Below are 52418 nucleotides of genomic sequence, written 5' to 3'. Positions count from 1 at the left end.
CCGCAACAACGGAGAGCACGACATGAAGGTGATCTCAGCGACCGTCCTCGGCCTGGCGCTACTCAGCGGAACCGCTCCGGCCTTCGCACAGCCATACGGCGGGCGCGACTACGGCTACGATCGCGGCGACTACGGACCCCGCGACCGAGGCTACGGAGATCGGGGCTACGGCGATCGTGACCGCCGCGACTACGATCGGGACTATGACCGAGGCTCGCGGGGCGGGCGTGGTGACTACGCGTTCAATGAGGAGGAGTATCTGCGCTGCAATCCGGATGTGCGCCGGGCGGTCATAGGCCGGGCGATCAAGTCCGGTCTGGAACACTACCGCAAGGTCGGGATGGCCGAGGGCCGGAAGTTGACCTGCAATTAGAGCGCATCTGAAGAGCAGAGCAGAGTGCGAAAAAGCCCCGCGCGGCGGTGCCGGCGGGGCCGAAGGTGGTGAGTCTCGGTAACGGGATAGCAGCGTAGCGGGCGCCGTGACATCACCCGTTCGGGGGAGGCTACCGACACGCAAAAGCCGCCGCGGCCGGAGCCGGGCGGTTCGAGGTCATCGCATCAGGGGTTGCTGGGTAGACCCGCGCGCGGGCTGGCGGCTTCCCACCGCTCTCGCGCTAGGCAGATTCACTCCGCGGCGACAGCAGCCTTCTTCGCCTTGCGAGCGCGGACAGGCTTCTCGGCCGGCGCGACCGCAGGCTCGGCCACCTTCTTCCGGCCCCGGGCCTTGGGCGCCTCCGCAACTTTCTCGTCGGTGACGGCAGCCTTCGGGGCTGCGTTCCTGCGCAGGTTGCCGAGGCCGGTGTTCTTCGCCAGGGCCGAGCGCATCTCGGAGTAGCTCGGGGCGGTCATAGGGTAGTCGACCGGCAGGCCCCACTTCGCCCGATATTCGTCCGGGGTAAGGCCCACTCCTTTGAGGTGCCGCTTCAGGGTCTTGTACGACTTGCCATCCTCAAAGCTGATCAGCGCATCGTTGCTGATCGACTTCCGGATCTGGCTCGGAGTGGCGCGGTCGACCTTAGCCTCGGCCGGAGCGGCGGGGTTGTTCAAGCCGTTGAGCGCGCCGTGGATCGCGGACAGAAGCGCCGGCATTTCGGACGTAGGCACAGAGTTTTTCGAGACGTAAGCGGACACGATATCGGCCGTGAGCTCGATTAGGTTGCTCTGATCCAGAGCCGAGGTTGATGTAATGTCGTCCATTGAAGCCTCCTGCGTATGTGGCTGAGACTCACGCAGCAACAACGACGCCTAGTCAAGGCGTATCTATGCTGGGACGATGGAGAACGTTGGATATATGCCGGCTTCCAGGATAGTTGCTGAACATGTCTGAGAGAGATCGAGGCCCTCAGGTCCAGTCGCTCATGTCTTCCTTGGCGCCGGGCTCAGTCACCCCCAAGTCGGCACTCAGGCCGCCACGGGCCTTGATCCTCATGGAAGTGGCTCGCAGGCCCGCCTGCCGCAGCCCCGTCACCTCGATCTGAGCGTGGAAGCCGGACTGGCCAAAGCGCTCGATGTGCCGGCCCAACTCGGCCACGTGCTCACGGAGTTCGGACATTCCGCGGCCGCCACCGATCCCACAAGCTGGCGCCGCCGGGACGATTGACCGGATCGACCCGTCCGGCATCTTCATCGTGCCGTCGCCGAGATCGAGGCCTTCCTTGCCGTCCAGGCCTTTGACCAACTTCGGCTCGAGCGCCGTCGCGTCATTGGCCACACCAGCGCCCAACGGCGCCCAATCGCCACGCGCCAGGGCACGACGCAGCGCCGGATTGAATGGAGCCCAATCCTGGGGCCACCCACCCCTGCTCCGCAGGAGCGCCAGCGCGACGCGCGTCTGCTCCTCCATGCGAGCCGGCTTCGAGCGGATCTGGAAGCGAATTTCGTCACCCATGTCTCAGAACCTCGTCCTCAGGGCTTCAGCGGCGGTGGCGAGCAGGTCGGCCTCGCCGTCGCGGCGGGCAGTCTCGGCGACGTCGCCCAAGCGATCGATGCAGCGGTCCATGAGGGCCGTGCACAGGCCGAGCTGCCAGTGAGCGAGCCGACCGGATGCGTTGGGCGTCTCGGTACCGTCGGGACCGTTCGTGATGCTGCAGGGTCGGCATGTCATTGCTGGGGCGCCCGAGTTCCCGGCCACCATCTGATCGCTCAGGCTTGGCCGGTCTCACTCATCGCTCCCGCAACCTGCATGGAGCCCCGCCGCGTGGGGCGCTCCTCCGCCGGATCCTCGCCCTTCGCCACTTGGCCCAGCAGCCCCTTCGCCTCACGGCGGGCTTCGTCAGCCGTCAGGGCGCCGTGCAGCCCTATCGTGAAGCGCCTCGACCGCCCGCTGGCGCGGTACTACACGAGGTAGCTGCGCCGGCCGGATGCGAAGATGCGCACCCCGAAGCCCGGGAGCTCGTCGCACCAGAAGAAGTAGTCCCGGCCTTGCGGCTCGGCCGCCTCGACCGCGCGCTTGCTGAGCTTGGGCATGCCCTCCCCTCCGGTTCTGCCGAAGCACTGCGGAAGCACGCGGAAGCAAACCGAGCCCATCCGGCGGAGACGAGAGAAATGCCCGGCGCGCCAATTTCACAAGGGGCAGCAGCGGTTTGGCAATAACGAGTAAACTCTAGCAATCACGGGAAAACATGTTAGGCTAACCCTCCGAAGGCAAAGGTCACACCTTCGAATCGTGTCGGGTGCGCCAATATTATCAATGGCTTAGCAGGCGTCAGCCCTGATCTTGGGATCGCAGCGGTGTCACCAAGGTGTCACCGCTGCGATCCCAAAGCGCGTCACTTCTCTGCTCGCTTCTGCTCCTCTCGCCGGTATGACGATAGCTAGCCCCGTGCAGGATGCCTCCGTGAAAGCGGAACTCGCTCCGACCGGTATGCTCCGAGTCGGTCTCGTTGAGGCGCCGTCCGCTGGCCTAATCTTCGTCAGCCGTGCCGCCGACGGAGCGCTCGACGGCGTGACAGCCGATCTGAGCGCGGATCTCGCCCGGCAGGTCGGCCTGCCGCTGGCCGTCACCCTGTTCCCGAACTCGGGCGCCGCGGCCGCCGCCCTCGAGGCCGCGGCGATCGATGTCAGCTTCATGCCGGTCGACGTGGCCCGGCGGCAGGTGATCGATTTCGGGCCGGGCTACTACGACCTGGAGAGCACCTATCTGGTTAGCGTCGGGTCGGGCATCACCGACGTGGCGCAGGTGGATCGGGCGGGTCTCCGGGTCGTGGCTATCGACGGCACGACGACGTTCCGCGCCTCCGCCCGCACGCTGACCCGGACGCAACCCCTCCCCGTCCCGTCCGTGGCCGAGGCGGTCGCGCGCATGCGCGCTGGGCAGGCGGACGCCATTGCCCTCTCGCGCGACACGCTGCGGCCGGTGGTCCTGCAGGTTCCAGGTTCCCGGATCGTCGCGGGCGGCTTCCAGCAGACGCAGGTCGCCGTCGCCGTGCCTAAGGGGCGCCCCGCCGCCCTCGCCTGCGTTACGGCGTGGCTGGACGAGGCGAAGCGCACCGGTATCGTCCGGCGGATCTTCGATGCCCGCGGCTTCCGCGACGACGCGGTCGCGCATTAACTGGTGCTCCGGTCGCGTCGCGTGTGGTAGCGCGACGTTCGAGAGGGAGCGAATTGAGGATTGCCGTATGGCAGACAACCACAGCAAAGAGCGTATTCAGGCTGAGGCAGCTTTAGCGAAGATGCAGGACCGGTTTGGCAGCAAGGCCTTTGATGAGCCGGCAGTCAGTGCGGCGGACCAGAACACCGCACGCCTGAAGGCCGCGCGCCTTGAACGGGACGCCGCCAAAGCTGAGGCAAAAAAGCCGTGATGCACGACGCCATAGGCGAATCCCTTACCGAGCACCTGAAGGCGGAGGGTTACCTGAAGTGAGCGACACTGACGCCCAGCCCGATGATATCCAAGAAATCCTTCGGCTCGCGACGGCGTTGGCAGAGCAGTTCGTGCAGTCTGAGGCTGAGGAGTCCGCCCGTCCGGAGAGGCTTAAGGCCCTCATCAGCGCCGCCCAATTTCTCCACGACCATGATGTGGCTTGGCCGACCGCCTTGCGTGAGGCCGTGGGCAAGGCCGTAGAGCGAATGGAAGCGGTCAGTGGACGATGAGGACCGAGAATTCGAGCACTCTCCGCTGTCGGGTTCTTTCAGTCGCGATGGTGCGATCGTCGACGTCGAGATCTACCGCTACGCCGACACGCAGGACCCCTGGCAGTTAGTGGTGATCGATCTGTCGTCTGGCGGCTGCACCGCTTGGCAGGAGACCTTCACGACGGACCGTGAGGCTTACGAGGCCTTCACCGCGACGGTCGAAGCGGACGGCATGGCATCTTTCGCGGGCGTCGTGCCGACCGTGCGGCACTGACCCTATCCCTGCTTCGTGGCAGCAGCCCGAGTTGCGCATGCTAAGCCGCAACGGCTATCCGGGCCTAGTGCGTCTCTGACTACAAAGAATCAGAGGAAGGATGAATCAGGCCGAACGCTTCAGCTCAGTTTGATCATCGTTCGTAGCACTAGTAGCAGGTTGCTGTTGCGGTTTGAGGCTCTGCATAGGGGTGACAGAAGATGTGCGGCTGCTCGATGATGATGAGCGCCGCAGAGCGAACAACAAGGCAGCGCTTAAAACACATGCTACGGCTGCCCCGACCGGTGCCACAAAGATCGAAATCGCTCCCAGCGACGGCCATATAGCCACAATCGAAAGTCCTGCGCCTACGAAGGCCGATAGAACGAGGAAGATGAGGTTCACGAGCGCACCTTTCCGCGATAGGCGGCCCGACGTGTCGCCCTCGGGTTCGAAGAACGGGGAGGTTGTATGACGATCTCAATGGCCAATATGCGGCAACTTCTGAGCGAAAACCGGTAACGGTCAGCTGGCGCGCCAAGCGTGCTCGCGGCGGCATCAGCTGGGGGAGTGACTCAGCGAAGGTACGACGGCGGCAGGCAATCTCACAGCAGTAGAAGCGTCGGACGCGTAGGAGCAGCGTCATGGGCTGCCCGATGCTCGGCAGATCGGCCGGACGGCGTTCATAGCGGCTGTGAACGACAGAGCTGGTCGTATCACAGGTTGGACACTGCCCGTGCGCACGCCGCACTTGGGCGAAGACGACCGTCGGTCCGGATGACGCGCCCGATGGTACAGCCCGGCAGGGATGAGGACAGGATCAAACGCTTGGTGAACCAGCCCGTGCCATCCTCGTCACCGCGACCGTTCCACGCAAAGTGCGGGAGAACCGCAAAGCCGAAGGAAGATCATAGAGTACCGAGCCAGCCATGCACTTCGAAATCCGCGTGGCCGGCCGCCACCTCTAGACTTGGGTGCTGCTCGACGCCTCCCACATGACGGTGAACGAATCGGACTGGACCTTCCCGTCCGAGGCGCAGGCTTTAGCTGCCGCGCTGGCCTTCTCGAAGTAGATGACCCGCGCCTGGAAGACGCTGACCGCGCCGATGTCGGACGGCCTGCTATGATGTGCTGCCGCGGATCCGCGATAGCGCCGCTCAGCCTAATCCCGGCTGCGCGCCATTCCTCGGCGGCGATTAGAAGGTCGCGGTAGGCAACGGCTCGTGGTCTGACAGGCTTGATTTGATCTGGACAACAATCGAAGACATGGAAAACAATGATTAACAATCATTTAAAAGTTTTTGAGCTTGATATAGATATACTTCATGACGGTGTGCAGTCGCTCCGTCGCTGGGCGTCGACTTAGCTACATCAGTCAAAATTTTCTTGAATTTAGATCGATTGAGTCCGCGCCAGGTAATGCTGGAGACCAGTGTCGATATGACGATTTCTAACGCATGTGACCGCTCTGTCTCGTTAGCCAATTGACGTTCAAGCAACTGTTCCCTCTGGCGCGCCGCAGCCAAAATAATTTCGATTTGGTTCCAGGCGTCCATATCCCTCTCGCACGATCTAAGATCACGTAGGATCGGTGATGTTGACGAACTTTGGCTTTTTCGGCGAGCTGTGACTTCAGCAAAAACGAACATGGCAGAAACAAGGTCGGGATTGGCGGTCCAAAAATCTGAATTGATGTACGAGTACGCTCGCTCCCGTAGAGCAAACAATTTGCCGCCAGTGAAACCCTCGATTCGATCTCCCCACCGAGTTATTAAGGTGCTCTCTATGCTAAGAAATTCCTCTATATCATAACCTATAGTCATATTTTCCATGAATCTATCTGCTCTTTCCGCCACTAACGCGCGTAAGAATTTAGATTCTTGTGCCTGGATTGCATCTATGCCAACGAAACCAAATGCATTCCACAGACGGATCATCTCACATTCGATGTATTCGAAAGATTTGTTGTTGTCTGTTAGCTCGCCAGGGGGACTCGTCAAGCCGAGTAAATCGGAGGCGAACTGTTGTGTCACATCAGGAATTTGATCGTACAAGAAAATCTTAATCGCGTTTCTTCCAAAAACAGATGCCCAGTTACTCAACAATAAATCTGGAACCAGTAGATGTAGTCTGCCAGGAAGCGCAATTGCATCTTGAATGAACCTAGTAAAATCTTCGACCCCGCCATGTTTGATTAATTCTTGCCACCATGAAGGAAGAAGGGTCAAGATATTCCTCTGGTAATAAACAATAGTAAATTCGGAAGAGGGAAGAGCCGCGCGAATCTTTTGCAACGAGGCGACTGGAAGAAAGCTAAGCTCTTCACTCGAGAGAACACAGGTTTTCTCAAGGCCAGAAAGAATCTCCAGCAGGCCGCCAAGTTTGGAATGATCAGGGTCAGACGCTGTCCGAGCAAACTCGTGCTGCCCCGTCTGATTGGCATGAGCGAAGGGGTAAACAAAACTTGCGCCACTCTGCATAGAGCGTGCGTAGAGCATGTTTTGGATCGATGTGGTTCCCGTTTTATGCGGGCCGATATGTATTATAAAATGTTGAGTCATAGTTAGATATTGCGCATTAACTCCGGATTTTTAGGCAAAATCTGATCATAAAGTGGCTGTTCTGATACTGCGCTCAGCTGTAAGAGCATGTCGATTAATGGCCGTGCTGTATCGGCAATGGACTGACCCACGGTTGCGAGCGTTAAGTCAGGCTTCGTCGGCTCTTCATAGGGCGCTGTGATGCCGGTAAAATTCGGGATTGTGCCGGCGCGCGCTCGAAAATATAATCCTTTTGGATCTCGTTCCTCACAAATTGGTAGAGGCGTATCTATAAAAACTTCAATAAATGCGACGTCTCCTGCGATAGCCCTAGCGGCCTTCCGTTCCGCTGAGAAGGGGGATATAAGCGAGACAATTGTTACAAGACCAGCATCAGCTACCAGTTTTGCTGTTTCGGCCACACGGCGGACGTTCTCAGCTCTGTCGCGGTCGGTAAATCCCAAGTCACTATTCAATCCATGACGTAGATTATCGCCGTCCAGCACCATTGTTGCGCGTCCTGAAGCGGTCAGGGCTTGATCCACGACGTTTGCGATCGTTGATTTCCCTGCGCCTGAAAGGCCAGTAAGCCAAGCAATGACTGGTCGCTGACCAAGAGCCTTCCATCGTTGCTCCCGTGGCTGCAGGTGCTGCCAAGTCAGGTTCCGATCCGACGTTGGGCCTCGTGATCGGTTCATGCTTCGCTCCTAAGTTGTCCCCCAGGTATGGATACACAAAAACGTGATCGGTTGTGTTGCTACAACGTCACGTTGATGCGCTTCGTAGCGGCGGAGGGTAATTACCCGGGCCTTTGATGGCAGGGGTCAGGCGCCGACGGTTTTGAGGATGAAGCCGAATGGATTGGCACCGCTCAGGCGCGCGGTGTCGACAACGGTGCGGATGGCGGCCTCGCCCTCAGCTGGCCACATGTCGCGATAGCCGTTGGTCGCTTTCCGCTGGACGACAGCCGGACGCAGGAGCCGCTCGGAGCTGTTGTTAGTCGGCTCGACCTTTCCAGGATAGGCGAGGAACACGAGGGGCTGATCGCGGGAGCGGCTGAGCTTGGCCTGCAACTCGCGGTTCAGGTCACGGACGCAACACGAGTGCAATGCGCTTCATATACGGCCTTCCGTCATTCGCATGAGGAAAGCGATAATCCTTAGCGCTAGAACGCGCTCGGATGTCTGGGTGGAGGCCTTCTCCGATGAGGCTTAATCTCGATTTTCCCGGTAGCTGGATCGTTAATCCCGGGTATGTGGCGCAGCGTATCGGCGTGAGCGCAACGACGCTGAAGCGTTCCGTCATCGAGGGAAACGCCAGGGTCTTGATCGTCCCCGGAAGCTGGGCGGACGCGAGGGGCGCGCGCGTCACTGTTCATCACTACGACGGTGGGTGGCAGGGCACGTTCGATCAGAGCGGACAGCTCGTGGCTGAGCATGTCTGGTAACTGCGGCCGCACAAACGGAGGCACGGCGAGTTGTATCTCCTACTGGCAGGAGACGCCCATGAGCGCGCACACCTATCCGGACGTGAACACCAGTTCTGCAAGCGGAGCGGCTGCCAACAAGTTGACTCACCGACTTGGCGTAGACGTCAACAGCGGCGATCAGCTTCCCAGCCCATACCTGCTCGGCATCGCGCTTTCGGGTGCAGCCGTGGCGTGCCTGCTGATCCGGCTAGTGATCGGGTGAGCGGCACGACCTGCCCATCAGGCACACCCTCGGCCAGCAAGGCGACTGGGTCGTTGATTCGTGTGAGTTGGCCCACGCCTCGGTGTGGATGCCGATTACCTGAAGCGCATGGAGCGGCAGGGACACGTCGATGCCCGGATCAAGATCGACGATGACAGTGGCACGGGCCAGACACGTGTGACCGTCCGCCTGCTGAACCGAGGCTGGAGAGGCACCTTCCATGGAGGCGGCGCCCTCATTTACGAAGAGATGTGGTGAGGCCTTGCAGTTGCAGCCGGCCCTTCGGCACTGCATAGCTCGGCCATGACAGCTGACGTACCGCACCCCTACTCGGTGACCATCGAGCCCTTGAAGAAACCGGAGGGTCATTTCGGTTGGGCATTGCGCCGAAGTGGTAAACTAATCGAGCGCTCGGACAGGGCGTTCACCACCGAGGTTAGGGCTTTCGAGAACGCTTTGAGGGCGATTGAGATAGACACGAAGCCGAGCAGTGGCGGCCGCCGCTAGGTGAGCGGACGCGCCGGATATTCCGGACAAGCGTCTCGTTTGTCCGACGTCCGGTCGCGGTACTCATCCTGGTACCTCGATCAGCCAGCGGTGGTTGACGCCGTTGAGAGCGACCGGGACAATCAGGCTGCGGCCGAGGCGTGCTTCGACGGCTCGCAAAAACACCTTGCTGGCGGCCTCTGTCCGCTTGGCCTCATCGTCGCCTTCGGCCAGGTAGATGACGAAGAATGCCGTCCTGGCGGCTTGCAGCGGGACGGCACGAACCTCGGAGCCCTCGTTGCCGAACGGTGACGCGCGGATGCCATCGTCGGTGACGCTCGTCCGAAGTGCTTGTCGGAACACCTCTGACGAAGTCGGCCAGCGCTCCTTGCTAGCCGCGACGGCTACCGCGGAGGTGCCGTCCGTCTGCCACTTCACGACACAGGTAGTGATCGGCTCGCGGTCGTAGTTCTCGCCGAGTGTGACGACCTCCAGATCAAAAGAGATCTCGTACCCGCAACGGGTGCCCCGCACCTTCCGGATTGCCACGCGCGTGTTGTTGATGGCGCCGCCCTTATAGCGATCGGCGAGTACGGCGAGAGCCTCATCAGCCAATCAATCGGTCGTCGCCCGTTTGTTGTGGAGGAGAGAATTTTTAAGCCGCAGATTAGAAGCGGCGCAGGCCTTCCCGACTCAGACGGTGATGTCCACCACACGCTCCTGCGATGCGAGAAGTTTCGGGTCATTCTTTTGCCTTTGGATGCCTGCGTCGTCCGGCGGAGGCGCCGGCATTGAGACGGTATGCAGCCCCGCTTTGTGCTCGATCGCAGCTTCCGCCCTTGCCGACTGGATCATCTCCGTCGCCTTCACCAGTCCTATGGCATTTATAGTGGTGGTGATTGTCATGGCTCTGATCTCCTTATTGGGGATCAAAGCACGTATTCGGTATTTGAATTACTTTTCTAATGTGTTCAATTTACCGTTCTGTCAGCGGTCCATTCTAAGCAGCCCTCATCCTTCTGTCTTGTCGGGCTAGTCCTGCTTGGCGCCTCCGTTGATGCCTGTGCTATGCTCACCGCTGACGGAGCCGCTGCCGTGCCCCTGCGGGTTGAGGCGAGGGCGATCCGACGTGAGATCTTCGGGCTTCGTCCCTTTGGTTTGGTCGGATATGAGGTTCCTTCTTACTGACGAACCTAAGACACGAGAAGAGTTCGCTCGTACTAGTGTGCGGGCTATGCACCATCGGGCACGGCCAACTGCGCTGGAGCGTTCCAGATGTCTGGATGCAAGTTTTCCGAGGACGCGCGGGTACGCCTCTCCTCAGCGGTCCGGCCGACTACGTCCGATCGCTTCCGCCAATGCAGGGAAGCCGCCGATGAGTTCGGCACCGCTGATCCAGTAGCAATGCCCGAACATGATGTTCAGCCAAGATGTAAAGCGAGCCCGTCTCGTCCAATGAATCCGCGCAGCAGCTTCGGGATCAATCTCCAGCCGGTAGTAGCTGCTCATCCAGAATTGCAGAGGCTTGATGGCGCGGATCGTCTTCCACGGGATCCAATCCGTCGATAGGCGTCGGTCATAAATCCCTTGAGGACCAATGGAGACGACCACGTCGGGCTGGAACAGCTTCAGGCCCCACACAAGTGCGCCAAGGCCGAAGATCACTACGCCAACGCGCATCTCATAATCCCGGAAGCTTCCAGGAATTATGGTATCAGTGCCGACATTAGGCTGAGTCAGAGCCAGCCAAAGGGCCACTGCGACGAACACACACGATCCCATAAAGCGCGTAAAAATGCGCGAATTGGATCGGTAGAGATCGATTGTGCTCATTGGAATACTCCCTCACTTGAGTATTCGGCCTACGCCTCGCTACGGGCTTCCGAGGTGCGGCGGAGCACTGATGCGACCGCTGCAAGCGGTGCCAGTCACTCTGTCCACCAACTCAGTTGCGCAGGCTTGCATTGTGGAGGTTGACGATGACCTCAGATCCCGGCCGCACCGCCTACTACGCGCGCTTCGCATACGCCCGGCCACGCGAGTTCGACTCTTGGGACAGCCTGACACCGGAGGTGCGTGCCATCTGGGCACAGGTGGAGGTCGCGGTCCTCACCGGCGCTAGCTCTGGCATTCACCCCGGCCAAGCTCGGGAGGTCGCCGACGATCCGGATCGGCCCTCCACCATCTCAACGGCGGCCATAGTCCCGTCCGTGGTGGCTGGTGAGACCTTCGTGGTTATCCAAGACGAGCACGTGCAACTGCTTCAGCGCATTGACCGCGGCCCGTTCTTCGTGCCGCTCCTCGAGCTCGCATACGTGAAGCTCATCCCATGGAACGGTGACACGCTCATCCCGCGTCTGGTGAGCTGCGGCTGGGCTGAGATGGCGCCGCGCGAGTCGCGCGCAGTCCGAATCACCGACGCTGGCCGGCAGGCATTGGCCGATCTCGACAAAGCTAGGCTGAAGGAGCAGGGAGGGGGCAGTGCCGCGTGAGCAGTTGGCCCGCGCCGCCGACTTGGTGCGCGTATTCGGCTTCACCGAACGGCACTGAATCCGCCAGGCTGCGGCCGGGCGAAACGCTGATGCTCGACAGCCGTTCGGCGCGCAGTCATCGTAAGTGTTCGACCAACGTGCTGTGCGTCAGTGGTGGGATGCTTCGACGAGGACGGTGCCGGAATGACCGACACCTACCTCCGCGGTAAGACGTGGTGGGTCCAAGTCCACGCTAGGACACGGGAAACGAGCGCGACCACGCCGAGATAGTTGCCCCAGGAATTCGCCTTGGCGGCGCCTGAATGGGTCGCCGAATGAGGCTTAGAGGTTCACCTTTCTGCCCACCTGAGATCCGGGGGACCTCCACTGAGGCTGCGTGAAAGGGCCGCGACTTGGCTCAGGCCAGCGTCGGAACCGGGCCGGTGAAGCCCGTGGCCGGCTTGTCGGCGTCGAAGTGATTGGCCAGCGCCACCACGAAGGCGAAGTTGGCGATGGCGGCGAAGGGGAGAAGGGCAAGAGCAGTGAGGAGGGTCATCGGCGGCGTCCTTTTGTGCGGTGCGTGAGAAGGTATATCGCACTGCACGCGACTTCTTGGTATGCCACATGCCTCACGCCAGATATGCGGCGCATGCATGAAGGTGTCGGGATAAGATCGACCCTTGCAACGATCGGGCTGCAGATCCTCGGCCCGCAGGCGAGCGGAGTGCGGGTCGTCGACGTGCGCGACGCTGCCGCCTGTTCGAGATGCCGAGTTCTCATCCCCTGCATCGAGCCCAACGCGCGGCAGTTGAGCGACCGCACAATTGCAGCTGAGACATTGGAGCTTTTCAACCGCGCTCTTCGAGAGCCAAATGTGCCGGATGGCCGACGAATGGCCGCGTTGCGGCCGCAACGCCTCGGACCCGTCGCGCCGTTCGGCGGGTCGACTCTGGAGAGACGGGCGCGGGCCGATCCAGTCCGGCACGCGGACCGCTCGCCGCAAGCCGAATGGGAGACCGTGTGGACGGATCCGGGGAAGTGGAAAAGCGCGACCTTGCAGCCCTTGGTGACAGCGCTCGTCGTCGTGAGACTCGTCTCCGCGGGGTCCATCGCGGGTAACTGGACCTGACAGACCGGCACCCGGCAGCATACCGCCTCGCAGCAGAGCTACGGATCGGCGACGGCTCTCCCGACGTGAGCTGGTGATCCGGGCCGCAAGTCCGGCAGACACTGTCGTCTTGGTCGAGGCGGAATCTTGGGCGGGTAGAGCGCCAGTATCGAGGCAGCGCTTAAAGAAAAGCTCCAGCGATGCGGGCAATCGAGACGGTCCGTGACACCCGGCCTTCAGCCGGGATCAGGTATTCGGGCGGTGCCGACGGAGATCGGCTCAGCCAAGACCTGGAGATCGGTTGATGCTCAAGTCCCTCGCCGCCGCGGCACTGCTCGCCGTCGGCATCGCCGCGCCGGCCTCGGCGCTGCCCGTCGCGGGTTCTCCGCTCCCCGCCGCGCAGGACGGGCTGATCCAGCACGTCTACGGCGGCTGCGGGCCCTACGGCCATCGCGGGCCTTACGGTGGGTGCCGCCCCAACGGCCAGTGGGGCGGGTATGTCGGTCGGGCCTGCCCGCGCGGCTTCCACCTGGGTCGCGGCGGGCGGCGCTGCTGGCCGAACCGTTACTGGTAGCGGCGCGCCCGCCACTCTCGGCGAGCGGCTGAGCGCCGTGGCGCACCGTGACGGCACGCAGGAACACCCTGGGAGCGTGCGCTCCCAGGGTGTTGCCGACCTCGCGGCCAGTTTGATCGGGCTGGGGATGCGAAGGCCAACCGGAAGGCGGCTCTTCGGCGGCCGGAGGGCGATGAGGCGGACCAGCATTCCCTCGCCCGCCGCCGCGTCTCCCGGCGCGGAGGCCGGGAGCGGCGCGACCCGATCTCAGTAGGAGCCGAACTTGTAGTTCAGGCCGGCGCGGACGACGGCGAACTCGGTCTTGGCGGCGGCGCCGTTGAGGTAGGCGGTGCCGTTCGGGGGCAGGAGGTTGCCGTAGAACACGCCGCCGGCCGAGTTCTTCTGGCGGTCGAGGCTGACGTAGAGGCCTTCGACCTTGAGCGTGACGGCCGAGGAGCGGAAGAAGTTCAGGAACGAGTCGGTGGGCAGGGCGTACTCGACGCCGCCGCCGGCGGCCCAGCCGGTGCGGAAGCTGTCGCGGAAGCGGTTGCCGGAGAAGTTCTGGTCGTCCTGGCCCGAGCCGTAGGCGAAGCCGCCGGTGCCGTACACGAGGGTGCGGTCGAAGGCGTAGCCGAGGCGGCCGCGCACGGTGCCGAAGTAGTCCAGGCCGTTGCCGCTGGTGGCGACGAAGGCCGGCGGGTTGGAGAAGGCGACGCCGGGGAAGCCCAGGAAGCTGTAGTTCTGGGTGGCGTTGGCGCGGCGGGCGAAGTCGACGTACTGGGCGTCGGCCTCGAAGCCGATCACGACGCCGGAGCCCGGGGTGAACTGGTAGTTGTAGCCGATCTGGGCGCCGCCCGAGAAGCCGTCGTTGTTGTTGCGGTTGTTGACGCTGACGACGCCGGCGGTGCCGGGGGAATTGATCAGCGAGCCGCCGGGCAGGGCGTAGCTGGTGGTGTTGCGGCTGTTGGCGTCGAAGCCGTAGCCGGCGTTCACACCGATGTAGAAGCCGGTCCAGGTGAACACCGGCACCGGCGTGAACACCGGCGGCGGCGCGGCGCGGCGCGGAAGGTCGGCGGCGGACGCCGCGGCGGTCAGCGCAGTGAAGGCGGTCAGGGAGGCGAGGAGCTTGGTCATGAGGGCGATCCGGGTTTCGATCTGGTGATAAGACTACCAAGCTCTGAGCAGAATGGCTGTAGTTTTACGGACACACAGGCTCGCTGCGTCGGAGAAAACATAGTAAATGGCAGATTAACTTCGGATAGATCTGTTAAATACTGATGAAGTTCTGGCGGTATGCTCGGGAGCTGCGCCCGAGGCGCGTGCATCGGCCCGCGGCGAGGCCGCGCGGGCGGCCAGGGGGCGACGCGCCGACAGTCCTGCGGGCGGCGCTGCCGGCCGCCTGAGCGGGGAGGGTTCGTCATCACTGTGGGTGCGCCGCGGACGACCCTGGCGCCGCCCGCGCCGGATCCGTCCGGCGGTAACATGGGATCGAGAGCCGGCGCTTCGGCGCCGGCGGGGTGACACCCAGCCGGCGGACGGCGCGCGGGGACCTGTCCGGTGGTCCCCGCGTCCGCGGTCGCGCTAACCCGTTCGGTCGCGCCGGGTGATGTGCTTGACCAGTTCGGCCAGCTTCTCCTCGGCCTTCTTCAGCGCCACGCGCGAACTGTGTCCGGGCGGCGTTCCGTCGGCAGCCTCGCGAAGCTTCGCGATGGTGTCCTGGGTATCCTCTACCTCGGTATCGAGCGCGGCACGCTCACCGGATCTATCGATGGCCATATCGATCCTCCAGGTGTTCTGTCCCTGGCGGCCGCCAGGGCGCCACGCCCTGAGGTAAGGCGGCATCCCGACCGTGGCGAGCTTCGCGGGCCTCGCCGGAATCCGTTTCCGGCACGGATCCGGGTTCGGCGACCCCGTCGCCGCCTGTGCGCCACGGCACGCCGCAGCGTGATCCCGGCGCCCGCGGACGGCGTTCTACCGTCACACACACCGGAGACCGCCGCCATGCTGATCCTCAATCCCCTCACCGGCCAGACGGTCGACGTGCGCGTGCCCCGCCCGCAACCCGGGAAGGCGTGAGGGACGGCGTGAGTCCGCCCCCGCGCGGGCTCTCGCCGATGCGCCCCGGGGCCCGAGTGCGCCCTGCCCGGTCGCGCCCGCCCGCAGGGTCGGCACGCCGGGTGCTGCGAGCGCTCACAGGGAACGCGGGGGCCGGCGCGCCAAGCGCTCGGCCTCCGCCTGCCACGCGTCGCGCTCGGCCTGAAGCGCCTCGATGCGGGCGTGGAGATGGCCGGCGTCGATGGCGGTCTCCATCAGCATGTCCTGCGCGGTGGCGAGCTGCTGGCGCAGCTCGGCGTTCTCGGTCGCGAGCGCGAGGAGCAGGGCCGCCACGTCATCGCTCATCCGGGCCCCTGCGCCGCCACCGAGCCGGCGCGTTTAGCCCCGGCACGACCGGGCCACAACCGCCCCGCGGGCACCCCGGACCGATCGCCGCCCCGGGCCGCGCGCGTCAGGCGGCCTCGTCGGACAGGAGGCGCCCGACGTAGTGGCGCCCGACCGACTCGATGACGGGCGCGAACAGGCTGGCCATCCAGGGCACCAGCGCCTCGACCTCCAGCGCGTCATCCGCCACCTGGATGGCGACGTGCGCCGACTGCCCGTAGCCGCTGCCCGAGAAGGAGCGGCGATTACCCAGCCAGTCCTCGGCCTCGACGCGAATCTTCTCCGCCTCCAGGCGACGGAAAGCCCAGTCCATGTGCAGGTCGATGCGGCGGCGAACCTCGGCTGTCCCGAGGTCGTGCGGGACGGTGATCGTCAGGCGCTTCGGCATCGGAATCTCCTCGCGGGCAAGCCCCGTGAGGTGCGGCCGGAAGGTTAACACCCGGTGATCGGCGCCACCCGATCGATGCGCCGGGCAAACCGCCGGCGGTCAGTACCGGACCGTGCGGACGCCGCCGGCCTCACCGCTCACGACGCTCCGGATGACTTCCTTGGTCGACGGGCTGATCCCACCGTCACCGCGCAGCCGGCGCCCGTCCGCCCGGTCGAGGCGCGCGACGTCGTCGGAGCATCGCTCCAGGGCGCGGCGGACCTTGGACGACAGCGGCCCGCCGCGTTCCGCCGGGGCGCCGGCCATCTCGAACCGCAGGCAGGACGCCAGGTAGCCTTTCAGGTCGTCGAAGGCGGCGGCCTGGGCCCCCGACGTCAGGACGATGAAGATCAGGGCGGATCGGGCGAGCATCACGCGCTCCAGGGAAAGCGGTCCGCGCGGACAACGCGCGAGCGGGGCGTTGGTCCCGGAGGCCGCGCCCTCGCGGCCGCCGCACTCAGCCGCTGCGGCGGGGCGCCTGGGCCGCGTCGCGCCGCTGGTCCTGGGTTCCCCGACACTGCACGTATTCCGGCGTTCCCGGCTCGGCGCCGTAGCCCCGGCAGATCGCGTCGTCCTTCGCGGCGACGTCCGCCTCGCTCATGAAGAGCTCGCCGCGGCCAGGCCGGTTCGCCGCGTTGCAGGCCGTCAGGGCCGTGGCCGCGATCGCCAGAACGATGATGTGCTTCATGGGACTCCTCGCCGCCGATCAGCACCACAGCGGCGGGACGCTGTCGATGACGCTGTCGACGACCCGGCCGCGGCGTCCACAAGCCGTCGGTCGACATGGTTATCCAAGGATGGCCGGACCTTCGGCGCCGCGCCGCGGTCCCGGCCGTCCACCGCACGGGACGGGGCCGGCCCGGCATGCAAGCGTGACGCCGCCGTGACCGGCGGTCCATGCGGGGCCGGCATGTCGTGTCGCCGGTGCACCGGCGGCGCAACGCCGGCTAAGCATCTGCCTCTGCATCCTCCCAAGGCAGACCCATCTTCGGCCCCGCCGGCAGCGCCGCGCGGGGCCTTTTCGTGCGCGGATCCGGAAGGTTGGCGCTCCGCCCGCGGGCGAGACCCTGCGCGCCGGGCGCAGCCGGACACGACGATCGGCGGCGCACGACGGCGACGGGTGTCGGAAACCGGGTCCGCGCTCCCGCGTTCGGGCACGGAGGCCCGTGCGTGAGGCACAGTCGGGCCGAGATGCCAAGGAGCACATGATGCGTCATGCCCTCTTCGCCATCTTCGCGCTGGTCGCGGCGTCGCCCGGTTCGGCGCAGACCAGCACCGGTCCCGCACCGATCCGGCAACCCGGACCAGCGCAGCCGGTGACGCCGGGCACCCCGGCCGGAACCGTCGTCGTTCCCGGCGGCAGCCAGAACAGCGGTCCGGGCAGCACCGCCGTCGTCGCGCCCACCGGGACGGGGGCGACGACCATCACGACGGATTCGGCCGCCGGCGGGAATGCCGGCCAGCCGGAGCGCGGCGTACCCCAGGTCGGCAAGGGGAGCGGGGACGGCAGCGGCGGCAGCTGATCGCCGGACCCCGTCCTGAGGATCCGTCCCGCCCCGTGCCGGATCGGGGCGGGACAGGTGGACCGTCCCACCCCCGGCATCCCGACGCGGCGCGCGGCGGCGCGCGGGCATGGGACCATCGCACCGTTGACCCGCGGCCCGGGACCGCCCGTCGCCGGGGAGGGATGATCCTGCGCGGCGTTCAATGCAGATGCCGAGCAAGTCTGTTGCGGGCCATCGAATTTTGATCGCTGTGTCTAGCTCAGGTTATGCTGTCAATCTTAGATGATGATCGGCTGCCAAATAATTGGTATCAACATACCGGTAAAATTTATTTCCGATTCATCGATGCGGTGTTCGCACTCTCACGTTATAAAGATACTGTAGATTTAAAGCGACGCCGCCGCGCGTCCGTCGGAGATCGATTTGGCGGATCCGGAATTCGAGGGTGGAAGGTTCGGGCCGAACGGCAAGAGATCGATGCTCCGGCAGATCGCGCACGCCCTCGGAGTGCCCGAAGACGCTTTCCTCGACGAATCCGAGGCGCTCGCCACGATCGACATGACGGGGGATTTGCTGCGCGTCTGGCACGCGCTCACCCTGTCGGACCGCCGCTTGCTGCTGCAGATGGCGCGCGGGATGATCTCCCGCGGCTAGAACGGCCACGGCTCCTCCCGCGGCCCCGGCCCCGGCGCCGTCCGCTCGCCCGGCGCCACGAGGTCCACGATCTCGTCGAGCGGCTGCGTCACCCGGATCGTCCGCCCCGCCGCGGTGATGAACGTCTCGTTGCGCATCAGGTCCGTGTCGCTCAGCGCCTGGACGCTCGTCACGCGCAGCAGGTGCCGGCAGCCGTCGCCGTCCTGCACCTGGAGGAAGTTCCCGACCCGCCGAACCGCCGACATGGCGCTCTCCCGCCCCGCTGGTGATCTGTGGCCTAGGCGCCCCGCAGGCTCTCGGCGAAGTCGTCGGGGATCTCGCCCCACTGGCCGAGGATCGTGACGCCCTCCAGCTCGCCGGTCTCGTCGTCGGCCACCACCTTCAGCGCCGCCGCGCCCGGCATCCGCCTAGCCATGTTCTCGGCCTTCTTCACCGCCCCGCTCTCGGTCTGCGCAGGCTCCTGCCGGGCCGGCCGCAGCCGCTTCCGGTGCAGCTCGAAGGGCTGCACCACGAACGCCGTCCTCATCGCCATCGTCGTCCTGCACCCCGGTTCGTCACAGGTTCTCCACAGACCGCACGGGCCCCCCAAGGGCGCGCCACGACAGGAGTTTTCGAGCCGTATCCACATGCGTCCAAGGCGTCGGAAGAAAAGTCTCGCCCGCAGATTGTGCCCGGCCCGCCCGTATGATCTGTTCCGCTTTCGTTCTAGCATGGCGAGGCCGCGGGTGCACCTCTCCCGGATCGACGCGCGGCGGATCTCGGGCGCCGATTCCGCCAGCGGGCCGGCGCCGCGCACCGGCCTCCCCGCGCCTGCCCGACGGGCGTTGGGCAAGGCGGCCCGATCATGCCACCGGGTCATACCAAGGTATGGCGCCGGCCCGCATCCGTATAAATGTAAGCCTCCGTCGCGATCGCTACGCTTTCCGTCATTCAGCAGCACAGACGGAGAGTTGTCATGACGGAATGTGCCAAGGGAACTGCTCTGATCACCGGCGCTTCGGGCGGGATCGGCGCGATCTATGCCGAACAGCTCGCCGCGCGCGGCCACGATCTCATCCTGACCGCCCGGAACGCGGATCGCCTGGAGGCGGTCGCCGAGACGGTGCGCGGGGCCTCGGGCCGCACCGTCGAGGCGCTCGCGGCGGACGTCAACGACCGTGCCGGTCTCCGGCGCGTCGAGGACCGGCTGCGGAGCGACCCGGCGATTACCCTCCTGGTCAACAACGCCGGCTTCGGCTCCGCGGCCCCGCTGCTCCAGGCGGATCCGGACGAGATGGAGCGCATGATCGGCGTGAACGTCACGGCCGTGACGCGCCTCGCCTTCGCGGCGGCGCCGGCCTTCGTCGCGCGGGGGCACGGGGCGATCATCAACGTCGCCTCGACCGTCGCCCTCAATCCCGAACTGCTCAACGGCGTCTACGGGGCGAGCAAGGCCTACGTTCTCGCCTTCACGCAGGCGCTGCAGCACGAACTCGCCCCCAGGGGCGTCCGGATCCAGGCGGTCCTGCCCGGCGCGACGGCCACCGAGTTCTGGACCGTGGCCGGCGTCGGCGGCCACCGGAACCTCCCGGCCAGCATCGTCATGACGCCGTCCGACCTGGTCGCGGCCGCGCTCGCGGGGTTCGATGCCGGCGAGGTCGTCACGATCCCGCCTCTGGAGAACGGTGCGGCCTGGTCCGCGCTGGACGCCGCGCGCCTCGAACTCGCCGCCCAGCTCGGCGCGGCGACGCCGGCGAGCCGGTACCGGACCACGCGCGCCGACGCCGCCTGAGGCCCTCGGGGGGCGTCCCGGCCGGGGCGCCCCTGCCCGCTCCCTGCCCGCTTCCCGCGGCCGCCCGGTCAGGACCGGGCGAGCGGCAGGCACACCGAGAAGCGGGCGCCCGGCGTCCCGTCGCGGGGCCTCGCGTCGATCGAGCCGCCATGGGCCGCCACGATGGTCCGGCAGATCCGGAGACCGAGGCCGAGCCCATCGGCCCGCGTCGTGAAGAAGCCGTCGAACAGCCGGTCGACGGTGCCGGGATCGAGGCCCGGCCCGTTATCGACGACGTCGACCGTGATCGACCCGTCCCGGCAGACGGTCTCGACCGCGATCTCGGGCCCGGGGGTCCGCGCCTGCCGATGGATCTGGATGGCGTTCATCAGCAGGTTGACGAAGACCTGCTGCAGTTGGATCCGGTCCGCGAGGACCTGCGCGGCCGCGTCCGCCGGGGCGACGGTGAGCCTGATCTCGGTGCGGTTCAGGTCGTGCGCCACGAACCGCGCGGCCTCGGCCAGGACCTCCGCCACGGAGACGGGCGCGCGGACGCTGTCCCGCTTGGCGGCCATGCGGCGGGTGCGATCGATGATGTCCCCGGCCCGCGTGACCTGATCGACGATGCGCTGGCATTGACGCCGGAGCAGGTCGCGGTCGAGATCCGCGCGATCGAGCAGGCGCAGCATCGCCCCGGCGGTCATGCCGATCGACGACAGGGGCTGCCCGAGCTCGTGCGCGATCGACGCCGACAGCTCGCCCAGCGTCGAGATCCGGGAGACGTGGGCCAGCTCGTCGCGCAGCACCTCCAGCGACATCTGCCGCGCGACGTGCTCGGTGATGTCCACGAAGGAGGCGAGCCACAGGCCGGAGGTGGCGCCGTCCGCCCGCGGGACCACGCAGAACAGCGTCTCGAAGCGCGATCCGTCGAGCCGGACGCTGTGCGCCTGCTGCTGGAACGAGGTCGCGCCCGCCGCGAAGGCCCGGGCGGAATTGACCTGGGCGGTGCAGAGCGGGTCGAAGAAGCGCTGCGTGCGCTGCCCGATCATGTCCGCGCGACCGCCCGCGCCGAACATCCGCACCGCCGCCTCGTTGACGTCGAGGATGACCATCCCGTGCCGCAGGCGGTCGGCCACGTCCGGATGGGCGTCGAGGTGGGCGGCGATGTCGGTGATTCCGGCCGCCCGCAGCGCGTCGAGGGTGGCGACCCGCTCGCGGGCATCGACGACGACGAAGCCGATCGTCGAGACCTTCATGCAGACGAGGTACCACGCGTCGTTCCAGTCGGCCTCGCTGGCCACGACGATCCGGTCGGCCGTCGGCGTCAGACCGTTGCTCATGTCGGCGGTTCCCGGGGCCGGCCCCGATTCAGGCCCGCCGCGCCCCCGCTATACGGCATCCGAAAATCCCGCTTCCAGTCGGGACGCGGGACTTTCGGGGGCGGGCCCCGGGGGGCGTCGCCCCGGGTTATCGCCCGGGGTCATCGATCGGCGTCAGGTCCCCGAGAGGGTCTCCTTGGCCAGGGGCAGGCTGCGCAGGCGTCGGCCGGTCAGCGCCGCGACCGCGTTGACCACCGCCGGCGGCACGCCGGGCAGGCCGGGCTCGCCGATGCCGCCCATCGGCGCCCCGCTCTCGACGATCGCCACGTGCACCCGCGGCATCCGCTCCCGGTCGAGGATCGGGTAGGCGTCGAAGTTCCGGGCCTGCCGCTCCCCGTTCTCGTAGACGACCTGCTCCAGCAGCGTCGACGAGAGGCCGAGCGCCGCCGCGCTCTCGACCTGGCGCTTCACGATCGCCGGGTTGACCACGCGGCCCGGATCGATGGCGATCCAGAGATCGTGGACCCGGGCCTCCCCGTTCTCGAGCGAAACCTCGGCGATCGTCGCCGTCTCCGAGCCGAACGGCGAGGCCATCGACACGCCCCGCGCCCGCCGCGTCCCGTCCTGTGCCCGGAACGGCCCGCGCGTCCAGCCGCCCGCGAGGTCGGCCACCGCCTGCAGCAGGGTGCGGTGGCGGGCGCTGTCCCTCAGGAGCGTCATCCGGAGGGCGAACGGGTCCTTGCCGCCGGCCTGCGCGATCTCGTCGAGGAAGCTCTCGTAGAAGTAATCGTTCATCGAGTGCCCGACCGAGCGCCAGAACGCGATCGTCACCGGGTGCGGCACCTTCACGTAGGTGAGCCGACGGTTCGGGATCGCGTAGGGCTTCCGGTCGAGGCCCTCCACCACCGAGGAATCCACCGGCCCCTTGAACAGCGCGCCGAACCAGCGCCCGATCGGGCCCTCTCCCACCGCGGTGGTCTCCAGCGCCACCGGCATCCCGTCCGGACCGAGGGCCGCCCTGAACCGGGCGAAGCTCAGGGGGCGGACGGCGTCCATGCCGAACTCCTCCTCCCGCGACCACAGCACCCGCACCGGCTTGCCCGTCGCCTTGGCGAGCAGGATCGCCTGCGGGAACGGGCTCGCCGGCCCGTAGTGGAAGTGGCGCCCGAAGAAGCCGCCGAGCATCGGCGAGTGGATCCGGACCTGATCCGGCTGCAGCACGGCCGTCTTGGCGGCGACCTGCTGGAACAGCTCCGGCATCTGGTTCGGCACCCAGAGGTCGAGGCTGCCGTCGGGGGCGAAGCGCGCCACCGCCGAGGGCGGCTCGAGCTGCGCGTGGGCGAGGTAGGGAGCGTCGTACGCCGCCTCCACCACCTTGGCCGCGCCCGCGAAGGCGGCGTCCGGGTCGCCGGCCTGCTCGGCCGGGACGCCGGGTCCGGGCGCGTCCCGCAAGGCGGCCAGCATCGCCGCCGAGGAGAAGCCCGCCGAGACGGTGGCGACGCCGTCGGGCGCCGGCCGGGTCCAGGTCACCTGCAGGGCCTCGACGGCCCTGCGGGCCCGCCACCACGTGTCGGCCACCACCGCCACTGCGCCCGGCAGGCGCTCGACCGCCTGGACGCCCGGCATCGCCCGGACCTCCGCGGCGTTGGCGATCGCCTCCGGCTCGGTGCCGAGATGCGGCGCGTGCCGGATCGCGGCGTGGACCATGCCGTCGAGCCGGATATCGATGCTGTAGACGGCCCGGCCGGTGGACTTGTCGCGCATGTCGAGGCGCGCCACCGGCTTGCCGATCCAGCGGAAATCTTTGGGATCCTTCAGGGCGACGTCGTCCCGCGGCTGCAGCGCCAGCGCCGCGGCGGCCAGCGCGCCGTAGCCGAGGCTCCGGCCGGAGGCGGCGTGGATGACGCGCCCGTTCTCGGTGGTCAGACTGGCCTGCGGCACGGCGAGCTCGGCGGCCGCCGCCCGCAGGAGCATCTCGCGGGCGGTGGCGCCGAGGCGGCGCATGGCCTCGAAGCTGGAGCGTGTCGAGAACGACCCGCCGGTCATCCGCAGGCCGTTGACGACCGCGTAGTCGGGGCCGGGCGGGGCGCATTCCACCGCGAAGCGCGCCGGGTCGAGGTCGAGCTCCTCGCCGATCGTCTGGGCGAGGCCGGTGTTGATGCCCTGGCCGCCCTCCACGAAGGGGCTGAGCAGGCGCACGGTGTCGTCGGGGCGGATCTCCAGGAAGGCCGTCACGCGGGTCCCGGGTTTCGGCGCGACGGCCGCCGGGCCTTCGGCGCGGGTCTGGGCGGCGGCCGGCGCGAGCCGGAGGCCGATTCCGAGGAACAGCGCGCCCGAGGCGGCCCCCAGGAAGCCGCGGCGGGAGAGGTTGCGCACCGGTTCGCGACGGTCGGCGCGGCGGAGGGGCGTGAGGTCGGTCATCGTGCGCCTCCTCAGGCCGCGGCCTGCCGCACGGCGGCGGCGATGGCGTTGTAGGTTCCGCACCGGCACAGGTTGGTCATGGCGCCGGCGATGTCGGCCTCGGTCGGCTTCGGGGTCTGCTTGAGCAGGCTCGTGGCGGCCATGACCTGCCCGGACTGGCAGTAGCCGCACTGGGGCACCTCGATGCCGACCCAGGCGGCCACGACCCGGGCACCGACCGGGTCCTGCTCGATCGCCTCGATCGTCGTGATGGCTTGGTCGCCGACGCTCTCCAGGGGGATCTGGCAGGAGCGGGTCGCCGCGCCGTCGAGCAGCACCGTGCAGGCGCCGCACTGCCCGATGCCGCAGCCGTACTTCGTGCCGGTCAGCCCGAGGCTGTCGCGCAGGACGAACAGCAGCGGCGTGTCCGGTTCCGCGTCCACCGTGTAGCGACGCGCATTGATCGTGAGCTGGACCATCGTTCGACCTCGTGGGATGGGGACGCCGCGACGTGTCTCGGCGTGCGAACCGGCCGGGCGACGTCTCTTCGGGGACGGCCGAAGGCGCGGTCCGGATCGTGTGCCGTGTCGCGAGAGGTACCGCCGCCCCCGGCCGCGCGGAATCATACGAAGGTTAGGGGTCGTCACCCGAAACGGTGCCCCTCCGCAGCCTGTCCCCGGGATCAGGGCCGGCCGAGGATAGTCCATCGCCCGGGGTCTCGGCCCTGAAGGCTTCGCGCTGCGGCGCGCGGGCGGCCGGTCACGCGCCCGGGCCGCGGCCGCGGCGAACCTGCGTGTTCAGGGATCCGATCCTTCGAAGCGGAGGGCGCGGGATTGCGGCAGGCCTGCCTGCAGAGGCGCCGACCGGAACGGGTGATCGCCCGTCAGCGATGGACGGAACTGCGGTGATGGGCCGATCCGGCTCGGTCAGGCCGAGGTTTCGGTCGGATCATCCGAGACTCGATGCGCACGAAACCTGCGCGCCGGGCGGTCGGGACCGGTCTATCATACCGACGCATGATATCCGTCCGGTCGTGAGGCCTCTACGTTTTCCGCAGATCTCGGGATCGCGGAGGAAATACCATGGACGACCACTACGATGCCCTCGTGATCGGCAGCGGCGAGGGCGGCAAGTTCCTGGCGTGGCACCTCGCCAAGGCCGGCCAGAGGGTCGCGGTGATCGAGCGCCGCTGGATCGGCGGCTCCTGCCCCAACACCAACTGCCTGCCGAGCAAGAACGAGATCTGGAGCGCCGAGATCGCCCACCGCGCCCGGCAGGCCGACCGGTACGGCATCGAGACCGGACCGGTCGCGGTGGATATGGGCCGGGTGGTCGCGCGCAAGCGGGCGATGGTCCGCGACCTCATCGACATGCACCTCGACCGCTACCGCGAGAGCGGCGCGGAACTCGTCATGGGAACGGCCCGCTTCACGGGCCCCAGAGCGCTCACGGTCGCGCTGAACGCGGGCGGCTCGCGCGCGCTGACGGCCGAGCAGATCTTCCTGAATCTCGGCACCCGCGCGACCATCCCGGACGTCCCGGGCCTGCGCGAGGCCGGGCCGCTCACCCATATCGAGGCGCTCGAACTCGACGCCGTGCCCGCCCACCTCGTCGTCCTCGGCGGCGGCTACGTGGGCCTCGAACTGGCCCAGGCCTACCGCCGGTTCGGCAGCGCGGTGACGGTGATCGAGCACGGGCCCCGGATCGCGGGCCGCGAGGATCCGGACGTGGCGTCCGCCCTCGCGCAGCTCCTCGAGGCCGAGGGGCTGGCGATCCGCACCGGCACGGAGGTGGTGCGCGTGCGCGGCCGCTCGGGCGAGGCCGTGGAGATCACGGTGCGCGGCGGCGCCGGTGAGGCGGTCATCGCCGCGAGCCACATCCTCGTCGCGGCGGGGCGCGCGCCGAACACCGACGGCATCGGTCTCGACCGCGCGGGCGTGGCGCTCACCGAGCGGGGCGTCATCGAGGTCGACGACCACCTCCGGACGAGCGCGCCGGGCGTCTGGGCCATCGGCGAGTGCGCGGGCAGCCCGGCCTTCACCCACGCCTCCGCGGACGATTTCCGCGTGATCCGCGACACGCTGGCGGGCATCCCGCGCTCGACCGCGGGCCGGCTGATGCCGTCCTGCCTGTTCACCGACCCGCCGCTGGCGCGGGTCGGGTCGACCGAGACGGAGGCGCGGGCCGACGGCCACGCCGTCCGGGTGGCGCGGCTGCCGATGGCGGCCGTGCTGCGCACGCGGACGACCGGGCAGACCGAGGGCTTCATGAAGGCCGTCATCGGCCCGGACGACCGCATCCTCGGATTCACGATGCTCGGCGCGGAGGCCGGCGAGGTCATGGCCGCGGTCCAGGTCGCCATGCTCGCCGGCCTGCCCTACACGGCGTTGCGCGACGCGATCCTCGCCCATCCGACCACCGCGGAGGGGCTGAACAGCCTGTTCGCGGCCGTCCCCGCCCGCTGAGGCTCAGCCGCCGGCGCTGGCGCCGGCGGCGGCGGGCTCGGCCGCGGCGCGGCCCGCCGCGCCCGGCTCGGCCGCCGGCAGCTCGACCGCGAAGGTCGCGCCCGGCCCGTCGTTGTTCCCGCCGGTCAGCGTGCCGCCATGGGACTCGACGATGGTCCGGCAGATCGCGAGGCCGATGCCCATCCCGTCGCGCTTCGTGGTGAAGAACGGGCTGAACAGCCTGGGCAGCTGCTCCGGATCGATGCCGGTGCCGCTGTCGACGACCGCGATCCGCAGCCGGCCCGGCGCGGGGGCGGTCAGCGCGATCCGCAGCGCGCGGCGGGGCTCGGGTAGGTCGCGCACGGCGTGCAGGCCGTTCGTCACGAGATTGACCACGACCTGCTGCAGCTCGACGCGGTCGGCCAGGACGCGCGCCTCGGTCGCGGCGATCACCGTCCGCACCGTCGCCCCGGCCGCCAGGATCTCCCGGTCGAGGAGGGTCGCGACCTCCGCCAGGAGGGAGCCCAGGTCGAGGATCTCGGGCTGGCTGCGGTCGCGGCGGAGCTGCTCGCGCGTCCGCTGCACGATCCGGCTCGCCCGCATGCCGTCGCGGACGGCGCGCTCGGCCGCCCGCGCGGCCGCCTCGAGGTCCGGCGTCTCGCGCCGCAGCCAGCGCAGGCAGGCCTCGGCGCTCATCACCATGGCGCCGATCGGCTGGTTGACCTCGTGGGCGATGGAGGCGGAGATCGCCCCGACGGTCGAGACTCGGCCCGCGCGGGCGAGCTCGGCCTGGGCCGCGAGCAGGGCCTCCTTGGCGCGCTCCCGCTCGGTCACGTCGACCATCGCGCAGGCGACCCGGTCGAGGGCCGCCTCGTCGTCCGGCAGCGCCACGACGAGGATCGCGGTCACCTCCCGCCCGTCGGCGCGGATCAGGCGGCCCTGGGCCTCGAAGCGGCCGCCCGCCCGGTCGATCCGCTGCAGGAGCGGCAGGACGAGGTCGTTGCCCGGCGGCAGGAAGCGGCTCATCGAGCCGAGCACCGCCTCGCGGGAGCCGCAGCCGAGGAGCCGCACCGTCGCGTCGTTGACGTCGACCAGCGCGATCCGCCGGGCGCATTCGGCGACGAGCGCGGCGTCGGCCTGCCCGCGGAGGTCGGGCCCGAGGGCGCCGGCGGCCCGCGCCTCGGCGAGGTGGGCCTGCGCCTCGGAGAGATCGACCTCGCACAGCGCGACGTGGCTCTGCTCGAACAGCGCGCGGTAGCGGCGCTCGCTCCGGGCGAGCGCGTCCAGCGCCCGCCGCCGGGCGCTCGTGTCGAAGGCGATGAGGCTGATCCCGCCGGTCAGCGCGAGGTAGAAGCCGACCGCGGTCAGGCCGCTCTGCGCGGCCAGCGCCTGGGCGATCATCGGCGAGAAGGCGCCGCCGATGATGCCGCCGACGTTGAACGCCACGGAAGTCCCCGTGTAGCGCACCTGCGGCGGGAACAGGCTCGGCAGCCACGCGCCGAGCGGCCCGTTGACGAAGCCCATCACCCACAGGGCGAAGGCCAGGAAGGCGAAGATGGTCGCGAGGGAGCCGCTGCCGAGCATCGGCGCCAGCAGGATCCCCGACACGATGGTCCCGGCGCAGCCGACGATCAGCACCCGGGCCGGGTCGAGCCGGTCCGACAGCCAGCTCGCGACGACGATGGCGGCGGCCATGAACAGGATCGCGCCGAGCTCGACCGTCAGGAACGAGGCCCGGGAGTAGCCGAGCGTCGTTGTGCCATAGCCGAGCGCGAAGGCGGTGGCGGTCCAGAACAGGGAGAAGCACGCGACGACGCCGAACATCCCGGCGACGACCTGCCCGGCATGGTCGCGCATCAGCGCGACGAGGGGGACGCGCGGGGGCTGCGCGTCCTTCACGGCGGCGGCGAACTCCTCGGTCTCGCCGAGATTCGTGCGGACCCAGAGCCCGAGCCAGACCAGGGGCACGCTGAGCAGGAAGGGCACCCGCCAGCCCCAGTCCGCGAACTGCTCCGCGCTGAGGGTCAGGGTCAGGACGAGGAACAGGCCGTTGGCCACGAAGAAGCCGAGGGGCGCTCCGAGCGGCGCGAACATCGCGTAGCGGGCGCGCCAGCCCGGCGGGGCGTTCTCCAGCGCCAGCAGGGCGGCCCCGCTCCACTCGCCGCCGAGCGCCAGGCCCTGCCCGAACCGGAGGAGGCAGAGCAGGACGGGGGCGAGCCAGCCGGCCAGCGCGAAGGTGGGCAGCAGCCCGATGGCCGAGGTCGTGAGCCCCATCAGCAGGAGCGAGGCGACCAGCGTCGCCTTGCGCCCGATCCGGTCGCCGAAATGCCCGAAGACCGCGCCGCCGATCGGCCGGGCCACGAAGGCGAGGCCGAAGCTCGCGTAGGCGCTGATCAGCTCCGCCGATTGCAGCGCCGCCGGGAAGAACAGCGGCCCGAAGATCAGGCTCGCCGCCGTGGCGTAGATGTAGAAGTCGTAGAACTCGACCGTCGTGCCGATCAGGCTCGCGAGGAGGACCCGCGCCGTCGTCTGCCTGGGACGCGCGTCGCCCACCGCACTCATCTCCGCGCCTCGCTGCACAGCCTGTCGGACGGGCGCGCGGCCGGAGGAGGCGGGCGGCCGCGAGTCCCGGGCCGGGAGGCGCTGACCTCGCCGGAGGTTGAGCCAGTCCCGGGGACAGTGCAACCGCTCATAGCCACAAGCTTGGCCGCGAGTCGATAGGCGCGTCGGGAGCGGTCCGGCGAGCGGCCATTCGGGGCGACCCGTGCCGGCGGTCCGCGCCGTCCACAGACGGTCGGCTTGATCGGGCGCGGATACAACCTGTAAGCACTGCCCGTGCGGGCAGCCTGTCAGAGGCGCGCGGGGACTCGTCGATCACGATGTCAGGCAACGTCCGGGGTGGCGCGGCGAAGCCCGGCGCCGACACGGCCTCACCGCTGGTGGTCATCGTCGAGGACGACGAGGGCGTCCGCGAAGGTCTGCAGGACCTTCTGCACTCCGTCGGGCTCGACACCCTCGCCTACGGCGCGACGCGCGACCTCCTCGCGGCGACGCTGCCGGACCGCCCGGGCTGCCTGATCCTCGATGTGCGGCTGCCCGGATCCAGCGGCCTCGACCTGCAGGCGAAGCTCGCCGCGATGGGCAACCGCATGCCGATCATCTTCATGACCGGCCACGGCGACATCCCCATGACCGTCCAGGCCATGAAGGCGGGCGCGCTCGATTTCCTGACCAAGCCGTTCCGCGATCAGGACATGCTCGACGCCATCGCGGTCGCGATCGAGCGGGATAGGACCCGGCGGGCGTCGAGCGCGGGGGTCGCCGAGCTCGAGGCGCTGGCCGCGACCCTGACGGCGCGGGAGGCCGAGGTGATGGCACAGGTCGTCAAGGGGCTGCTCAACAAGCAGATCGCCCACGCCCTCGGAATCAGCGAGATCACGGTCAAGATCCACCGGGGCAACGTCATGCGGAAGATGGCGGCCGGCTCCGTGGCCGACCTCGTGCGCAAGACCGAGCTGCTCAAGGCCCGGGCCGCCGTCTGAGCCGGCCCATCGCCCCGTCGCTTCCGCAGACCCGGCCCGGGCCGATCGGCGCGGAACGATGCCGGACATCGCCGCGTTGGCACCCGCACTGGACAGATTCGTCGCGGCGATCGGATCGGGGATCGGCGAAGAAGTCCTGCCTCAACTCGTGAAATCCATGTCTACCGGGTCGCGTCGCGGCGCCCCGGGTCCTGCGTTGCTGTGGCAGGACTCGGTTCATCGGGATGTGAGTCCGTCGCGCGTATCAAACCATCGTATAATTTCGTCGAAGCCGCCACCGGCCCACAGAGGTGGGATCGATGCGCCTTCGAGAGGCTCCGGAGGGAGATTCGTGCCGGTCGGGAAGAAAGCGGTCGCGGTCGTGGACGACGACGAGGCGGTTCTGGACGCGACGTCCAGCTTCCTCGAGGCGTTGGGCTACGACGCGCGGGCCTTCAACTCGGGCGAGGCCTTCCTGGCCGCCATGGCCGGCAGCGACGTGTCGTGCCTTCTGACGGACGTGAACATGCCGGGGATCAGCGGCATCGAATTGCAGGACCGCGTCCGGGAGCAGCGCCCTGCCCTGCCGGTCATCATGATGACCGCGCTGACCGACGACGCACTCCGGCGCCGGGCCCTCGCCGGGGGCGCCCGCGATCTCCTGCGCAAGCCGCTCGTGGCCGACGAACTGATCCGCTGCCTGGAAGAGACGATCGGGGCCTGACTCCAGGGCCTGCCCATCCGTGACGGGATCGCCGGCCGACTCCGGACCGGCATCGCGCGCGTGCGCCGCTGGTACGCCGATCCGAGTCCGGTCCGGTTAGGACATCAAACCTCCGTATGATTCCGGCGCGGACGGCCACGGTCCAAGGTCGCGTCATGGAAGCAGCGCGCCGTCGGCGGGCCGGACGAGGAGGCGGGGATGGGACTGACGATGGCGAGCCCGGGTGCGGCGCCCGACGAGGCCCTGCTGCGCGCGGAGACCGCCCGCAGCGCCATGGCCCGGCTGCTCGCCGTGGCCGGACACGACCTGAAGCAACCCCTGCAGGTGGCACTCATGGCCATCGACCGCGCGGTCTCGGACGGCGTCGGTCCCCGGGCCGCGGCCCGGCTCGGCCTCGCCAGCGACGCGCTGGTGCGGCTCGGCCGCGAGCTCGACGATCTGGCCCGCTCCTCCCAGGCCGGCAGCGTGGCGCCCCGGCTCGGTCCCGTCGCGGTCACCCCGCTCCTGGAGGCGGTGGCGGCCGAGTGGGGACCCTACGCCGACGCGGTCGGGGTGCGTGTCCGGGTCTGCGCCACGGCGCTGACGGTCACGAGCGAGGTCGCCATGCTGACGACCATCCTGCGCAACCTCGTCGGGAACGCCGTGAAGTATGCAGGCCCGGGCGGCCGCGTCGTCGTCGGATGCCGCCGCCGGCAGGGGCGCGTGGCGATCGAGGTGCACGACGGCGGTCCCGGCATCGCGCCCGAACGGCTGGCGGGCATCTTCGACGCCTTCGACCGTGCCGGACGCCGGGACGGAGCCGGTCTCGGGCTCGGCCTTCATATCGTCCGGCAAACCGCCGCGGCGCTCGATCACCCGGTCGCCGTGCGATCCCGGCGCGACCGGGGCTCGGTCTTCGGCGTGACCGCGCCCCGCCACCGTCCGGCATCCGCGTAGACGCCCCGGGACGATCCCGACGGCGCCGCCGCCGCTGCGGAGGTCCGCCGTCCCGGCACCGGAGGCCGCGAAACGCCCGGACCGCGCGCGCAGGCCGCCGAAATCGGCGGCGTCCACGGCCACGCAGGCGTGCCGCGGCCACACGGCTTGCTCGCCAGGGTTGCTTGTGGAACCGTGTCGGCCTGAGACCCCGAAGAGGCGACGGATGCTCCGCACCGTGCTTTCGCAGACGGAGCGCGACCTGACATGACGGCTGGTGATCCGCCCAACAAGATGGCCGAAGTTGCCGGCCTTGCGGCCGCGATCGCCGACCACATCCTCGCGCAGCACGAGGCCGGGACCACGATCCCGCCGGACCAGTTCCGGATGCTGGTGAGCGCCGCCCGGATGCTCCTGGATAACGGCGTGGCTTGGCCGCCGTCGGTGACCTACCTCGTCATGGAAGTCGCCCGACGGGTCGAGGAGGCCGAGCCGCCGCCCAAGGGCGACGAGGTCGTGACGCACCTGGAGCAGGCGCTCGACGCGGCGAAACCCACCTGAGACACCTGAGACCGACCGTCAAGCGGCGGGCGCGCCGACTTCCCGCGGGATCGGCGCCCTATATGGGCCCTATGCCCACACTCGGTCTCAAGCTCCCGCTCCGGATCTGCGTCCTCGAGAACGCCGCCTGCGTCGAGGATGCCGGCGGCCGGCGCACCGGCTACGTCTACTGGGACGAGGGCCGTTCGGGAGGTGGTGACAGGCCCTTCACCCGCGCCGAGGCCATCGAGCAGGTCCGGATCATTGCGGGCGCCTGGGCCGGCGCCCTGGTCCACAGCGGCACCCTCGACACCGGCCCGGCGCCCGAGCCGGGTGCCGCCGCCGCCGAGCCGTCTCCGGAAGGCTGACCGCGCCCGGCCGAGCGGGATCCGCTACAGGCCGGTGCCGCTCACGTAGGAGACCGGCGCGCCCGGACCCGAACTCGTCGCGGAGGCCGCGACGGTGGCGGCGATCCAGTCGCCGTCGCTGGTCCCGGATGCCCGGCACTCCCGCGCCATGGCCCGCACTCGGCGGCGCCAGAGCCAGAGGCGGAGGGTGTGGATGAGGTCGTACATGGTCGGCCCCGCGCTGTCGCTCCCGTCCATGTGGGGCGCGCGGGCGGACCGCTCAAGCCTGCCGTCAGCACAGCGGCCGCAGGAGGCCGTCAGCCGGCGCCGAGTTCCCGCGACACCGCCGCCAGCATGTCGGCCATGTAGTCGAGCATCGGGTCTGTCAGGCCGGGCCAGACGCCGATCCAGAAGCTGTCGCGCATGATCTTGTCGGTGTGGATCAGCGGGGCGTGGACCCGGTAGGTCACGTCCCGGAAGGCGGGCTGCCGGGTCAGGTTGCCGGCGAACAGCAGCCGGGTCCCCACGCGCCTCTCTTCCAGGCGCGCTACGAGGGCGTTCCGATCGATAGGGGCCTCGTCCCGCACCGTCAGGAGGTAGCCGAACCAGCTCGGCTCCGAACCCGGGGTCGCCCGCGGTAAATGGAAGAGCCGGTCGAGACCGCGCTCCCGCAGGCGCCGCTCCACGCCGGCGAAGTTCGCGCGGCGGCGCGCCACGAAATGGTCGAGCTTGGTCAGCTGGCTCACCCCCAGGGCGGCCTGCATGTCACTGACCTTCAAATTATAGCCGATGTGAGAGTACGTGTACTTGTGATCGTAGCCGCGGGGCAGGTCACCGAGTTTCCAGCCGAAGCGGTTGCCGCAGGTGTTGTCGGTGCCGGGCTTGCAGTAGCAGTCCCGCCCCCAATCCCGAAACGACTCGACGATCTTGGCGAGCGGGCCCTTGTCCATCAGCACTGCGCCACCCTCGCCGGTGGTGATGTGGTGGGCCGGATAGAAGCTCAGGGTGGCGACGTCGCCGAAGGTCCCGACCCCCTGCCCGCCGATGGTCGCGCCGAACGCGTCGCAGCAATCCTCCACCAGCCAGAGACCGTGGCGGCGGCAGATCTCGGCCACGCGGATCGCGTCGAACGGGTTTCCGAGCGAGTGCGCGATCATCACCGCCCGGGTCTTCGGCGTCACCGCCGCCTCGAGGAGGTCCACATCGACGTTGTGCGTCTCGACGTCGACGTCGACGAAGACCGGCACGCAGCCGTGCTGCACGATCGGCGCGACGGTGGTCGGGAAGCCTGCCGCAACGGTGATCACCTCGTCGCCCGGCCGCAGGCGGCGCGCGCCGTGCTTCGGCGAGGTCAGCGCCGCGAAGGCCAGGAGGTTGGCGGCCGAGCCCGAGACGGTCAGCCGCGCATGCTTCCGTCCGAACGCCGCCGCGAGCTCCCGCTCGAACCGGTCGGCGTAGCGCCCCGCCGTCAGCCACATGTCGAGGGAGGCGTCGATCAGGTGGGCGCAATCCTCCGCGTCCATGACCTTGCCGGAGGGCGGGATGTAGGTCTCGCCAGGCACGAAGGCCGGTTTCCCCCGGGCTTCGAAATGCGTCCGGGCGAGGCTTAGGATCTCGGTGCGCAGGGCGTCGGTCATGGGGGCGAAACACTGTTGTCCGGTCGCGGGCCTCGGGCAGCTATACCGCGGGATACGCCCGGCGTGAGACTGACATCGGCGACGGGACCCGCCGCGATCGCGCCTGCGGTCCAGTCGGCGCGCCTGTCGCTGACTGGGCGCATGGCTCAGAACGGCGTGTGGAAGGCGTCGAGGCCGGGATGCAGGCGATCCCGGTCCGACAGGGTCGGGTACGCGATGCTCCAGTCGAACCCGAAGCTGTCCCAGCGGATCCCGGCATCGGCGGCGGGGGCGTGGACCGACGTGACCAGGTAGAGCAGCGTCGCCGCGCTGGAGCGCACGGCGAAGCCGTGGGCGCAGCCCTCCGGGATGTAGACGCCGGCGGGCGCCGCCCCGTCGAGGTCGAGGGCGACGGCGCGGCCGTAGCCGGGCGAGGCCCGGCGCAGGTCGAGGACGACGTCCGTCACTGTGCCGGACAAGCACCAGACGAGCTTCGCGTGCTGGTGGGGTGGCACCTGGAAATGCATGCCGCGGATCACGCCCCCCGCCGATGTGGAGCAGTAGACCTCGGCAAAATCGGTCCTCAGCCCCGCAGCGGCGAGGCTCGGCGCGTGCATCAGCTTGTGGAAGCTGCCGCGGGCATCGCGGCTGCCAGGCGCGCGGACGGCGAGCACGCCCGGAAGGTCGCTGGTCCGGATCTCGAACATCACTGCGCCGCCATCAGTTCGGTGAGGCCGCGATCCAGGCCGATGGCGGCGGACCAGTCGGGCAGGAGCGGCCCCATCCACGGCCGCATCACCTCCCGGGCCCGATAGGGCCGCGCCCCCCAGGCCACCGGAACGGGCCGCGCGCCGAGACGCTCGATGCGCGCCACGAGCGCGCGTAGCGAGAGCGTCTCGGGCCCGCGGAGCGCGAAGGCTTCCTGCATACGCGGCGGCGCCGCGCGGATCCTGTCCAGGGCGGCGCGGCTCCCCGACAGCACGTCGTCGACGTGGATCAGGTTGAGGCTCTGCTCGCCCGGGGACAGGTCGAGCCGTCGCCCCTCCCGCTGAGCCTGGAGCAGGGCCGAGACGAGCTTGCCGCGGCGATCCGCCGGTCCGTAGGTGTCCGGAAGCTTCAAGGTCAGGATCGCGAGGCCCTCCGCCTCGGCGTAGTAGGCCGCGATATCCTCGAAGGCCTGCTTGGTCGCCGCGTAGAGGGTCGCCGGATCGTAGCGATCACCCGCGAAATGCTGCCAGATCGTGCCGAAATTGACCATGTGCCGGACCCCGCAGCGCGCCATCGCGTCGAGGAGCTGCGTGCCGAACAGCAGGTTGGCCTGGATCAGCGGCGCCACATGGTCCGGCCCGTGGACGCCGACGAAGTGGGTGGCGGCGTGGATCACCGCCTCGGGCGCGAAGGCGCGCATCGCGGCGTGCAGCGTGTCCGTGGCGCCGTCGTGGCGCAGGATCGTCGCGCGCGGGTCGAGGAGCTCGGTGGCCGAGCCCGCCCGCACCAGGGCGCCGACGGCGATGTCGGCCTCTGCGAAGCCCCGGGTCAGGCGTCCGCCGATGAACCCGGTCGCGCCGGTGATGAGCAGGCGGCCGAAGGGCGGCGGCGCTACCACGTCTTCCACGGTGCCCGTCCCGACGCCCAGAGCGCCTCAAGGTTGGTCTTGTCCCGGAGCGTGTCCATCGCCTGCCAGAAGCCGTCGTGGATGAAGGCCTGCAGGTCGCCCTCCCGGGCCAGGCGCTCCAGGGGCTCGCGCTCCCAGACCGTCTCGTCGCCCGCGACCGTGTCGATCACCGACGGGGCGAGCAGGAAGAAGCCGCCGTTGATCCAGCCGCCCTCATTGTCGGGCTTCTCCTCGAAGGCCGTGACCCGGTCGCCGTCGAGGGCGAGGTAGCCGAAGCGCTTGTCGGGTCGCACCGCCGTTACGGTGGCGCGCTTGCCGTGGGCGCGGTGAAAGGCGATCTGCGCGGTGACATCGACGTCGCTGACGCCGTCGCCGTAGGTGAGCGCGAACATCTCCTCGCGCTCCAGGTGATGCCGGACGCGCTTCAGGCGGCCGCCCGTCATACTCTGGTCGCCCGTATCGACCAGCGTCACGGTCCAGGGTTCGGCGGTCTTCCGGTGGATCTCCATCCGGTTCTCGGCGATGTGCATGGTCACATCGCTCATGTGGAGGAAGTAGTTCGCGAAATATTCCTTGATGATGTACCCCTTGTATCCGAGGCAGATCACGAAGTCATTGATGCCGTGGCGGCTGTAGCCCTTCATGATGTGCCACAGGATCGGCCGGCCGCCGATCTCGACCATCGGCTTCGGCCGCGTGGCGGTCTCCTCGGACAGGCGCGTGCCAAGGCCGCCCGCCAGTATCACGGCTTTCACCGGCCGTCTCCCCGGCCCGTGGGGCGTGAGCGGAGGGTGGGGCGACGTGCGTGCATGATCAGGCGCTTTCCTCGTCTGCGTGGCCGGCTGCGAGCCGGCCATACTCCGCGATCTGGGCCGCGACGAGCGCCCGGGCGTCGGCGGGACGCGCGCTATAGTCGCGATACCACTCCATGGTCAGGCGCACCGTGTGGGCGAAGCCGAGCTGGGGGCGCCAGCCCAGCTCCGCCTCCGCCCTGGCCGCGTCGAGCTTGAGGATCCCGGCCTCGCGCAGGGCCGAGGCCTCGATCTGGACCGGGATGGGGTCGCCGCCCCAGGCGGTGAGCGCCTCCGCGATCAGCCGCCGCACCGCGACCTCGCTGGCGCGGGCCGGGCCGAAATTCCAGGCGCCGACCGCCGCGTCGTCGGCGGCGAGGAGCCGCGCGCCGAGCAGCAGGTAGCCGTGCAGGAGTTCGAGCACGTGCTGCCAGGGCCTGACCGCGTCCGGGTTCCGCAGTACGAGCGGCGCTCGGCTCCGGATGGCGCGGACGAGATCGGGCACGAGCCGGTCCTCGGACCAGTCGCCGCCGCCGATCACGTTGCCGCCGCGGGCGGTGGCGAGGCGCAGGCGCGATCCGGGCATCAGGGTCTGCCGGTAGCTGCCGGCCACGATCTCTGCGGCGGCCTTGCTGGCGCTGTAGGGATCCTTGCCGCCCAGCGGGTCGGATTCGCGGTAGCCCCAGACCCACTCGCGATTCTCGTAGCACTTGTCCGAGGTGACGCAGACGACCGCGTGGACCGAGTCGGTGTGGCGTGCCGCCTCCAGCACGTGGGCAGTGCCCATGACGTTGACCGCGAAGGTCTCGAGCGGGTCGGCGTAGGAGCGCCGGACCAGCGCCTGGGCCGCGAGGTGGAAGACGATCTCCGGACGGAACGCCGCCACGGCTCCGCGCACGGCCTCGGCCTCGCGGATATCCACGCAGGCGGATTGCATCCGGTCGGCGAGCGAGAGGTCGCGGAACAGGCTCGGCCGGTCGGCCGGAGGCGGCAAGGCGAGGCCCATCACCTCGGCGCCCTGATCGAGCAGCCAGGCGACGAGCCACGCGCCCTTGAAGCCTGTGTGACCCGTGACGAGGACGCGGGTGCCGCGGTAGCGCTCGAAGGTCATCTCAACGGTCCGGTCCGGCTGGGCATCGATCGGGGCTCACGCGACGGCCGGATCCGCCGCCCCCGCCGCGCCGGCCTCCGGAGGTGAGGGACGGCTCAGCGCGTCCCAGAAGAACCCGTACAGGTCGGGCGCGCTGATCCTCTGCTCCTGGGCGAACGGGCCGCACGCATCGAAGAACATCATCAGGACATACCGGATAAGCGCGGACTTGAGCGGGTCCGAATCGGCAAAATCGCCGAGCTTCGGCTTCAGCTGCTCGAAGAACTGGAACATGCCCGTATAGGCCTGCTTCGCCGCCGAAGTCGCCCGATGACTCTCCTGATTCTGATGCAACCGATACAGGAAGACGGCCTCGGGCGCGTAGAACACCTTCGACCCGCGGTTGAGAACGCCCACGAACGGGATCGTGTCGGAGAAGTAGGAGCCCGACAGCGTCGGCTGCCCGCCGGCGTCCAGCCACGCGGAGCGCCGGTAGAAGGTCGAGAAGATGGTGTTGATCTGGGAGTGGGCCGTCGGACTGGCGAAGTACTGCGTCAACCACGGCTCCGCGGCTTCGACCTGGGCGTGCGCCGAGAGCGGCTCGGCCCGGTGCAGGATCTGGCTCGCGCCGTCGATCAGGACCCGGCGCCCCAGCCCGACCTGAACGGCGTCGTCGGCCTCGAAGGCGGCCACCATCGTCGAGACGTAGGTGTTCGAGATGAGATCGTCGTCGCTCAGCAGTAGCATGTACTTGCCGCGCGCGTGCCGGACCGCGTCGGTCACGTTGGCCTCCATGGGCAGCGTGAACGACCGGGTGAGGACCGTGAGTCGATCGTTCCGGAGCTGGCCCAGGAAAGCGCCCGTGGCATCGGTGCTGGCGTTGTCGCTGATGATCAGCTCCAGGTTGCCGTAATCCTGCGTCGAGACGGAGCTCAGGGTCTGCGCCAGCAGCTCGAGACGGTTCAGGGTCGGCACGATTAGGGAAACCAGCGGCAGCGACATCGAACGGCTCTCTGACTGGATCGCCGAGGCGCCGGGGGCGGACGGCTCGGAGGCGCGCCGTGCGATTCGGACGGAACAGACCAAGAATGGCGTGACGCTGGGCAGACCTGCCAGAATCGAAGACCTGTGTCGATCAGAGCGCATGGATTCCGCCGTCGCTGGGCGTGATCCTCGATCGGCCCACGCCGCGCTCCTTCGGTGGACGAACTCTCAGGCCCTATCCCCGGGCAGACCCGCCCAGGCTTCGCGGACGAGCGCGAGGCGCCGCTCGGCCCGGGCCGCGTCCGCGTCCGCGACTTGGTCGAGCACGGCCTCCAGCGCCTCGGATCCGCCGAGCGCGGCGGCCGCCTCGCCCTGGCGGCGCATGGCGGAGCGGTGCGCCCGCATCGCCGGCCCGGCCTTCTGCCCGGCCTCGATCGCCTCCAGGGTGGCGATCAGGGCGGCCGCGAACGGGGCGACGTCGCGCCAAGTCGCCGCCGCGGGCGCTGGCTCGGGCGGGTGGGCACGCTCCGGCGGCGGTGCGGAGAAGTTGGTGGTGAGCGGGCGCTTCATGACGAACCTCCACGGGCGCGGTATCAGGGGGCCATCGGCCGGAGCGGAGCTGTACGAGGAGCGCATGGCCGAAAGGCGGAAGGGCACCGGGTCCGGCGAGGATAGCCTGTCGCGCCACATCCTCCCCAATGCCGGCACGATGGTCGGCGTCTGCACCACGCTGATCGGCCTCGTGAAGATCGCCGAGGGCTGGATCGGGCCGAGCCACGTCGACGAGGCCGCCGCCCTGACGGCGATCCTGTTCCTGGTCAGCGCGATCGCGTCCTACCTGTCGATCCGCCTGGACGACGGCGGCGATCTCTCGGTCACCCTGGAGCGCTGCGCCGACATCTGCTTCGTCATCGGGCTGATCGGCCTGACGCTGATCTCGGTCCTGTTCGCCTACGAGACGATCTGACGACGCGCGGCGCGGAGCCTGTCGGGCAGGGCCTCGCGGTCGGTCAGCGCCGCGGCCAGGACCGCGAACAGGCCGAGATGGTGGCCGAGCGCCGCCAGCCCGGGATCGCGCAGGGACCACAGGCCTGCCGCCCCGAGCGCCATGAGCGGCGGTCCGGCCACGTAGACGGCGCTCCGCCACCCGGCGGGCCGGCCGAGACGCCAGAAGCAGCCGGCCAGCGCCGCCAGGGCGAAGCCGCCCTTGAGCAGTGCCATGAAGCGGATCACCCGCACGAGGTCGGGATCGACGGGCGCCGCGGGGACCCGCGCGGCCGCGACGAAGGCCAGCGGAAGCGCGAGGATCGTCAGCGCGGCGAGCAGCAGGCGCGCCCGTGGGGCGCCGCGCGTCGCGGCCCCGGCCGCCGCCGGGATCGTCATCGCCTGAACCCGCATCGGCTTCCTCCTGCGCGCGCCGCGATCGGGGGCGAGTCTAGGCTCTCCGGAGGCTCCGGTCACCTCGCGGGGGAGGGCGGCCGGGCCGCGCCGTCGCGGGCCGGGTCCGAGGGCGGCGCGTGCGGCTTAACAGCCGCGGAACAGCGCCACCCCGAAGGCGGTGAATTTCAGCGGCAGGTGGCAGTGGCGGTCGGGGTCGTCGATCCGGAAGCGGATCGCCGCCTCCTCCAGGAACCCTTCACCCGCGGCCCCGACGAAGTCCCCGATGACGAACACGACCTCGTAGAGGCCGGCGGCGAGCCGCGTCCGCACGACCGGATGGTCGAGGGTCCCGTCCGCCCCGAGGCGGCCCTCGGCGATCACCCGCCGCTTCCCCCCGGGGCGCAGGACGCGCACGCGCATCCCCTCGGCCGGCCGGCCCGTGGCGGCGTCGACGGCGTGGAGCGACAGGCCGGTCACGGGGTCCCGTCCTCCCACACCATCCGCCAGGGATGGGCCGCCTCGTAGGCGGCCGCCATCGCGACCAGGGTCTCGTCGCCGCCCCAGGGCGCCACGAGCTGGAACCCGATCGGCAGCCCGGCGCCCGAGGGTCGGCAGGGGATCGAGATCCCCGGGCAGCCGGCGGCGTTGACGAAGCCCGTGAAGGTCGCCGAGCCGCGGGGGCCCACCGGCACCCCGGCGATGCGCGGCGGATGGGTGTCCTCCGCCGGCCAGGGTAGCGCCGCGGCCGCGGGGGTCATGAGGACGTCGTGGTCGGCGAACAGGGCGGCGAGGTCCCGGCGCAGCGCCAGCGTCATCCGCTGCACCTCGAACAGGTCGGCCGCCGAGAGGGCCGCCCCGGCCTCCGCCAGGGCGCGGATGTCGGGGCCGAGCGCGTCGCGTCCGCCTGGATGCGCGCGCATCAGCCACGCGATGCCCGCTTGGCCGAGGACCGGCCACGCCTCTGTGATGGCGCTCGCCGCGTCGAAGCGGCCGGTCTCGACCCGGTGGCCGAGGCCGGCGAGGCGCCCGGCCGCCTCGGCGACGCTGTCGGCGATCTCGGGATCGACCGGGGCTGTCCCGAAGGCCGGGACGTGGAGGATCCGCAGCGGGCGCTCCGGCACCGCGGTGGTCCCGAACGGGCCGAAGCCGTGCGGCGCGACGGCATCCGGGTCGGCCGCCCCGAGGATCCGCATGGCCGTCGCGAGGTCGTTGACGGTGCGCGCCATCGGCCCGACCACCTCGAGGTCGAGCATGATCGGCGGCAGCCCGCCGGTCCGCGGCACCCGGCCGGCGGTGGGTTTCAGGCCGACGAGGCCGGTATGGGAGGCGGGCCGGCGGATCGAGCCGCCCGCGTCGGTCCCGAGCGCCAGGGGCCCGATCCCGGACGCCACCGCCGCCACGGCGCCGCCGCTGGAGCCCCCCGGCGTCAGCGCCGGATCCCACGGGTTCCGGGTGACGCCGTGGACCGGGTTGCCGGTGTAGCCCTGGACGGTCAGCTCGGGGACGTTGGTCTTGCCCAGGATCACCGCCCCGGCCGCGCGCAGGCGCGCCACCGGCGTCTCGTCGCGGTCGACGGCCTGCCCGGCCCCCTCGCCCGCGTAGAGCCGGCTGCCCCAGCCGGTCGCGAACCCGGCGACGTTCAGGCTGTCCTTGACGGTCAGCGGCACGCCGTCGAGGGGCCCGAGCGGTCGCCCCGCCCGCCAGCGCGCGGCGCTCGCCGCGGCGGCGCGCTCCGCGCCCTCGGGATCGACGGCGACGAGGGCTTTGAGCACCGGGTTCACGGCCTCGGCCCGCTCCAGGCAGGCGCGGGCGGCCGCGACCGGGCTCGCCGTCCCGGCGGCGTAGCGGCGGCCCAGGGCGGCGGCCGAGAGGGTCCAGAGCGGGCCGTCCGCGTCGATCCGGGTCATGACTCCTCCTCGCGATGGGCGATCCAGCGGGCGAGCGGCCCGGCGAGGCCGGTGGCCGGCTTGGCGGGCGGGCGGGCGAAACGGCCGGCCCGCGGCGGCCGCATCCCGAGCCGCACCAGGGCCTGCGCTTGGCCCAGGGCGGCCGCCAGCGGGTCGACGAGCGGCACCGGCACCGCGTCCCGCAGGGCCGTGGCGAGGCCGGCGAGCGGCGCGCCGGCCAGGATCACGACGTCGGCCCCCTCCCCCACCGCCCGCTCGGCCAGGGCCAGGATCTCGGGCCGAAGCTCGTCCTGCACCTCGGTCACGGCCTGGAACGGCCGGCGCACCGCGTGGAGGCCGGCGCAGCGCGCCGACAGCCCGGCCAGCGCCACCGCGTCCTCGTACCAGGGCAGCAGGGCGGGCGCGAAGGTGACGACCGCGAACCGCGCCCCGAGCTGGCAGGCGGTCAGCATCGCGGCCTCGGCCATGCCGACCACCGGCAGGTCGAACAGCTCCCGCGCGGCGACCAGACCGGGATCGCCGTAGGCGGCGATCACCGCGGCGTCGTGGCCGGAATGGTGGGCGGCGAGCGTCTCCAGCACCGCCGCCCCGGCGAGCTGCGCCTCGGCCCGGCTGGCGATGTAGGGCAAGCCGGTCGCGGCGGTGAGCGCGGTGATGTGCGCGTCGGGGGCGAGCGCCGCCTCGGCGGCCCGGGCCATGCGCGCGGTCATCGCCGCCGAGGTGTTGGGGTTGAGGAGCAGGATGCGCATGCGAGGGCTCCAGGCGCTTCAGCCCGCCATCCGGCGGGACAGGCCTGCGGCCCGCTCCATCACGGCGGCGAGCACCACGGTCACGAGGATCAGCAGGCTGGAGGCCGCCGCCACCGTGACGTCGAGGCGGCCCTCCAGGTCCTGCCACATGCGGATCGGCAGCATGTCGGTGGCGGCGTCGCGCAGGAACAGCGAGACCGGGACGTTGTCGAAGCTCGCCATGAAGGCGATGAAGCCCCCGGCCAGGATCCCGGGCCGGATCAGCGGCAGGGTCACCCGGCGGAAGGTGTAGAGGCGCGAGGCGCCGAGCGAGGTCGAGCTCTCGAGGAGCACCGGGTCCATCTGCGACAGGGCCGCGACGGTGGTGCGGACCACGTAGGGCACGCAGACCACGGTGTGGCCGAGGACGAGGGTCAGCGGCGAGACCGGGATGCCGGCGAGGCTGAACAGCATCAGCGCCGCGAGCCCGAAGGCCAGGGCCGGCAGGACCAGCGGCGACAGGAACAGGCTGTCGAGGAGCCGCGCGGAGAGCCGCCGCGACCGGGCGATGGCGAGCGCCGCGGCGGTGCCCAGAACCACCGACAGCAGGGTCGTCCAGCCCGCCACCACGAGGCTGTTCCAGGCGGCGGCCCGGAGCTGCTCGGCCTCCGCGAGCGCCGCGTACCAGCGCAGCGAGTAGCCCGGCGGCGGGAAGCGCAGGGAGAAGCCGCTGGTGAACGACACGACCACGACGATCACGGTGGGCGCCGCCAGCAGGACGAGGCAGAGCCCGGCCAGCAGAAGCACCGCGCCGTGGAAGCTGAACCAGTCGAGATCGCGCCGCAGGCTCGTCCGCATGGTGACTCCCGGTGGCTTCAGGCGCGCGCGCGGCCGCCCGACAGGCGGCCCGCGAGGTTGAGGAGCGTGACGCAGGCGAGCACCGCCACGAGGAAGACGATCGCGATCGCCGCCGCGAACGGCCAGTTGTTGAGCGCGGAGGCCTGCTGGTACAGGTACATGGGCATGAACAGCATCTGCCCGCCGCCGATCAGCGACTGGGTGATGAAGGCGGTGATCGCCGCCGCGAAGGTCAGCAGGCAGCCCGCCACGATGCCGGGCAGGCAGAGCGGCAGCGTCACCCGGAGGAAGGTGCGCCACGCCCCCGCCCCGAGCGCCGCCGAGGCGTCGGCGAGGTTCGGGTCGATCCGCGACAGGGCGGTGACCAGCGGCAGGACCATCAGCGGCAGTTGCACCTGCGCCAGCGCCAGGACGAGGCCGCCCTCGGTGTAGAGCAGCTTCAGGGGCGCGTCGGTGAGGCCGAGGCCGAGGAGCGCGGCGTTGACGATGCCCTGGCGCCCCAGGATCACGATCCACGCGAAGGTCCGGACCACCACGCTCGTGAGCAGCGGCAGCAGCACGATCAGGGTCAGCAGGCCGCGCATCCGGCCGGGCGCCCAGGTCAGGAGCAGCGCCAGCGGCAGGCCGAGCAGGAGGGTCAGCGCCGTGACCTCGACGCCGAGCCACAGGGTCGCGCCGAGCACCCGCAGGGAGAACGGGTCGAGCAGGAACCGGGCGTACTGGTCGAGGCCGAACCGGGTCATGGCCGGATCGGCGTAGAAGCTCACGAACAGCAGCAGCGCCAGCGGCGCCAGGAAGAAGACGAGGAAGAACGCCCCGAGCGGCAGCGCGAGGCGAATGTCGTAGGCCGCCGTCCAGGCGCGGCCCGGGCGGAGGGGCGCCGCGACCGGGCCCGCCGTGGCCGGCCCGGTGCTCACACCCGGATCTCGCGGTTGAAGCGCTCGATCCAGGCCGGCCGGCCGCGGTTGATCGCGGCCCAGTCCTGGAACACGGACTTGCGCTTCAGCTCGTCCGCGTCCTTCGCCAAGACCTTCGCGACCTCGCCCTCGATGGCGACCTTCCGGTTGGTCGGCACGATCAGGTAGGGGCTCTGCATCAGCTTGGCCTGCACCTCCGGCGACAGGGCGGCCTCGATCAGCTTGAAGGCCAGCTCCTTCGACGGCGTGTTCTTGACGATGTGGATCGTCGTCTTGAAGGCGATGATGCCTTCCTTCGGTGCCGCGAACTCCACCGGCACGCCCCGGGCCTTCAGGATCTGGATCGCGTTGAAATTGCCCGGCCCGATGTCGACCTGCTCCTGCTGGTAGAGGGCCGCCAGGGCGCCCGGGTTGGCGGCGACGGCGGCGAGGTTCGGCTTGAGCGCCTCCAGCGCCTTGAAGCCCGGCTCGACGTCGGTCTCCGAACCGCCGTGCATCCGGGCGATCTCCACGAGGAAGCCGGTGCCCAGCGTCGAGTTGAGGTTGGTGATGCCGACCCGGCCCTTCAATTCGGGCTTCCACAGGTCCGCCCAGGAGGTCGGCGGGGTCTTCACCTTCTCGGGATTGTAGGTCAGGCCGACGATCTGGAAGAACGGCGCCGGGCCCATCGGCTCCTGCGCGTCCGCGATCAGGTCGCCGTAATGGGCGGACTGGGCCACCGGGTAGGGCTCGACGAGGTCCTGGGTGATGGCCGTGAGGGCCGGCCCCGGATCGTGCAGCATCACGTCGATCGGCGGGTTGGCGCGGGCCGCCTGGACCTTGGCGATCTGGTCGACCGAGAGCATCGGATCGAGGATCACGTCGCCGCCCGAGCTCTTGCGGAAGGCCGGCACCAGCACGGCCCGGTGCGCCTCCTCCCAGCTGCCCGTGAAGGTCGCGAAGACGAGCTTGCGCGCCTGGGCGTGGGACAGGCCCGGGAAGGCCTGCGCGGCGCCGAGAGTCAGGGCGCCGGCGAGGAGGCTGCGGCGGTGCAGGGGCATGGTCGGTTCTCCTGGCTCGGTGTCGGGCGGCTCGGCCTCAGTGTCGGGGATCGGGAAAGACGCCGACCCGCTCGGGTGCTGTCGGGCGCAGGCGCACGCGGGTGCCGGGGGGCCGGGGCCGGGCGCCTGCCGCGCGCGGCTCGGCGGTCTTCAGGCGGGCGCCGCCGTCGAGCCGGATCTCGTGGACCAGGGTGGCGCCCAGCGGCAGGCCGACCTCCACCGCGCCGTCGAGGCCGTCCGCGGCCCCTGCCCCCGCTCCCTCCTCCGCGAAGGCGACGTGCTCGGGCCGAAGGCAGGCGGCGACCCGGGTCCCGTCCGGCAGCGCCGTGGCGGCGGGGAGCAGGCCGCCCGCCTCCAGGGCCACCACGCGGGCGCCGCCCGGCTCCGTCGCGAGCCGCCCGTGCAGGACGTTGGCCGTGCCCACGAAGGTGTTGACGAACAGCGTCTCGGGGCGGTCGTAGACGTCGGTCGGGGGGGCGAACTGCTCCAGGCGCCCGGCATTGAGCACGGCGACCCGGTCGGCCATCGACAGGGCCTCCTCCTGGTCGTGCGTGACGATTAGCGTGGTGGTGCCGGCGCTGCGCTGGATGCGCTTGATCTCGATCTGCATGTCGAGGCGCAGGTTCTTGTCGAGGGCCGCGAAGGGCTCGTCGAGGAGCAGGATCGAGGGGCGCACGGCCAGCGCCCGGGCCAGCGCCACCCGCTGCTGCTGGCCGCCCGACATCTCCCGCGGGAAGCGCCCGGCGAGGTGCTCCAGGCGCACCAGCGCCAGCATCTCGGCGACCCGCGCCCTCTGCTCGGCCCGCCCGACACCCCGGGCCGCGAGGCCGTAGGCGACGTTGTCGGCGACGCTCATGTGCGGGAACAGGGCGTAGTTCTGGAACACGATGCCGACGCTGCGCCGGTTCGGCGGCAGGTGGTCGACGGCCTGACCGCCGATGATGACGCGCCCCTCCGTGGGCTTCAGGAAGCCCGCCACCGCGCGCAGCAGGGTGGTCTTGCCGCAGCCCGAGGGCCCGAGCAGCGCGATGAGCTCCCCGCCCCGGATGTCGAGGGTCACGGTGTCGACGGCGAGCGTCGACCCGTAGCGCTGGGTGATCCCGTCGAGGATCAGGGTGGTCCCGGCGCTCACGGGCGGCCCGCCCCGCCCGCCGCGAAGGCGCGGCCGTGCGCGGCGAGATGCGCCGTCGGGCAGCCCGCCAGCTCCAGGCCCTTCCACAGGGTGACGGCCACGGAATCGACCACCGGCACGCCGAGTTCCGCCTCCAGGGCCGGGGCGAGCGCGGCGCCCGCGAGGTTCGTGCACACGATCGCCACCGCGTCGACGCCCTCGGCCGCCACCGCCCGGACCATGCCGGCGACGGCCTCCGGGCCGGTCTCGGCGAAGGCGAAGTTCTCCGACAGGCCGAGGTGGCGCTCGGCGGCGCAGTCGAAGCCGGCCGCGCCCCAGTTTTCCTGGATCCGGCGCTGCACGTCGCCGGTATAGGGCGTGGCGAGGCCGATCCGCCGGAAATCCCGGGCGCGGAACAGGTCGCGGAAGGCGAGCGCGGCGGTGGAGGCCGGGCACCCGGTCCGGTCGGTGATCGCGGCGCTCAGGCGCTCGTCCGCGTCGAAGCCGAGCCACGCGCCGGAGGTCCCGTTCCACAGGATCGCGGCGACGCGGGCATCGGCGAGCAGTTCGGCCGCCGCCAGGATCGGCTCGGGGTCGAACTGGTCCAGGGCCGCCGCCGACAGGCCGATCTCCGTCACGCGGAAGCGGGCGAAGTGGGCGCTCACGCCCGCGAGGCCGGCCAGCAGATGCGCCGTGGCCGGCTCGAGGACGCTGTTCGACGAGGGCGTCAGCATGCCCAGACGCGTCGTGCCGTTCGCTCGTTCCATGGAATCCATCCCCGATACGTGAAGCATCCGACAGGCCTGGGCAGGCGACAAGGCATTTTCTGCATGCTGCATGCAATTTGCGCAAATGCATGATATGGCAGCGCAAGCCGCCGAAAAATAGGTCATCGATCGGGCGGCCGGACGCGCTAGGCTGGCGCGGGAGAACGGGAGGATCGATGGACGTCGTCGCACGCCGCCGGGGCCGGCCCCGCAAGGCGCCGGTCGTCCCGGCCGCGCAGGTGCCGCGGACCGGGCTGCACGAGCAGGCGGCGGGCCGGCTCAGGGACATGATCGTGCGCGGCGTGCTGCCGGCCGGCGCGTCCCTCGTGGAGACGGACCTCTCTGTGGCCCTCGGGGTCAGCCGGACACCGTTGCGGGAAGCGCTCAAGCTCCTGGCCGCGGAGGGGCTGGTCGAGCTGCACCAGAACCGCAGCGCCCGCGTCCCGGACTGGACGCCGGAGGAGATCCTCGAACTGTTCGAGGCGCTCGCCGGGATCGAGCGGCTGACCGCGGAACTCGCGGCGCCGCGGATCTCCGAAGCCCTGATGGACGCGCTGCGCGGCAAGCAGGCGCAGCTCGACCGGATGCACCGGGACCAAGTGCTCGACGCCTATTTCGCCCTGAACCAGGAGATCCACCGGACGATCGTCGAGGCCGCCCGGAACCGTCCGCTGGCGGAGGCCCACGCGGCGCTCCAGGCCCGAGCCCAATGGGCGCGCCTGCGCGCGCTCTCCAGCGGCAGCCGCTGGGAGGAATCGGCCCGCGAGCACCGGGACCTGTTCGCGGCCCTCGCCGCGCGGGACGCCGCCGCGGCCGGGGCCGTCGCCCACCGCCACGTGCTGCGGACCGGCGTGGTGATCGCCGAGACGCTCCAGGCCCGGCGCGCGGACCCCGCGGCGCGGTAACGAAGCGTTAACCCTGTCGTCGCATCGGTGGGTCACCAGCCGGACGCTGGCCTTCCACGCTCATCCGATCCGCCCCTCAACACGGGTGGGCGTGGAAGCCTCGGCCGCCGCCCGTCAGGCGTCGCCGAACGCGACCCCGAGCTCGGTCTCCTGGCGCCACGTGACCCGGGCGGGCCGGCGCCGGCCGCTGCCGCCGTAGGCGAGCACGAAGGCGTCCGGCACGCCGATCACGCTGACGACCTTCAGGCGGGCGCCCCCGTCCGACATGTTGCGGATCGTGCAGTCGATCACGCCGCCGCCGGCGAGTTCGATATGGCCCTCGAGCAGGGTCCGTCTGCGGGGCGCGGCGCGTCTGTCGTCCATCCTCGTTACCCTATGGTTGCGGGCCGGATCCCTCCGGATCCGCGCGCGCTCCGCCGGCCCGGGGCACGGATGATCGATCCCGCCCGTCCCGTCCCGGCGCGACGCCGTCGGGCCCGATCCGGGCCGTCCGCCATCCTGCCCAGCAGACCACGGCGTTCGTGTCGATTCCGTCAAAGCGCTCTGCGAAGCCGCGGCGGCGCGCCGGTCAGGACGTCCGCACGAGCTGCAGGGCGCCCCGCGGGGACGGCGGCGCGACGCTGCGGGTCTGGTTGCGCCCGCCGTTCTTGGCCTCGTACAGGGCGCCGTCCGCCAGGCGGTAGGGATCCGACAGCGGCGTGCTCCGGTCGGCACCCGGCCGGACGGCCGCGAGCCCGATGCTCACCGTCACGGCACCGGCCCCGATCCCGGCCGACGTGACAGTCAGCTTGGCCACCTCGGCGTGGACCGTGTCGGCGACGCGCAGGGCGCCGGCCTCGTCCGTCTCGGGCAGGAGCAGCGTGAACTCCTCGCCGCCGATGCGGCTGACGAGATCCTGGGGGCGGTGCACGCTCGCCGCGAGGCAGCGGGCCAAGCCCCGCAGGATCTGGTCGCCCACCGGGTGCCCGTAGCGGTCGTTGAAGCGCTTGAAATGGTCCGCGTCGACGATGAGCAGCGACAGGGGCTGACCGTCGCGCCGGGCCGCGTCCAGATTCCGCCGGAGGGCGTCCTCGAAGCAGCGGCGGTTCGGCAGGCCGGTCAGGGCGTCGGTGCGCGACAGCGCCGCCATCTCGGCCCGCAGCGCCTCGCGGCGACGCAGCTCCCGCCCGAACAGGAGCGACAGCGCGATCGTGAGGCCGCACAGCGCCAGCACGATGCCGCCGATGATCGTCGCCTTCGCGGCCCACTCCGCCTCCACGTCCTTGGTGGACAGGGCGACGTTCAGGATCAGCGGCAGATTTCCGATCCGCGTGAACGTGTAGTTCCGCTCGACGCCGTCGCGCACGGAGGTGCTGACGAAGTTGCCGCGGCCCTCGCGCAGGAACCGTTTGAAGATCGCGGTCTGCCCGATATTCGCCCCGAGATCCGCCTCCACGTAGGGGTAGCGCATCAGGCGGGTACCGTCGGTCAGGTACAGGTTGATGGCCCCGCCCGGTCCGAGATCGATCTCGCTGAACAGGTGCGTGAAGTAGGACAGCTTCACGGTGCCCAGGACTACGCCGCCGAAGCTGCCGTCGGGCCGGTCGATGCGGCGGCTGAACGGGAGCATCCGCTCCCCGTTGAGCCGCGACACGATCGGGCGCCCGACATGGAGGCCGAGCCCGGTGCTTGCCCGGTGGACCTGGAAGTACTCGCGGTCCGCGTAGTTGCCCGGGCGCGGCGGCACGGCTGCGATGTCGCCGACGGCGTCGCCCCGCTCGTCCAGGATCAGCATCACGCCCATGTCGCGGGCGGTCGCGGCGCGGTCGAACAGGATGAGCTGGCGCAGGTGCGGGTCGGCCTCGGCCAAGCCCGGCACCTTCAGGTTGTCGACCGCCGCGTGGATCGAGAGATCGTACATCTCGATGTTGCGCGCGATGTCGCGCTCGAGGACCTGCAGGAGGTTCCAGGAGGTCTGCTCCGCGCTTGTCCAGGCGTCGCGGCGCAGGTCGGCCAGCATGAGACCGGACATCACGACCATGCCCAGCGGGGCCAGGATCCCGAGGACGATCCAGGTGCGGGCCGAGCCGAGCCACGGGGCGACGCGTCGCCAGACGTTCATCGGCCCCCCGCGGACGGCGCTTCGTTGCCACGCTCTGGCACGCCGAGCCTTAACCGCCGCTTTCGCGGCGGTCGGGCCGGTCTTACATCCCGGCGTCTCTGTCCACGATCCGAGACACCTCGTTGATCGCGCCGCGCGGCCTTCCGGGTCCGCGCCGGTCGGCGGGAAATGCCGCGTCACGGGCGCGCCGGGGATGTCGGCGACTGCCGCTATGAGACTCAAGCCATGGCCGGCGGTCCGGCGCGCGGTCGACGCGGCGGAAGACCTCGCTGCACTTCCCCGGCCTCAACCCAGCCCTGGCTCTGCGCGGCGAGCCGTTGTCGGTTCCGACGGCGACCGGCTTCATACGCCCTTCGGCATCGCGATCCTGAACGGCGTCGTGCTCGCGAGCGACCTCCGCGATCTGGAGGCGTCCAACTCCGGCGTCCGGGAGGCCGCCACCCACGCCGCCGCGAAGCCGCTGCGGCCTGTGATTATGGCGGCTCACCTTACGGCACTGGACTTCCGGCTGTGGCGTTCTCGACCAGCGCCCGCGCGGAGGTGCGGCGGCCGCTCGCCACCGCGGTGATCGGGGGCCTGATCGCCGCGACCCCGCTCACCCTGGTGCTGCTGCCGGCGGTCGATACCACCGTCGCTGACCTTCACCGCCCTTCGAGTGGTCCCGGCCCCCTCCCGGCTACGGTTCCAAAGCGCGGCGGCGCGCGGCGACTGACCCGTGAACGCGACAAAGTATCCGCAATCGGTATGTGGATACGCAATTCTGTGCTGATGCCGGGACGATGCTCAGGCGACTATGCTGAGCTGACACGGAGCGGGAGTCCGGCATGTTGGACGGCGACGCCTTTGCCCACGAGATCGCGGCGCTCCTGATCGCCGACATCAAGACCTCCGGCGCGCGCACGCGCGGCGAGATCGAGGAGGCCTGCCGGATCTCCCTCGAGAGCCTGCTCGGCGGCACCGCGGTGCCGCCGCAGATCGCCGTGCTGATGCCGATCGGCCTGGAGCGGTGGCCGCGGGTGGTCGTGAAGGGACGGCCCCTGCCCGACGTGTAGGCCGGCGCCGCTCGCCCCCCTCAGCGGCCGATGACGCCGGTGCCCCCGGTCGGGCCGATGGCGTTCGGCCCGGTATTCGGAGCGGGCGTCGCGGCTTGGTTCCTCTGGATGTCCATCCGGAGCGTATTGCTCTGGGTCGTCTGCTCCTGTCGCAGAGCGCGGACCTGACCGCTGGTCTCCATGGATTGGTTGGCAGCGTTCGGATTGTTCTGCTGCACCTGGGCCAGGGCGGGTGTCACGGGGGCCGCGGCCAGACCGAGGCTCGCGGCGGTGAGCGTGGCGATGAGGGGGCGCATTGAAAAGCTCTCGCGCTGAGGGATCCTGCGGAGTTGACACGCCGACCGCCCGCCAAGTTCCATTCCGGTCGCGTCAGGTTGCCGTCCTCGCCGTTTGGCGGGGTGGTTAGCCAATTCCTGCCGACCGACGGCGTTCTTCACGCCTTGTTAACGCATCGGGGCAAGGCTGTCGGTGGCGTAGGGTGCGGGACGTTGAGAGGGGCGTGATGCGGGCCTTGTCGGCGGAGGATGAACAGGCTGTCGATCGGCTCACGCTGCAGCTTCTTCACGACGCCTATTGCGACCTCGCGGCGGTCCTGCGCGGCGCCCAGCCCCAGGCGGCCGCGGCGATTCTCGGGGTCATGGAGCAGCGCGTGACCGACGTCCTGACCCGGATCTGCCGGCAGGGTTCGGAAGGGGCGGCCTCGGTGGAGATAGCCGTCGCCGTCGGCGAGCGGATCGGCGAGATCATGGATCAGGCCCACGGACGGGACGTCGCCGGCACGCGAGCCGCTTGATTTGGAGTGATCACGAACGTCGGCGCAACCAGCGTGTTCTACGCCCTGCGCATACTCTACCATTCAAGGCTCAGCTGAACTTACGGGCCGCGCAAACTAATTTTTGACTTAAATGATGTGATGTTTTAGTTTTCGAATATAAGCATCCTGGATCGCAATCGTCAATTTTTGTATTACTCAGCTCGCATGCAATGCCTCGCCGCTGCAAAAATATCTTCATAATTATATTGCCTCGGGTCGAAAAGCCAGCTTATGGCTTTGTGGAGCCATTGCGGCGTGTTCGAAGTCCTTGTGTTGTTTGGCGGCATAAGTTTTGATGGGAGTTTTAGGGGAGTCCAGATCCTTCATGCCGTATCCAATTTGCATTTCGAGTATATCTCTCGAAGTATGCAAATTTTTGCTTCGTTGTTCCATCTTGTCACGGGCGTGGCGCCATTTGATGGCGCGGACTTTCATTGTGACGCGGCGGTCCTGGTGGAGTGCACCCTGTTTGACCGGACAGGCAGCGGGGCGGGTTTAGGCAGTCCGGCTGAGGTACTCTCGGGGCGAGAGCATGCGCAGGCCGGAGTGCGGGTGGATGGTGTTGTAGTCCTCGAACCAAG

63 protein-coding genes and 3 pseudogenes are annotated in these 52418 nt (G+C 69.5%); 23 read left to right on the top strand and 43 right to left on the bottom strand.

Features of this window, described 5'->3' with window-relative positions; all coding sequences use genetic code 11:
* Positions 1–22 precede the first annotated feature (22 nt).
* On the top strand, positions 23–373 hold the full coding sequence (locus ACLBX8_RS27795; RefSeq protein WP_091928497.1) for a hypothetical protein: 351 nt from the start codon (positions 23–25) through the stop codon (positions 371–373).
* A gap of 251 nt (positions 374–624) precedes the next feature.
* On the opposite strand, the gene ACLBX8_RS27790 is transcribed toward ACLBX8_RS27795, so the two are convergent.
* The 3 genes and pseudogenes from ACLBX8_RS27790 to ACLBX8_RS27780 form a co-directional block, all read right to left on the bottom strand.
* Positions 625–1197: a MucR family transcriptional regulator gene (locus tag ACLBX8_RS27790; RefSeq protein ID WP_205833501.1), complete on the bottom strand. Its 573-nt coding sequence runs from the start codon at positions 1195–1197 to the stop codon at positions 625–627.
* A gap of 145 nt (positions 1198–1342) precedes the next feature.
* Positions 1343–1888 carry a hypothetical protein gene (locus ACLBX8_RS27785; protein WP_447716154.1) on the bottom strand — a complete coding sequence of 182 codons (546 nt, stop codon included), beginning with the start codon at positions 1886–1888 and terminating at the stop codon, positions 1343–1345.
* 314 nt (positions 1889–2202) lie between these two features.
* A pseudogene (locus ACLBX8_RS27780) lies at positions 2203–2466 on the bottom strand (Arm DNA-binding domain-containing protein); the annotation flags it as partial.
* A gap of 337 nt (positions 2467–2803) precedes the next feature.
* Here ACLBX8_RS27780 and ACLBX8_RS27775 point away from each other — a divergent pair.
* From ACLBX8_RS27775 to ACLBX8_RS27760, 4 genes are all read left to right on the top strand, one after another.
* The gene (locus tag ACLBX8_RS27775; RefSeq protein WP_170868166.1) at positions 2804–3550 is read left to right on the top strand and encodes a transporter substrate-binding domain-containing protein; all 747 of its coding nucleotides are present in this window, start codon (positions 2804–2806) and stop codon (positions 3548–3550) included.
* 67 nt (positions 3551–3617) lie between these two features.
* A complete protein-coding gene (locus ACLBX8_RS27770) occupies positions 3618–3800 on the top strand; it encodes a hypothetical protein (RefSeq protein WP_447716153.1) in 183 nt (60 codons plus the stop codon).
* Positions 3801–3858: 58 nt separating this feature from the next.
* Positions 3859–4092, top strand: a complete 234-nt coding sequence (locus tag ACLBX8_RS27765) for a hypothetical protein (RefSeq protein WP_447716152.1) — start codon at positions 3859–3861, stop codon at positions 4090–4092.
* Complete coding sequence (locus ACLBX8_RS27760) at positions 4082–4348, top strand: hypothetical protein (RefSeq protein ID WP_020094746.1); 267 nt, start codon at positions 4082–4084, stop codon at positions 4346–4348. The genes ACLBX8_RS27765 and ACLBX8_RS27760 overlap by 11 nt, the downstream gene beginning before the upstream one ends.
* A 505-nt stretch (positions 4349–4853) precedes the next feature.
* Here ACLBX8_RS27760 and ACLBX8_RS27755 read toward each other — a convergent pair.
* From ACLBX8_RS27755 to ACLBX8_RS27740, 4 genes and pseudogenes are all read right to left on the bottom strand, one after another.
* Positions 4854–5145, bottom strand: a pseudogene (locus tag ACLBX8_RS27755) (transposase family protein); the annotation flags it as partial.
* A gap of 462 nt (positions 5146–5607) precedes the next feature.
* Complete coding sequence (locus ACLBX8_RS27750) at positions 5608–6825, bottom strand: hypothetical protein (protein WP_447716151.1); 1218 nt, start codon at positions 6823–6825, stop codon at positions 5608–5610.
* A gap of 65 nt (positions 6826–6890) precedes the next feature.
* Positions 6891–7565: an adenylyl-sulfate kinase gene (gene cysC, locus ACLBX8_RS27745; RefSeq protein ID WP_083916029.1), complete on the bottom strand. Its 675-nt coding sequence runs from the start codon at positions 7563–7565 to the stop codon at positions 6891–6893.
* 126 nt (positions 7566–7691) lie between these two features.
* Positions 7692–7955: pseudogene (locus ACLBX8_RS27740) on the bottom strand (IS66 family transposase); the annotation flags it as partial.
* Positions 7956–8372: 417 nt separating this feature from the next.
* Here ACLBX8_RS27740 and ACLBX8_RS27735 point away from each other — a divergent pair.
* Positions 8373–8558: a hypothetical protein gene (locus tag ACLBX8_RS27735; protein ID WP_081636512.1), complete on the top strand. Its 186-nt coding sequence runs from the start codon at positions 8373–8375 to the stop codon at positions 8556–8558.
* A gap of 570 nt (positions 8559–9128) precedes the next feature.
* Here ACLBX8_RS27735 and ACLBX8_RS27730 read toward each other — a convergent pair.
* The 3 genes from ACLBX8_RS27730 to ACLBX8_RS27720 form a co-directional block, all read right to left on the bottom strand.
* A complete protein-coding gene (locus ACLBX8_RS27730; RefSeq protein ID WP_447716150.1) occupies positions 9129–9659 on the bottom strand; it encodes a hypothetical protein in 531 nt (176 codons plus the stop codon).
* A 78-nt stretch (positions 9660–9737) separates the two neighbouring features.
* Entirely contained in the window at positions 9738–9950 is a 213-nt protein-coding gene (locus ACLBX8_RS27725; RefSeq protein WP_020094736.1) for a hypothetical protein, read from the bottom strand.
* Positions 9951–10364: 414 nt separating this feature from the next.
* Positions 10365–10877, bottom strand: coding sequence for a hypothetical protein (locus ACLBX8_RS27720; RefSeq protein ID WP_244435120.1), 513 nt, complete (start codon positions 10875–10877; stop codon positions 10365–10367).
* Positions 10878–11023: 146 nt separating this feature from the next.
* Here ACLBX8_RS27720 and ACLBX8_RS27715 point away from each other — a divergent pair, with 146 nt between their 5' ends.
* On the top strand, positions 11024–11536 hold the full coding sequence (locus ACLBX8_RS27715) for a hypothetical protein (protein ID WP_447716149.1): 513 nt from the start codon (positions 11024–11026) through the stop codon (positions 11534–11536).
* A 397-nt stretch (positions 11537–11933) separates the two neighbouring features.
* Here ACLBX8_RS27715 and ACLBX8_RS27710 read toward each other — a convergent pair whose 3' ends face one another.
* Positions 11934–12071, bottom strand: a complete 138-nt coding sequence (locus ACLBX8_RS27710) for a hypothetical protein (protein WP_170863024.1) — start codon at positions 12069–12071, stop codon at positions 11934–11936.
* Positions 12072–12164: 93 nt separating this feature from the next.
* On the opposite strand from ACLBX8_RS27710, the gene ACLBX8_RS27705 reads away from it, so the two are divergent.
* On the top strand, positions 12165–12644 hold the full coding sequence (locus ACLBX8_RS27705; RefSeq protein ID WP_447716148.1) for a hypothetical protein: 480 nt from the start codon (positions 12165–12167) through the stop codon (positions 12642–12644).
* A gap of 283 nt (positions 12645–12927) precedes the next feature.
* Positions 12928–13197, top strand: a complete 270-nt coding sequence (locus ACLBX8_RS27700; RefSeq protein ID WP_447716147.1) for a GCG_CRPN prefix-to-repeats domain-containing protein — start codon at positions 12928–12930, stop codon at positions 13195–13197.
* Between the two features lie 246 nt (positions 13198–13443).
* Here the strand turns inward: ACLBX8_RS27700 and ACLBX8_RS27695 are convergent, their stop codons facing one another.
* The 6 genes from ACLBX8_RS27695 to ACLBX8_RS27670 form a co-directional block, all read right to left on the bottom strand.
* Positions 13444–14310 carry an outer membrane protein gene (locus ACLBX8_RS27695; RefSeq protein WP_103986269.1) on the bottom strand — a complete coding sequence of 289 codons (867 nt, stop codon included), beginning with the start codon at positions 14308–14310 and terminating at the stop codon, positions 13444–13446.
* Positions 14311–14757: 447 nt separating this feature from the next.
* Positions 14758–14952 carry a hypothetical protein gene (locus ACLBX8_RS27690; RefSeq protein WP_020094731.1) on the bottom strand — a complete coding sequence of 65 codons (195 nt, stop codon included), beginning with the start codon at positions 14950–14952 and terminating at the stop codon, positions 14758–14760.
* A 414-nt stretch (positions 14953–15366) separates the two neighbouring features.
* Positions 15367–15576, bottom strand: a complete 210-nt coding sequence (locus ACLBX8_RS27685; RefSeq protein ID WP_026605187.1) for a hypothetical protein — start codon at positions 15574–15576, stop codon at positions 15367–15369.
* A gap of 106 nt (positions 15577–15682) precedes the next feature.
* Complete coding sequence (locus tag ACLBX8_RS27680) at positions 15683–16003, bottom strand: polyhydroxyalkanoic acid system family protein (protein WP_020094729.1); 321 nt, start codon at positions 16001–16003, stop codon at positions 15683–15685.
* A gap of 99 nt (positions 16004–16102) precedes the next feature.
* A complete protein-coding gene (locus tag ACLBX8_RS27675; protein WP_447716146.1) occupies positions 16103–16414 on the bottom strand; it encodes a hypothetical protein in 312 nt (103 codons plus the stop codon).
* A gap of 85 nt (positions 16415–16499) precedes the next feature.
* Positions 16500–16730 carry a hypothetical protein gene (locus tag ACLBX8_RS27670; RefSeq protein WP_020094727.1) on the bottom strand — a complete coding sequence of 77 codons (231 nt, stop codon included), beginning with the start codon at positions 16728–16730 and terminating at the stop codon, positions 16500–16502.
* 517 nt (positions 16731–17247) lie between these two features.
* Between ACLBX8_RS27670 and ACLBX8_RS27665 the strand changes: the two genes are divergently transcribed.
* Together ACLBX8_RS27665 and ACLBX8_RS27660 are read left to right on the top strand one after the other, a co-directional pair.
* Positions 17248–17565 (top strand): hypothetical protein, encoded by a 318-nt coding sequence (locus ACLBX8_RS27665; RefSeq protein WP_091928387.1) that lies wholly within the window; start codon positions 17248–17250, stop codon positions 17563–17565.
* A 405-nt stretch (positions 17566–17970) separates the two neighbouring features.
* Positions 17971–18201 (top strand): hypothetical protein, encoded by a 231-nt coding sequence (locus tag ACLBX8_RS27660; RefSeq protein ID WP_447716145.1) that lies wholly within the window; start codon positions 17971–17973, stop codon positions 18199–18201.
* On the opposite strand, the gene ACLBX8_RS27655 is transcribed toward ACLBX8_RS27660, so the two are convergent.
* Both ACLBX8_RS27655 and ACLBX8_RS27650 read right to left on the bottom strand, forming a co-directional pair.
* Positions 18198–18446: a hypothetical protein gene (locus ACLBX8_RS27655; RefSeq protein ID WP_447716144.1), complete on the bottom strand. Its 249-nt coding sequence runs from the start codon at positions 18444–18446 to the stop codon at positions 18198–18200. The two genes, ACLBX8_RS27660 and ACLBX8_RS27655, sit on opposite strands and share 4 nt — an antisense overlap.
* Positions 18447–18478: 32 nt before the next feature.
* Entirely contained in the window at positions 18479–18733 is a 255-nt protein-coding gene (locus tag ACLBX8_RS27650) for a hypothetical protein (protein WP_447716143.1), read from the bottom strand.
* Positions 18734–19156: 423 nt separating this feature from the next.
* Here ACLBX8_RS27650 and ACLBX8_RS27645 point away from each other — a divergent pair, with 423 nt between their 5' ends.
* Positions 19157–19972: an SDR family NAD(P)-dependent oxidoreductase gene (locus ACLBX8_RS27645; protein WP_447716142.1), complete on the top strand. Its 816-nt coding sequence runs from the start codon at positions 19157–19159 to the stop codon at positions 19970–19972.
* Between the two features lie 68 nt (positions 19973–20040).
* On the opposite strand, the gene ACLBX8_RS27640 is transcribed toward ACLBX8_RS27645, so the two are convergent.
* The 3 genes from ACLBX8_RS27640 to ACLBX8_RS27630 form a co-directional block, all read right to left on the bottom strand.
* Entirely contained in the window at positions 20041–21291 is a 1251-nt protein-coding gene (locus tag ACLBX8_RS27640; RefSeq protein WP_447716141.1) for a sensor histidine kinase, read from the bottom strand.
* 153 nt (positions 21292–21444) lie between these two features.
* Positions 21445–23691, bottom strand: a complete 2247-nt coding sequence (locus ACLBX8_RS27635; RefSeq protein ID WP_447716140.1) for a molybdopterin cofactor-binding domain-containing protein — start codon at positions 23689–23691, stop codon at positions 21445–21447.
* 11 nt (positions 23692–23702) lie between these two features.
* Positions 23703–24149 (bottom strand): (2Fe-2S)-binding protein, encoded by a 447-nt coding sequence (locus ACLBX8_RS27630; protein WP_020094719.1) that lies wholly within the window; start codon positions 24147–24149, stop codon positions 23703–23705.
* A 603-nt stretch (positions 24150–24752) separates the two neighbouring features.
* Here ACLBX8_RS27630 and ACLBX8_RS27625 point away from each other — a divergent pair.
* On the top strand, positions 24753–26135 hold the full coding sequence (locus tag ACLBX8_RS27625; RefSeq protein ID WP_447716139.1) for a mercuric reductase: 1383 nt from the start codon (positions 24753–24755) through the stop codon (positions 26133–26135).
* A gap of 3 nt (positions 26136–26138) precedes the next feature.
* Here the strand turns inward: ACLBX8_RS27625 and ACLBX8_RS27620 are convergent, their stop codons facing one another.
* Positions 26139–28676, bottom strand: coding sequence for an MFS transporter (locus tag ACLBX8_RS27620; RefSeq protein ID WP_447716138.1), 2538 nt, complete (start codon positions 28674–28676; stop codon positions 26139–26141).
* Positions 28677–28993: 317 nt separating this feature from the next.
* Between ACLBX8_RS27620 and ACLBX8_RS27615 the strand changes: the two genes are divergently transcribed.
* From ACLBX8_RS27615 to ACLBX8_RS27595, 5 genes are all read left to right on the top strand, one after another.
* Positions 28994–29656, top strand: coding sequence for a response regulator transcription factor (locus tag ACLBX8_RS27615; RefSeq protein WP_056526642.1), 663 nt, complete (start codon positions 28994–28996; stop codon positions 29654–29656).
* 361 nt (positions 29657–30017) lie between these two features.
* Entirely contained in the window at positions 30018–30359 is a 342-nt protein-coding gene (locus ACLBX8_RS27610) for a response regulator transcription factor (protein ID WP_244540898.1), read from the top strand.
* Positions 30360–30557: 198 nt separating this feature from the next.
* The gene (locus ACLBX8_RS27605) at positions 30558–31295 is read left to right on the top strand and encodes a sensor histidine kinase (RefSeq protein WP_447716137.1); all 738 of its coding nucleotides are present in this window, start codon (positions 30558–30560) and stop codon (positions 31293–31295) included.
* 246 nt (positions 31296–31541) lie between these two features.
* Positions 31542–31835, top strand: a complete 294-nt coding sequence (locus tag ACLBX8_RS27600; RefSeq protein WP_020094713.1) for a hypothetical protein — start codon at positions 31542–31544, stop codon at positions 31833–31835.
* 71 nt (positions 31836–31906) lie between these two features.
* Positions 31907–32182 (top strand): hypothetical protein, encoded by a 276-nt coding sequence (locus ACLBX8_RS27595; protein WP_053621787.1) that lies wholly within the window; start codon positions 31907–31909, stop codon positions 32180–32182.
* A gap of 24 nt (positions 32183–32206) precedes the next feature.
* Here ACLBX8_RS27595 and ACLBX8_RS27590 read toward each other — a convergent pair whose 3' ends face one another.
* The 8 genes from ACLBX8_RS27590 to ACLBX8_RS27555 form a co-directional block, all read right to left on the bottom strand.
* Positions 32207–32419, bottom strand: coding sequence for a hypothetical protein (locus ACLBX8_RS27590; protein ID WP_427508336.1), 213 nt, complete (start codon positions 32417–32419; stop codon positions 32207–32209).
* A 59-nt stretch (positions 32420–32478) separates the two neighbouring features.
* Positions 32479–33798 (bottom strand): lipopolysaccharide biosynthesis protein RfbH, encoded by a 1320-nt coding sequence (gene rfbH, locus ACLBX8_RS27585; protein ID WP_447700885.1) that lies wholly within the window; start codon positions 33796–33798, stop codon positions 32479–32481.
* 146 nt (positions 33799–33944) lie between these two features.
* Complete coding sequence (locus ACLBX8_RS27580) at positions 33945–34484, bottom strand: dTDP-4-dehydrorhamnose 3,5-epimerase family protein (RefSeq protein WP_447700886.1); 540 nt, start codon at positions 34482–34484, stop codon at positions 33945–33947.
* Positions 34484–35392, bottom strand: coding sequence for an NAD-dependent epimerase/dehydratase family protein (locus ACLBX8_RS27575; RefSeq protein WP_447700887.1), 909 nt, complete (start codon positions 35390–35392; stop codon positions 34484–34486). Before ACLBX8_RS27575 ends, ACLBX8_RS27580 begins: the two co-directional genes overlap by 1 nt.
* Positions 35377–36147 (bottom strand): glucose-1-phosphate cytidylyltransferase, encoded by a 771-nt coding sequence (gene rfbF / locus ACLBX8_RS27570; RefSeq protein ID WP_447716136.1) that lies wholly within the window; start codon positions 36145–36147, stop codon positions 35377–35379. The genes ACLBX8_RS27575 and rfbF overlap by 16 nt, the downstream gene beginning before the upstream one ends.
* A gap of 58 nt (positions 36148–36205) precedes the next feature.
* Positions 36206–37294, bottom strand: a complete 1089-nt coding sequence (gene rfbG, locus ACLBX8_RS27565) for a CDP-glucose 4,6-dehydratase (protein ID WP_447700889.1) — start codon at positions 37292–37294, stop codon at positions 36206–36208.
* Between the two features lie 36 nt (positions 37295–37330).
* A complete protein-coding gene (locus ACLBX8_RS27560) occupies positions 37331–38275 on the bottom strand; it encodes a glycosyltransferase family 2 protein (RefSeq protein ID WP_447700890.1) in 945 nt (314 codons plus the stop codon).
* Between the two features lie 210 nt (positions 38276–38485).
* Positions 38486–38827 (bottom strand): hypothetical protein, encoded by a 342-nt coding sequence (locus tag ACLBX8_RS27555; RefSeq protein WP_447700891.1) that lies wholly within the window; start codon positions 38825–38827, stop codon positions 38486–38488.
* A gap of 64 nt (positions 38828–38891) precedes the next feature.
* On the opposite strand from ACLBX8_RS27555, the gene ACLBX8_RS27550 reads away from it, so the two are divergent.
* Positions 38892–39224: a hypothetical protein gene (locus tag ACLBX8_RS27550; protein ID WP_056526737.1), complete on the top strand. Its 333-nt coding sequence runs from the start codon at positions 38892–38894 to the stop codon at positions 39222–39224.
* Here the strand turns inward: ACLBX8_RS27550 and ACLBX8_RS27545 are convergent.
* The 9 genes from ACLBX8_RS27545 to ACLBX8_RS27505 form a co-directional block, all read right to left on the bottom strand.
* Positions 39209–39655 carry a hypothetical protein gene (locus tag ACLBX8_RS27545; RefSeq protein WP_447716135.1) on the bottom strand — a complete coding sequence of 149 codons (447 nt, stop codon included), beginning with the start codon at positions 39653–39655 and terminating at the stop codon, positions 39209–39211. The genes ACLBX8_RS27550 and ACLBX8_RS27545 overlap by 16 nt on opposite strands.
* Before the next feature lie 126 nt (positions 39656–39781).
* On the bottom strand, positions 39782–40114 hold the full coding sequence (locus ACLBX8_RS27540; protein WP_100253028.1) for a hydroxyisourate hydrolase: 333 nt from the start codon (positions 40112–40114) through the stop codon (positions 39782–39784).
* Entirely contained in the window at positions 40111–41544 is a 1434-nt protein-coding gene (locus ACLBX8_RS27535) for an amidase (RefSeq protein ID WP_447716134.1), read from the bottom strand. Before ACLBX8_RS27535 ends, ACLBX8_RS27540 begins: the two co-directional genes overlap by 4 nt.
* Complete coding sequence (locus ACLBX8_RS27530) at positions 41541–42293, bottom strand: aspartate/glutamate racemase family protein (protein ID WP_447716133.1); 753 nt, start codon at positions 42291–42293, stop codon at positions 41541–41543. Before ACLBX8_RS27530 ends, ACLBX8_RS27535 begins: the two co-directional genes overlap by 4 nt.
* Positions 42294–42311: 18 nt before the next feature.
* Positions 42312–43130, bottom strand: coding sequence for an ABC transporter permease (locus ACLBX8_RS27525; protein WP_100253025.1), 819 nt, complete (start codon positions 43128–43130; stop codon positions 42312–42314).
* A gap of 17 nt (positions 43131–43147) precedes the next feature.
* A complete protein-coding gene (locus ACLBX8_RS27520) occupies positions 43148–44047 on the bottom strand; it encodes an ABC transporter permease (RefSeq protein WP_447700894.1) in 900 nt (299 codons plus the stop codon).
* On the bottom strand, positions 44044–45087 hold the full coding sequence (locus tag ACLBX8_RS27515; protein WP_447700895.1) for an ABC transporter substrate-binding protein: 1044 nt from the start codon (positions 45085–45087) through the stop codon (positions 44044–44046). Before ACLBX8_RS27515 ends, ACLBX8_RS27520 begins: the two co-directional genes overlap by 4 nt.
* A gap of 37 nt (positions 45088–45124) precedes the next feature.
* Positions 45125–46219, bottom strand: a complete 1095-nt coding sequence (locus ACLBX8_RS27510; protein ID WP_447716132.1) for an ABC transporter ATP-binding protein — start codon at positions 46217–46219, stop codon at positions 45125–45127.
* Positions 46216–46965, bottom strand: a complete 750-nt coding sequence (locus ACLBX8_RS27505; protein WP_447716131.1) for a maleate cis-trans isomerase family protein — start codon at positions 46963–46965, stop codon at positions 46216–46218. The genes ACLBX8_RS27510 and ACLBX8_RS27505 overlap by 4 nt, the downstream gene beginning before the upstream one ends.
* 176 nt (positions 46966–47141) lie before the next feature.
* On the opposite strand from ACLBX8_RS27505, the gene ACLBX8_RS27500 reads away from it, so the two are divergent.
* Positions 47142–47870, top strand: coding sequence for a GntR family transcriptional regulator (locus ACLBX8_RS27500; protein ID WP_447700898.1), 729 nt, complete (start codon positions 47142–47144; stop codon positions 47868–47870).
* Positions 47871–47984: 114 nt separating this feature from the next.
* Here the strand turns inward: ACLBX8_RS27500 and ACLBX8_RS27495 are convergent, their stop codons facing one another.
* Together ACLBX8_RS27495 and ACLBX8_RS27490 are read right to left on the bottom strand one after the other, a co-directional pair.
* Positions 47985–48233, bottom strand: a complete 249-nt coding sequence (locus tag ACLBX8_RS27495) for a PilZ domain-containing protein (protein ID WP_447683400.1) — start codon at positions 48231–48233, stop codon at positions 47985–47987.
* Between the two features lie 205 nt (positions 48234–48438).
* Positions 48439–49971 (bottom strand): diguanylate cyclase, encoded by a 1533-nt coding sequence (locus tag ACLBX8_RS27490; RefSeq protein WP_447700899.1) that lies wholly within the window; start codon positions 49969–49971, stop codon positions 48439–48441.
* Between the two features lie 824 nt (positions 49972–50795).
* On the opposite strand from ACLBX8_RS27490, the gene ACLBX8_RS27485 reads away from it, so the two are divergent.
* Entirely contained in the window at positions 50796–51023 is a 228-nt protein-coding gene (locus ACLBX8_RS27485) for a hypothetical protein (protein WP_042675635.1), read from the top strand.
* A 20-nt stretch (positions 51024–51043) separates the two neighbouring features.
* On the opposite strand, the gene ACLBX8_RS27480 is transcribed toward ACLBX8_RS27485, so the two are convergent.
* Positions 51044–51319, bottom strand: a complete 276-nt coding sequence (locus ACLBX8_RS27480) for a hypothetical protein (protein ID WP_447700900.1) — start codon at positions 51317–51319, stop codon at positions 51044–51046.
* A 206-nt stretch (positions 51320–51525) separates the two neighbouring features.
* Between ACLBX8_RS27480 and ACLBX8_RS27475 the strand changes: the two genes are divergently transcribed.
* Positions 51526–51816 (top strand): hypothetical protein, encoded by a 291-nt coding sequence (locus tag ACLBX8_RS27475; RefSeq protein WP_020094692.1) that lies wholly within the window; start codon positions 51526–51528, stop codon positions 51814–51816.
* Positions 51817–52092: 276 nt separating this feature from the next.
* Positions 52093–52418, top strand: a 326-nt coding sequence (locus tag ACLBX8_RS27470) for a hypothetical protein (RefSeq protein ID WP_447716130.1), incomplete at its 3' end; no start/stop codon positions are given.

The sequence above is a fragment of the Methylobacterium sp. D48H genome, assembly GCF_053345715.1.
This window is presented reverse-complemented; position numbering and strand designations above follow the sequence as displayed.

What these genes read in the sequence shown, in the direction of transcription:
- ACLBX8_RS27795 (WP_091928497.1), top strand. Translation starts at nt 23, where the DNA reads ATGAAGGTGATCTCAGCGACCGTCCTCGGCCTGGCGCTACTCAGCGGA.
- ACLBX8_RS27790 (WP_205833501.1), bottom strand. Translation starts at nt 1,197, where the DNA reads ATGGACGACATTACATCAACCTCGGCTCTGGATCAGAGCAACCTAATC.
- ACLBX8_RS27785 (WP_447716154.1), bottom strand. Translation starts at nt 1,888, where the DNA reads ATGGGTGACGAAATTCGCTTCCAGATCCGCTCGAAGCCGGCTCGCATG.
- ACLBX8_RS27775 (WP_170868166.1), top strand. Translation starts at nt 2,804, where the DNA reads ATGACGATAGCTAGCCCCGTGCAGGATGCCTCCGTGAAAGCGGAACTC.
- ACLBX8_RS27770 (WP_447716153.1), top strand. Translation starts at nt 3,618, where the DNA reads ATGGCAGACAACCACAGCAAAGAGCGTATTCAGGCTGAGGCAGCTTTA.
- ACLBX8_RS27750 (WP_447716151.1), bottom strand. Translation starts at nt 6,825, where the DNA reads ATGCTCTACGCACGCTCTATGCAGAGTGGCGCAAGTTTTGTTTACCCC.
- cysC (WP_083916029.1), bottom strand. Translation starts at nt 7,565, where the DNA reads ATGAACCGATCACGAGGCCCAACGTCGGATCGGAACCTGACTTGGCAG.
- ACLBX8_RS27735 (WP_081636512.1), top strand. Translation starts at nt 8,373, where the DNA reads ATGAGCGCGCACACCTATCCGGACGTGAACACCAGTTCTGCAAGCGGA.
- ACLBX8_RS27725 (WP_020094736.1), bottom strand. Translation starts at nt 9,950, where the DNA reads ATGACAATCACCACCACTATAAATGCCATAGGACTGGTGAAGGCGACG.
- ACLBX8_RS27720 (WP_244435120.1), bottom strand. Translation starts at nt 10,877, where the DNA reads ATGAGCACAATCGATCTCTACCGATCCAATTCGCGCATTTTTACGCGC.
- ACLBX8_RS27715 (WP_447716149.1), top strand. Translation starts at nt 11,024, where the DNA reads ATGACCTCAGATCCCGGCCGCACCGCCTACTACGCGCGCTTCGCATAC.
- ACLBX8_RS27710 (WP_170863024.1), bottom strand. Translation starts at nt 12,071, where the DNA reads ATGACCCTCCTCACTGCTCTTGCCCTTCTCCCCTTCGCCGCCATCGCC.
- ACLBX8_RS27705 (WP_447716148.1), top strand. Translation starts at nt 12,165, where the DNA reads ATGCATGAAGGTGTCGGGATAAGATCGACCCTTGCAACGATCGGGCTG.
- ACLBX8_RS27700 (WP_447716147.1), top strand. Translation starts at nt 12,928, where the DNA reads ATGCTCAAGTCCCTCGCCGCCGCGGCACTGCTCGCCGTCGGCATCGCC.
- ACLBX8_RS27695 (WP_103986269.1), bottom strand. Translation starts at nt 14,310, where the DNA reads ATGACCAAGCTCCTCGCCTCCCTGACCGCCTTCACTGCGCTGACCGCC.
- ACLBX8_RS27690 (WP_020094731.1), bottom strand. Translation starts at nt 14,952, where the DNA reads ATGGCCATCGATAGATCCGGTGAGCGTGCCGCGCTCGATACCGAGGTA.
- ACLBX8_RS27685 (WP_026605187.1), bottom strand. Translation starts at nt 15,576, where the DNA reads ATGAGCGATGACGTGGCGGCCCTGCTCCTCGCGCTCGCGACCGAGAAC.
- ACLBX8_RS27680 (WP_020094729.1), bottom strand. Translation starts at nt 16,003, where the DNA reads ATGCCGAAGCGCCTGACGATCACCGTCCCGCACGACCTCGGGACAGCC.
- ACLBX8_RS27675 (WP_447716146.1), bottom strand. Translation starts at nt 16,414, where the DNA reads ATGCTCGCCCGATCCGCCCTGATCTTCATCGTCCTGACGTCGGGGGCC.
- ACLBX8_RS27670 (WP_020094727.1), bottom strand. Translation starts at nt 16,730, where the DNA reads ATGAAGCACATCATCGTTCTGGCGATCGCGGCCACGGCCCTGACGGCC.
- ACLBX8_RS27665 (WP_091928387.1), top strand. Translation starts at nt 17,248, where the DNA reads ATGATGCGTCATGCCCTCTTCGCCATCTTCGCGCTGGTCGCGGCGTCG.
- ACLBX8_RS27655 (WP_447716144.1), bottom strand. Translation starts at nt 18,446, where the DNA reads ATGTCGGCGGTTCGGCGGGTCGGGAACTTCCTCCAGGTGCAGGACGGC.
- ACLBX8_RS27650 (WP_447716143.1), bottom strand. Translation starts at nt 18,733, where the DNA reads ATGGCGATGAGGACGGCGTTCGTGGTGCAGCCCTTCGAGCTGCACCGG.
- ACLBX8_RS27645 (WP_447716142.1), top strand. Translation starts at nt 19,157, where the DNA reads ATGACGGAATGTGCCAAGGGAACTGCTCTGATCACCGGCGCTTCGGGC.
- ACLBX8_RS27640 (WP_447716141.1), bottom strand. Translation starts at nt 21,291, where the DNA reads ATGAGCAACGGTCTGACGCCGACGGCCGACCGGATCGTCGTGGCCAGC.
- ACLBX8_RS27635 (WP_447716140.1), bottom strand. Translation starts at nt 23,691, where the DNA reads ATGACCGACCTCACGCCCCTCCGCCGCGCCGACCGTCGCGAACCGGTG.
- ACLBX8_RS27630 (WP_020094719.1), bottom strand. Translation starts at nt 24,149, where the DNA reads ATGGTCCAGCTCACGATCAATGCGCGTCGCTACACGGTGGACGCGGAA.
- ACLBX8_RS27625 (WP_447716139.1), top strand. Translation starts at nt 24,753, where the DNA reads ATGGACGACCACTACGATGCCCTCGTGATCGGCAGCGGCGAGGGCGGC.
- ACLBX8_RS27620 (WP_447716138.1), bottom strand. Translation starts at nt 28,676, where the DNA reads ATGAGTGCGGTGGGCGACGCGCGTCCCAGGCAGACGACGGCGCGGGTC.
- ACLBX8_RS27615 (WP_056526642.1), top strand. Translation starts at nt 28,994, where the DNA reads ATGTCAGGCAACGTCCGGGGTGGCGCGGCGAAGCCCGGCGCCGACACG.
- ACLBX8_RS27605 (WP_447716137.1), top strand. Translation starts at nt 30,558, where the DNA reads ATGGGACTGACGATGGCGAGCCCGGGTGCGGCGCCCGACGAGGCCCTG.
- ACLBX8_RS27600 (WP_020094713.1), top strand. Translation starts at nt 31,542, where the DNA reads ATGACGGCTGGTGATCCGCCCAACAAGATGGCCGAAGTTGCCGGCCTT.
- ACLBX8_RS27595 (WP_053621787.1), top strand. Translation starts at nt 31,907, where the DNA reads ATGCCCACACTCGGTCTCAAGCTCCCGCTCCGGATCTGCGTCCTCGAG.
- ACLBX8_RS27590 (WP_427508336.1), bottom strand. Translation starts at nt 32,419, where the DNA reads ATGGACGGGAGCGACAGCGCGGGGCCGACCATGTACGACCTCATCCAC.
- rfbH (WP_447700885.1), bottom strand. Translation starts at nt 33,798, where the DNA reads ATGACCGACGCCCTGCGCACCGAGATCCTAAGCCTCGCCCGGACGCAT.
- ACLBX8_RS27580 (WP_447700886.1), bottom strand. Translation starts at nt 34,484, where the DNA reads ATGTTCGAGATCCGGACCAGCGACCTTCCGGGCGTGCTCGCCGTCCGC.
- rfbG (WP_447700889.1), bottom strand. Translation starts at nt 37,294, where the DNA reads ATGACCTTCGAGCGCTACCGCGGCACCCGCGTCCTCGTCACGGGTCAC.
- ACLBX8_RS27560 (WP_447700890.1), bottom strand. Translation starts at nt 38,275, where the DNA reads ATGTCGCTGCCGCTGGTTTCCCTAATCGTGCCGACCCTGAACCGTCTC.
- ACLBX8_RS27555 (WP_447700891.1), bottom strand. Translation starts at nt 38,827, where the DNA reads ATGAAGCGCCCGCTCACCACCAACTTCTCCGCACCGCCGCCGGAGCGT.
- ACLBX8_RS27550 (WP_056526737.1), top strand. Translation starts at nt 38,892, where the DNA reads ATGGCCGAAAGGCGGAAGGGCACCGGGTCCGGCGAGGATAGCCTGTCG.
- ACLBX8_RS27545 (WP_447716135.1), bottom strand. Translation starts at nt 39,655, where the DNA reads ATGCGGGTTCAGGCGATGACGATCCCGGCGGCGGCCGGGGCCGCGACG.
- ACLBX8_RS27535 (WP_447716134.1), bottom strand. Translation starts at nt 41,544, where the DNA reads ATGACCCGGATCGACGCGGACGGCCCGCTCTGGACCCTCTCGGCCGCC.
- ACLBX8_RS27530 (WP_447716133.1), bottom strand. Translation starts at nt 42,293, where the DNA reads ATGCGCATCCTGCTCCTCAACCCCAACACCTCGGCGGCGATGACCGCG.
- ACLBX8_RS27525 (WP_100253025.1), bottom strand. Translation starts at nt 43,130, where the DNA reads ATGCGGACGAGCCTGCGGCGCGATCTCGACTGGTTCAGCTTCCACGGC.
- ACLBX8_RS27515 (WP_447700895.1), bottom strand. Translation starts at nt 45,087, where the DNA reads ATGCCCCTGCACCGCCGCAGCCTCCTCGCCGGCGCCCTGACTCTCGGC.
- ACLBX8_RS27505 (WP_447716131.1), bottom strand. Translation starts at nt 46,965, where the DNA reads ATGGAACGAGCGAACGGCACGACGCGTCTGGGCATGCTGACGCCCTCG.
- ACLBX8_RS27500 (WP_447700898.1), top strand. Translation starts at nt 47,142, where the DNA reads ATGGACGTCGTCGCACGCCGCCGGGGCCGGCCCCGCAAGGCGCCGGTC.
- ACLBX8_RS27495 (WP_447683400.1), bottom strand. Translation starts at nt 48,233, where the DNA reads ATGGACGACAGACGCGCCGCGCCCCGCAGACGGACCCTGCTCGAGGGC.
- ACLBX8_RS27490 (WP_447700899.1), bottom strand. Translation starts at nt 49,971, where the DNA reads ATGAACGTCTGGCGACGCGTCGCCCCGTGGCTCGGCTCGGCCCGCACC.
- ACLBX8_RS27485 (WP_042675635.1), top strand. Translation starts at nt 50,796, where the DNA reads ATGTTGGACGGCGACGCCTTTGCCCACGAGATCGCGGCGCTCCTGATC.
- ACLBX8_RS27480 (WP_447700900.1), bottom strand. Translation starts at nt 51,319, where the DNA reads ATGCGCCCCCTCATCGCCACGCTCACCGCCGCGAGCCTCGGTCTGGCC.
- ACLBX8_RS27475 (WP_020094692.1), top strand. Translation starts at nt 51,526, where the DNA reads ATGCGGGCCTTGTCGGCGGAGGATGAACAGGCTGTCGATCGGCTCACG.